The 57,671-nt window shown below is 52.0% G+C and carries 50 protein-coding genes, 3 tRNA genes and 1 pseudogene (2 of these 54 cut by a window edge); 18 read left to right on the forward strand and 36 right to left on the reverse strand.

Annotated features, from left to right (window positions below; all coding sequences use genetic code 11):
• The 8 genes from pheT to uvrB all read right to left on the reverse strand — a co-directional run.
• Positions 1 to 1,274 carry the 5' portion of a phenylalanine--tRNA ligase subunit beta gene (gene pheT / locus QT397_19070; protein WNZ54960.1) on the reverse strand. 1,102 nt of this gene lie to the left of the window's left edge, so the window shows 1,274 of its 2,376 coding nt (coding positions 1-1,274); its start codon is at positions 1,272 to 1,274; the stop codon falls past the left edge of the window.
• Between the two features lie 129 nt (positions 1,275 to 1,403).
• Entirely contained in the window at positions 1,404 to 2,417 is a 1,014-nt protein-coding gene (gene pheS, locus QT397_19075) for a phenylalanine--tRNA ligase subunit alpha (protein WNZ54961.1), read from the reverse strand.
• Between the two features lie 193 nt (positions 2,418 to 2,610).
• Positions 2,611 to 2,970, reverse strand: a complete 360-nt coding sequence (gene rplT, locus QT397_19080; protein ID WNZ54962.1) for a 50S ribosomal protein L20 — start codon at positions 2,968 to 2,970, stop codon at positions 2,611 to 2,613.
• A 36-nt stretch (positions 2,971 to 3,006) separates the two neighbouring features.
• The gene (rpmI, locus tag QT397_19085) at positions 3,007 to 3,201 is read right to left on the reverse strand and encodes a 50S ribosomal protein L35 (GenBank protein WNZ54963.1); all 195 of its coding nucleotides are present in this window, start codon (positions 3,199 to 3,201) and stop codon (positions 3,007 to 3,009) included.
• 146 nt (positions 3,202 to 3,347) lie between these two features.
• Entirely contained in the window at positions 3,348 to 3,887 is a 540-nt protein-coding gene (gene infC, locus QT397_19090; GenBank protein WNZ58564.1) for a translation initiation factor IF-3, read from the reverse strand.
• A 27-nt stretch (positions 3,888 to 3,914) separates the two neighbouring features.
• The gene (thrS, locus tag QT397_19095; protein WNZ54964.1) at positions 3,915 to 5,843 is read right to left on the reverse strand and encodes a threonine--tRNA ligase; all 1,929 of its coding nucleotides are present in this window, start codon (positions 5,841 to 5,843) and stop codon (positions 3,915 to 3,917) included.
• A 110-nt stretch (positions 5,844 to 5,953) separates the two neighbouring features.
• Positions 5,954 to 6,030, reverse strand: a tRNA-Val gene (locus QT397_19100).
• A 176-nt stretch (positions 6,031 to 6,206) separates the two neighbouring features.
• The gene (uvrB, locus tag QT397_19105; GenBank protein WNZ54965.1) at positions 6,207 to 8,216 is read right to left on the reverse strand and encodes an excinuclease ABC subunit UvrB; all 2,010 of its coding nucleotides are present in this window, start codon (positions 8,214 to 8,216) and stop codon (positions 6,207 to 6,209) included.
• A 241-nt stretch (positions 8,217 to 8,457) separates the two neighbouring features.
• Between uvrB and QT397_19110 the strand changes: the two genes are divergently transcribed.
• Both QT397_19110 and QT397_19115 read left to right on the forward strand, forming a co-directional pair.
• Positions 8,458 to 8,533: transfer RNA gene (locus tag QT397_19110), tRNA-Asn, on the forward strand.
• 46 nt (positions 8,534 to 8,579) lie between these two features.
• Positions 8,580 to 8,655 (forward strand) — tRNA-Asn (locus QT397_19115).
• 121 nt (positions 8,656 to 8,776) lie between these two features.
• Here the strand turns inward: QT397_19115 and QT397_19120 are convergent.
• The 13 genes and pseudogenes from QT397_19120 to gyrA all read right to left on the reverse strand — a co-directional run bounded on the left by QT397_19120 (position 8,777) and on the right by gyrA (position 25,091).
• Positions 8,777 to 10,729 carry a nucleoside-diphosphate sugar epimerase/dehydratase gene (locus tag QT397_19120; GenBank protein ID WNZ54966.1) on the reverse strand — a complete coding sequence of 651 codons (1,953 nt, stop codon included), beginning with the start codon at positions 10,727 to 10,729 and terminating at the stop codon, positions 8,777 to 8,779.
• Positions 10,730 to 10,783: 54 nt separating this feature from the next.
• A complete protein-coding gene (locus tag QT397_19125; protein WNZ54967.1) occupies positions 10,784 to 11,134 on the reverse strand; it encodes a hypothetical protein in 351 nt (116 codons plus the stop codon).
• Positions 11,135 to 12,016: 882 nt separating this feature from the next.
• Positions 12,017 to 12,325 (reverse strand): ComEA family DNA-binding protein, encoded by a 309-nt coding sequence (locus tag QT397_19130; protein ID WNZ54968.1) that lies wholly within the window; start codon positions 12,323 to 12,325, stop codon positions 12,017 to 12,019.
• A 141-nt stretch (positions 12,326 to 12,466) separates the two neighbouring features.
• On the reverse strand, positions 12,467 to 13,174 hold the full coding sequence (gene pyrF / locus QT397_19135) for an orotidine-5'-phosphate decarboxylase (GenBank protein WNZ54969.1): 708 nt from the start codon (positions 13,172 to 13,174) through the stop codon (positions 12,467 to 12,469).
• 70 nt (positions 13,175 to 13,244) lie between these two features.
• The gene (gene lapB / locus QT397_19140) at positions 13,245 to 14,438 is read right to left on the reverse strand and encodes a lipopolysaccharide assembly protein LapB (protein ID WNZ54970.1); all 1,194 of its coding nucleotides are present in this window, start codon (positions 14,436 to 14,438) and stop codon (positions 13,245 to 13,247) included.
• Between the two features lies 1 nt (position 14,439).
• The gene (locus tag QT397_19145; GenBank protein ID WNZ54971.1) at positions 14,440 to 14,748 is read right to left on the reverse strand and encodes a lipopolysaccharide assembly protein LapA domain-containing protein; all 309 of its coding nucleotides are present in this window, start codon (positions 14,746 to 14,748) and stop codon (positions 14,440 to 14,442) included.
• Positions 14,749 to 14,840: 92 nt separating this feature from the next.
• Positions 14,841 to 15,149 carry an integration host factor subunit beta gene (ihfB, locus tag QT397_19150; protein ID WNZ54972.1) on the reverse strand — a complete coding sequence of 103 codons (309 nt, stop codon included), beginning with the start codon at positions 15,147 to 15,149 and terminating at the stop codon, positions 14,841 to 14,843.
• Between the two features lie 141 nt (positions 15,150 to 15,290).
• On the reverse strand, positions 15,291 to 16,970 hold the full coding sequence (gene rpsA / locus QT397_19155) for a 30S ribosomal protein S1 (protein ID WNZ54973.1): 1,680 nt from the start codon (positions 16,968 to 16,970) through the stop codon (positions 15,291 to 15,293).
• 168 nt (positions 16,971 to 17,138) lie between these two features.
• Positions 17,139 to 17,827, reverse strand: a pseudogene (cmk, locus tag QT397_19160) ((d)CMP kinase).
• Between the two features lie 74 nt (positions 17,828 to 17,901).
• Positions 17,902 to 20,133 carry a bifunctional prephenate dehydrogenase/3-phosphoshikimate 1-carboxyvinyltransferase gene (locus QT397_19165; GenBank protein WNZ54974.1) on the reverse strand — a complete coding sequence of 744 codons (2,232 nt, stop codon included), beginning with the start codon at positions 20,131 to 20,133 and terminating at the stop codon, positions 17,902 to 17,904.
• Positions 20,133 to 21,236 (reverse strand): prephenate dehydratase, encoded by a 1,104-nt coding sequence (pheA, locus tag QT397_19170; GenBank protein WNZ54975.1) that lies wholly within the window; start codon positions 21,234 to 21,236, stop codon positions 20,133 to 20,135. Before pheA ends, QT397_19165 begins: the two co-directional genes overlap by 1 nt.
• A gap of 46 nt (positions 21,237 to 21,282) precedes the next feature.
• Entirely contained in the window at positions 21,283 to 22,362 is a 1,080-nt protein-coding gene (gene serC / locus QT397_19175) for a 3-phosphoserine/phosphohydroxythreonine transaminase (GenBank protein ID WNZ54976.1), read from the reverse strand.
• 167 nt (positions 22,363 to 22,529) lie between these two features.
• Positions 22,530 to 25,091 (reverse strand): DNA gyrase subunit A, encoded by a 2,562-nt coding sequence (gyrA, locus tag QT397_19180; protein ID WNZ54977.1) that lies wholly within the window; start codon positions 25,089 to 25,091, stop codon positions 22,530 to 22,532.
• Positions 25,092 to 25,283: 192 nt separating this feature from the next.
• Here gyrA and QT397_19185 point away from each other — a divergent pair, with 192 nt between their 5' ends.
• The 4 genes from QT397_19185 to QT397_19200 all read left to right on the forward strand — a co-directional run bounded on the left by QT397_19185 (position 25,284) and on the right by QT397_19200 (position 28,860).
• A complete protein-coding gene (locus tag QT397_19185) occupies positions 25,284 to 26,609 on the forward strand; it encodes a TRZ/ATZ family hydrolase (protein WNZ54978.1) in 1,326 nt (441 codons plus the stop codon).
• Positions 26,610 to 26,675: 66 nt separating this feature from the next.
• Positions 26,676 to 27,377 (forward strand): bifunctional 2-polyprenyl-6-hydroxyphenol methylase/3-demethylubiquinol 3-O-methyltransferase UbiG, encoded by a 702-nt coding sequence (ubiG, locus tag QT397_19190; GenBank protein ID WNZ54979.1) that lies wholly within the window; start codon positions 26,676 to 26,678, stop codon positions 27,375 to 27,377.
• Between the two features lie 12 nt (positions 27,378 to 27,389).
• The gene (locus QT397_19195) at positions 27,390 to 28,049 is read left to right on the forward strand and encodes an HAD-IA family hydrolase (protein ID WNZ54980.1); all 660 of its coding nucleotides are present in this window, start codon (positions 27,390 to 27,392) and stop codon (positions 28,047 to 28,049) included.
• A 52-nt stretch (positions 28,050 to 28,101) separates the two neighbouring features.
• Positions 28,102 to 28,860: a YciK family oxidoreductase gene (locus QT397_19200; protein WNZ54981.1), complete on the forward strand. Its 759-nt coding sequence runs from the start codon at positions 28,102 to 28,104 to the stop codon at positions 28,858 to 28,860.
• 91 nt (positions 28,861 to 28,951) lie between these two features.
• On the opposite strand, the gene QT397_19205 is transcribed toward QT397_19200, so the two are convergent.
• The gene (locus QT397_19205) at positions 28,952 to 29,260 is read right to left on the reverse strand and encodes a hypothetical protein (GenBank protein ID WNZ54982.1); all 309 of its coding nucleotides are present in this window, start codon (positions 29,258 to 29,260) and stop codon (positions 28,952 to 28,954) included.
• 277 nt (positions 29,261 to 29,537) lie between these two features.
• Here QT397_19205 and QT397_19210 point away from each other — a divergent pair, with 277 nt between their 5' ends.
• The 3 genes from QT397_19210 (at position 29,538) to QT397_19220 (ending at position 31,984) form a co-directional block, all read left to right on the forward strand.
• Positions 29,538 to 29,960 (forward strand): hypothetical protein, encoded by a 423-nt coding sequence (locus QT397_19210; protein WNZ54983.1) that lies wholly within the window; start codon positions 29,538 to 29,540, stop codon positions 29,958 to 29,960.
• 191 nt (positions 29,961 to 30,151) lie between these two features.
• Complete coding sequence (locus QT397_19215) at positions 30,152 to 31,300, forward strand: sigma-70 family RNA polymerase sigma factor (protein WNZ54984.1); 1,149 nt, start codon at positions 30,152 to 30,154, stop codon at positions 31,298 to 31,300.
• A 246-nt stretch (positions 31,301 to 31,546) separates the two neighbouring features.
• A complete protein-coding gene (locus QT397_19220) occupies positions 31,547 to 31,984 on the forward strand; it encodes an acyloxyacyl hydrolase (GenBank protein WNZ54985.1) in 438 nt (145 codons plus the stop codon).
• Positions 31,985 to 32,038: 54 nt separating this feature from the next.
• On the opposite strand, the gene QT397_19225 is transcribed toward QT397_19220, so the two are convergent.
• Positions 32,039 to 33,136, reverse strand: a complete 1,098-nt coding sequence (locus QT397_19225; GenBank protein WNZ54986.1) for a glycosyltransferase — start codon at positions 33,134 to 33,136, stop codon at positions 32,039 to 32,041.
• Positions 33,137 to 33,306: 170 nt separating this feature from the next.
• Between QT397_19225 and QT397_19230 the strand changes: the two genes are divergently transcribed.
• Together QT397_19230 and QT397_19235 are read left to right on the forward strand one after the other, a co-directional pair.
• The gene (locus QT397_19230; GenBank protein WNZ54987.1) at positions 33,307 to 34,197 is read left to right on the forward strand and encodes a TraB/GumN family protein; all 891 of its coding nucleotides are present in this window, start codon (positions 33,307 to 33,309) and stop codon (positions 34,195 to 34,197) included.
• Between the two features lie 100 nt (positions 34,198 to 34,297).
• Positions 34,298 to 35,605 (forward strand): porin, encoded by a 1,308-nt coding sequence (locus tag QT397_19235; GenBank protein ID WNZ54988.1) that lies wholly within the window; start codon positions 34,298 to 34,300, stop codon positions 35,603 to 35,605.
• A 52-nt stretch (positions 35,606 to 35,657) separates the two neighbouring features.
• On the opposite strand, the gene QT397_19240 is transcribed toward QT397_19235, so the two are convergent.
• The gene (locus tag QT397_19240) at positions 35,658 to 39,215 is read right to left on the reverse strand and encodes an indolepyruvate ferredoxin oxidoreductase family protein (GenBank protein ID WNZ54989.1); all 3,558 of its coding nucleotides are present in this window, start codon (positions 39,213 to 39,215) and stop codon (positions 35,658 to 35,660) included.
• Between the two features lie 277 nt (positions 39,216 to 39,492).
• Here QT397_19240 and QT397_19245 point away from each other — a divergent pair, with 277 nt between their 5' ends.
• Entirely contained in the window at positions 39,493 to 39,963 is a 471-nt protein-coding gene (locus tag QT397_19245; protein ID WNZ54990.1) for an Lrp/AsnC family transcriptional regulator, read from the forward strand.
• Between the two features lie 63 nt (positions 39,964 to 40,026).
• Here the strand turns inward: QT397_19245 and QT397_19250 are convergent, their stop codons facing one another.
• Together QT397_19250 and QT397_19255 are read right to left on the reverse strand one after the other, a co-directional pair.
• Entirely contained in the window at positions 40,027 to 40,542 is a 516-nt protein-coding gene (locus QT397_19250) for a shikimate kinase (protein ID WNZ54991.1), read from the reverse strand.
• 19 nt (positions 40,543 to 40,561) lie between these two features.
• Positions 40,562 to 41,284: an acyltransferase gene (locus QT397_19255; GenBank protein ID WNZ54992.1), complete on the reverse strand. Its 723-nt coding sequence runs from the start codon at positions 41,282 to 41,284 to the stop codon at positions 40,562 to 40,564.
• A 116-nt stretch (positions 41,285 to 41,400) separates the two neighbouring features.
• On the opposite strand from QT397_19255, the gene QT397_19260 reads away from it, so the two are divergent.
• The gene (locus tag QT397_19260) at positions 41,401 to 42,018 is read left to right on the forward strand and encodes a class I SAM-dependent methyltransferase (protein WNZ54993.1); all 618 of its coding nucleotides are present in this window, start codon (positions 41,401 to 41,403) and stop codon (positions 42,016 to 42,018) included.
• On the opposite strand, the gene QT397_19265 is transcribed toward QT397_19260, so the two are convergent.
• The 8 genes from QT397_19265 to QT397_19300 all read right to left on the reverse strand — a co-directional run bounded on the left by QT397_19265 (position 41,947) and on the right by QT397_19300 (position 50,985).
• Complete coding sequence (locus QT397_19265; protein WNZ54994.1) at positions 41,947 to 43,059, reverse strand: prenyltransferase; 1,113 nt, start codon at positions 43,057 to 43,059, stop codon at positions 41,947 to 41,949. The two genes, QT397_19260 and QT397_19265, sit on opposite strands and share 72 nt — an antisense overlap.
• Positions 43,056 to 43,817: a class I SAM-dependent methyltransferase gene (locus QT397_19270; GenBank protein ID WNZ54995.1), complete on the reverse strand. Its 762-nt coding sequence runs from the start codon at positions 43,815 to 43,817 to the stop codon at positions 43,056 to 43,058. Before QT397_19270 ends, QT397_19265 begins: the two co-directional genes overlap by 4 nt.
• Positions 43,817 to 45,160: a glycosyltransferase family 4 protein gene (locus QT397_19275; protein WNZ58565.1), complete on the reverse strand. Its 1,344-nt coding sequence runs from the start codon at positions 45,158 to 45,160 to the stop codon at positions 43,817 to 43,819. Before QT397_19275 ends, QT397_19270 begins: the two co-directional genes overlap by 1 nt.
• Positions 45,161 to 45,655: 495 nt before the next feature.
• The gene (locus QT397_19280) at positions 45,656 to 47,041 is read right to left on the reverse strand and encodes a glutamine synthetase family protein (GenBank protein ID WNZ54996.1); all 1,386 of its coding nucleotides are present in this window, start codon (positions 47,039 to 47,041) and stop codon (positions 45,656 to 45,658) included.
• Between the two features lie 116 nt (positions 47,042 to 47,157).
• Positions 47,158 to 48,507 carry an aspartate aminotransferase family protein gene (locus tag QT397_19285; GenBank protein ID WNZ54997.1) on the reverse strand — a complete coding sequence of 450 codons (1,350 nt, stop codon included), beginning with the start codon at positions 48,505 to 48,507 and terminating at the stop codon, positions 47,158 to 47,160.
• A 209-nt stretch (positions 48,508 to 48,716) separates the two neighbouring features.
• Complete coding sequence (locus QT397_19290) at positions 48,717 to 49,382, reverse strand: GntR family transcriptional regulator (protein ID WNZ54998.1); 666 nt, start codon at positions 49,380 to 49,382, stop codon at positions 48,717 to 48,719.
• 2 nt (positions 49,383 to 49,384) lie between these two features.
• A complete protein-coding gene (locus tag QT397_19295) occupies positions 49,385 to 50,488 on the reverse strand; it encodes a hypothetical protein (protein WNZ54999.1) in 1,104 nt (367 codons plus the stop codon).
• A gap of 56 nt (positions 50,489 to 50,544) precedes the next feature.
• Complete coding sequence (locus QT397_19300; GenBank protein ID WNZ55000.1) at positions 50,545 to 50,985, reverse strand: VOC family protein; 441 nt, start codon at positions 50,983 to 50,985, stop codon at positions 50,545 to 50,547.
• Between the two features lie 75 nt (positions 50,986 to 51,060).
• Here QT397_19300 and QT397_19305 point away from each other — a divergent pair, with 75 nt between their 5' ends.
• From QT397_19305 to QT397_19320, 4 genes are all read left to right on the forward strand, one after another.
• On the forward strand, positions 51,061 to 51,717 hold the full coding sequence (locus QT397_19305; GenBank protein ID WNZ55001.1) for a hypothetical protein: 657 nt from the start codon (positions 51,061 to 51,063) through the stop codon (positions 51,715 to 51,717).
• A gap of 23 nt (positions 51,718 to 51,740) precedes the next feature.
• Positions 51,741 to 52,226, forward strand: coding sequence for a hypothetical protein (locus QT397_19310; GenBank protein WNZ55002.1), 486 nt, complete (start codon positions 51,741 to 51,743; stop codon positions 52,224 to 52,226).
• A 161-nt stretch (positions 52,227 to 52,387) separates the two neighbouring features.
• The gene (locus QT397_19315; protein ID WNZ55003.1) at positions 52,388 to 52,549 is read left to right on the forward strand and encodes a hypothetical protein; all 162 of its coding nucleotides are present in this window, start codon (positions 52,388 to 52,390) and stop codon (positions 52,547 to 52,549) included.
• Positions 52,543 to 53,097, forward strand: coding sequence for an SIMPL domain-containing protein (locus tag QT397_19320; GenBank protein WNZ55004.1), 555 nt, complete (start codon positions 52,543 to 52,545; stop codon positions 53,095 to 53,097). Before QT397_19315 ends, QT397_19320 begins: the two co-directional genes overlap by 7 nt.
• 183 nt (positions 53,098 to 53,280) lie before the next feature.
• On the opposite strand, the gene QT397_19325 is transcribed toward QT397_19320, so the two are convergent.
• Positions 53,281 to 54,645 (reverse strand): amidohydrolase family protein, encoded by a 1,365-nt coding sequence (locus tag QT397_19325; protein WNZ55005.1) that lies wholly within the window; start codon positions 54,643 to 54,645, stop codon positions 53,281 to 53,283.
• A gap of 90 nt (positions 54,646 to 54,735) precedes the next feature.
• On the opposite strand from QT397_19325, the gene QT397_19330 reads away from it, so the two are divergent.
• Entirely contained in the window at positions 54,736 to 55,347 is a 612-nt protein-coding gene (locus QT397_19330; protein WNZ55006.1) for a glutathione S-transferase family protein, read from the forward strand.
• 42 nt (positions 55,348 to 55,389) lie between these two features.
• Here QT397_19330 and QT397_19335 read toward each other — a convergent pair whose 3' ends face one another.
• Positions 55,390 to 57,671, reverse strand: the 3' portion of a protein-coding gene (locus QT397_19335) for a pitrilysin family protein (GenBank protein ID WNZ55007.1). 649 nt of this gene lie beyond the right edge of the window; only the last 2,282 of its 2,931 coding nucleotides appear in the window; its start codon lies beyond the right edge, outside the window; it ends in the stop codon at positions 55,390 to 55,392.

Here is a 57,671-nt window from a genome sequence, read left to right on the forward strand (position 1 = left end):
TCGTCATCGGCCAGTTTGATGCCCAGGCCTAACTCTACTTTCGCACGGCGCAGGGTAATGTGGCGCTCGGCGGGCATAATCTCAGTCAGCTCACGCACGTGTACCGGGCCGGGTTCACCGCCGACAATATCCAGCAGCAACTGGGTAGCGCGCTCCACCGCTTTCTCTTGCAGGTGGTAGTCCACGCCGCGCTCGAAGCGGTGGGAGGAGTCGGTGTGCAGGCCGTAAGAGCGAGCCTTGCCGGCAATGGCCAGCGGGCTAAAGAAGGCGCTCTCCAGGAAGATATGCTGGGTGCCCGCTGTCACGGAGGAATCCAGGCCACCCATAATACCGGCCATCGCCAGAGGTTTTTCCTCATCGGCAATTACCAGGGTGCCCTCTTTCAGTTTGACTTCCTGGCCGTCCAGCAGGGTCAGCTCTTCACCGGCTTCTGCCATACGCACTTTGATGCCGCCGGAGAGTTTCTCCAGGTCGAAGGCGTGCATGGGCTGGCCCAGTTCCAGCAAAACATAGTTGGTAACATCTACTACCGGGTCGATACTGCGCAGGCCACTGCGACGCAGGCGCTCTTGCATCCACAGAGGTGTTACCGCTTTGATATCGATATTGCGAATAACACGACCTACGTAGCGCGGGCAGGCGGCTTCGGCCAGCAGGGATACGGGCATGCTCTCGTCGATCTGCTGGGGTACCGGAGCAACTTCCGGGCCCTGAACGGCGCAGCGATTCAGTACACCCACTTCGCGAGCGATACCGGCAACACCGAGGCAGTCGGAACGGTTCGGGGTGAGATCCACTTCGATGGTCTCGTCGTCCAGCTGCAAGTATTCGCGCAGATCGGTACCGGTGGGTGCGTCTTCTGGCAGCTCCCAGATACCGTCATTGTCTTCGCCCAGTTCCAGTTCGGTCTGTGCGCAGAGCATACCGAAGCTCTCTACACCACGGAGCTTGGCTTTCTTGATTTTAAAATCGCCCGGCAGCTTGGCGCCTACCAGGGCAAAAGGAATTTTGATTCCGGTGCGCGCATTGGGAGCACCGCATACAACCTGCATTTCACCGTCGGGGTGGCCAGCGACTTTGCACACGCGCAGCTTGTCCGCATCCGGGTGCTGTTCACAGGCAACAATCTCACCGACAACCACTCCGGAGAAATCGCCCGCAACTTTTTCTATACCGTCCACTTCCAGGCCGGCCATGGTGATTTGATCGGCCAGTTCCTGCGTGGTGAGTTCCGGGTTTACCCATTCCCGCAACCAGGAGTTGCTGATTTTCATAGTTGATCTCTTTCTGTATTCCGTCAGCGCAACTTGGTGCGCATTTCGCCTGGGGCTATTTCGCCTCCCAGGCCTCCACAATTCGACTGCTGTTGCGAAGGGCCATTGCCATTCGCGCTGTCACTTGGCTTAGAACTGTTTCAAGAAGCGCAGATCGTTATCGAAGAACAAGCGCAGGTCGTTGACGCCGTAGCGCAGCATGGCGAGGCGCTCGATACCGATACCGAATGCAAAGCCGGAGTATTTTTCGCTGTCGATATCGCAGGCGGCGAAGACGTTCGGGTGCACCATGCCGCAGCCGAGAATTTCCAGCCAGCCGGTGCCGGAACATACGCGGCAGCCTTCACCGGAACAGGCGGTACACTGGATGTCCGCTTCTGCGGAAGGCTCGGTGAACGGGAAGTAAGACGGACGGAAACGCACCGGTACTTCCGCTTCGAAGAAGGCGCGCAGGAACTGGTCGATGGTGCCTTTCAGGTGGGCGAAGCTGATGTTCTCGCCGATTACCAGGCCTTCTACCTGGTGGAACATGGGCGAGTGGGTGACATCGGAGTCGCAGCGGTATACGCGGCCCGGGCAGATAATGCGCAGCGGTGGAGATTTTTTCTCCATGGTGCGGATCTGCACTGAGGAGGTGTGGGTTCTCAGTACGGTGGTGGGGTCCACGTAGAAGGTGTCGTGCATCGCGCGCGCGGGGTGGTGCGCGGGAATATTCAACGCTTCGAAGTTGTAGTAGTCCTGTTCGACTTCCGGGCCGTTCTCAACAGAGAAGCCAATGCTCGCAAAGAATTCTTCCACGCGCTTTAAGGTGCGCGTAATGGGGTGGGCATTGCCCTGCTCTTCACCGCGCCCCGGCAGAGTGACATCAATGGTCTCTTCGGCCAACTTCGCGTTGATGGCGGCCTGCTCCAGCATATTGCGGCGCGCGTTAATTTTTTCCTGAACCTGCTGCTTGGCTTCGTTGATCTTGGCACCCGCCGCCGGACGCTCCTCAGCCGACAGCTTGCCCAGGCCTTTCAGCAGCGCCGTCAGCTGGCCCTTTTTGCCCAGGTAATCAACACGCACCTGATCCAGTGCGGCGAGGCCATCGGCCTTCTCCACCAGCTCCATAGCCTGCTCGGTGAGGGACTGCAAATCTTGCATCGAACTGTTCCCGTTTGAATCCAACTTCGATTAATTTTTTCTGCTTTGTTCGGCCGGTACTTTCTGTACCGGAGGGAATTTCCCCAGGCACCGCCACCGGTAAAAAATAGCGGAAACTCCATAAAAAAATAGGGAAGGGCCACTACAGCCCTTCCCTATTTTGAGTATTCAGTTTTACAACTGAAGTGACAGCTTACGCTGCCAGGGCTGCCTTAGCTTTTTCAACTACGGCAGCAAAAGCGACTTTATCGTAAACAGCCAGATCAGCCAGTACACGGCGATCCAGTGCGATGTCCGCTTTTTTCAGACCTGCGATCAGGCGGCTGTAGCTCAGGCCTTCAGCACGGGACTGGGCGTTAATACGAGTAATCCACAGAGCGCGGAAGTTACGCTTTTTAACGCGACGGTCACGGTATGCGTACTGACCAGCTTTAATTACTGCCTGCTTGGCAACGCGGAATACGCGTGAACGCGCACCGTAGTAACCTTTAGCCTGCTTCAGAATCTTCTTGTGACGACGACGCGCCTCTACACCACGTTTTACACGGGCCATACTTCTATCCTCTTAAACCTTTGCGATTTGGACCAATTACTTGGCGCGCAGCATACGATCGACCAGTCCAGCATCAGACTTGTTCATAGTCTGGGTGCCACGCAGCTGACGCTTACGCTTGGTGGTCATCTTGGTGAGGATGTGGCTCTTGTTAGCGTGCTTGTGCTTGTAGCCCGCAGCCGTCTTCTTGAAGCGCTTGGCAGCGCCACTGTGAGTCTTTGCTTTCGGCATTTTGTACTCCAAAGTTAATATTCGCCTGTAAAACAGGCACCTTTAGTAACTGCCGACAACCGAAGTTACCGGCACTGCGAGAGTGGGGAGGCAGCCGTCGCCCAACCACTTCTCAAAGGAGATCCCGGGAATGACTTCCCCAAACCTCACTTTTTCTTTTTGAGCGGAGCAATCACCATCAGCATTTGACGACCTTCCATTTTCGGTCGCTGCTCTACGGTGCCCAGCTCTTCAAGGTCCTTTTCGATGCGCTGCATCATTTCCATGCCCAGCTCTTGGTGAGCCATTTCGCGGCCACGGAAACGCAGGGATACTTTGGCCTTGTCACCCGCTTCCAGGAAGCGGGCCAGGTTGCGCAGCTTGATCTGGTAGTCACCGACATCGGTGCCCGGGCGGAATTTCATTTCCTTGATCTGCTGCTGCTTCTGCTTCTTCTTGGCGGCATTCTTAGCTTTTTTAGCTTCGAATACGTGCTTACCGTAGTCCATGATCTTACAGACTATCGGCGTGGAGTCCGAGGCAATTTCAACGAGATCCAAGCTAGCTTTCTGTGCAGCTTCCAGCGCTTCATCCAGGGAGACAATGCCTACCTGTTCGCCATCAGCGCCTATCAGGCGGAGTTCTGACGCTTCAATCTGATCGTTTATGCGGGCCTTTTTGGACCGTCCCTTAGTGTCTCGTTTAATAGCTATGGTCTCCCAGTTGCCAAGTTGTTATGCATTATCTTCTGTCAAACGACCGCGACGATTCACGTCTTGCTCGAGGATCTCGAGGAATGACTCATACGTCATTGTACCAAGATCTTCACCGCTACGGGTACGTACTGCCACGGTCTGACTTTCTACTTCCTTATCGCCAATTACCAATAGATAAGGAACACGCTGAAGCGTGTGCTCGCGGATTTTAAAGCCGATCTTCTCGTTTCTCAAGTCAGCTGTGGCGCGGTATTGCAGCTCACCCAGACGGTCTTGCAAATTGCGACAATATTCGGCCTGGCGATCGGTGATATTCATGATCGCCACCTGCTGCGGCGCGAGCCAGGTGGGGAACGCGCCTTCGTAGTGCTCGATCAGGATTCCGATAAAGCGCTCGAAGGAACCCAGGGCTGCGCGGTGCAGCATTACCGGGGACTGGCGCGAGCCATCTTCCGCTACAAACTGGGCATCCAGGCGGCCCGGCATGGAGAAGTCCACCTGAATAGTACCGCACTGCCATACGCGGCCGAGACAGTCTTTCAGAGAGAATTCGATCTTCGGTCCGTAGAAGGCGCCTTCACCCGACAGCTCTTCCCACGGCAGGCCAGCGGCATCCAGTGCGTCGGCCAGGGCTTTCTCAGCCTTATCCCAGCTCTCATCGGAACCTACGCGCTTCTCCGGGCGAGTGGAGAGACGGTAGATAACATCCTGGAAACCGAAATCCTTATAAACGGAGTGCAGCAGATCCATAAAGTCAGAAACTTCTGACTGGATTTGATCTTCGCTACAGAATATATGGCCATCATCCTGCACAAAGCCGCGCACACGCATCAGGCCGTGCAGGGAACCGGAGGGCTCGCTGCGGTGACAGGAGCCAAACTCCGCCAGACGCAACGGCAGGTCGCGGTAGCTGCGCAGGCCCTGGTTGAATACCTGTACGTGACAAGGGCAGTTCATCGGCTTAATGGCGAACTGACGCTCTTCACTGGTCAGAGTGAACATGTCATCGCCGAACTTATCGGCATGACCGGACTTACGCCACAGACTGAAATCTACCAGCTGCGGAGTCTTGATTTCTTTGTAGCCGAATTCGCGCTGGCGGCGACGCATGTACTGCTCGATAGTGCTGTAAATGGTCCAGCCGTTCGGGTGCCAGAACACCATGCCGGGGGCCTCTTCCTGGATATGGAAAAGGTCAAATTTCTTCGCCAGCTTGCGGTGATCGCGCTTTTCTGCCTCTTCGATACGACGCAGGTAAGCTTTCAATTCTTTTTTGTTGGCCCAGGCAGTGCCGTAAACACGGGTCAACATTTCATTGTTGGAATCGCCACGCCAGTAGGCACCCGCCACTTTGGTCAGTTTGAACGCTTTCAACCTGCCAGTGGAAGGTACGTGGGGACCGCGACACAAGTCTTCAAAGTCGCCCTGGCGGTAGAGAGAAATATCTTCATCACTGGGGATGCTGTCGATAATCTCAGCCTTGTACTCTTCGCCCATTTCGCGGAAATATTTCACCGCTTCTTTGCGCGGCATCAGGCGGCGACTGACAGTAATGTCTTCTTTGGCCAGCACTTCCATACGCTCTTCGATCTTCTCGAGATCTTCCGGCGTAAACTGGCGCTCGTAGGCGAAATCGTAATAGAAGCCATTTTCTATAACCGGGCCAATGGTGACCTGGGCTGTCGGGTACAGCTGTTTAACTGCTTGTGCCAGCAAGTGCGCTGTGGAGTGACGGATCACTTCCAGGCCTTCGGGCTGACGATCAGTAATAATTGCCAGATTTACGTCGGTATCAATAACGTAACTGGTATCGACTTCCTTGCCGTCTACAACGCCAGCAAGTGCGGCTTTTGCCAAACCAGGGCCGATATCAGCGGCTACATCGTGTACGGAAACCGGAGCAGAAAATTCTCGACGGGAACCATCGGGGAGAGTAACAACGGGCATTGTTTATCCTTTGTTCTCAGTGGCGATCCCTACCAAAGACCGCATGAAACTATCCATGAATTTATTCATGGAACTCTTGATCGGGATGGGCAATCCATCCTTTTGAAAGGTGGTAGACCCGGGCGGATTTGAACCGCCGACCTCTGCCATGTCAAGGCAGCGCTCTAACCAACTGAGCTACGGGTCTAAAGCTCTACAGCGGGGGAACCCTGTGCTGTGAAGAGCGCGAACTTTAGCACCGCTTTTCAGTGTTTTCAACAACTTACTGAACTTTTGTGTGAAATTTTTTAAGAGCGACCAAGCACCAACAAGGCAGTGCGGGACTATCAAAATGTAGATCCAAGTCCCGCCCTTCAGCAAGGATTATTCCACACCTTTTAAGTGGGTAATCTCATCGCGCAATTTTGCTGCTGCTTCAAATTCCAGGTTCTTCGCATGTTGGTACATTTGCTCTTCCAGCTCGGCAATTCGGGCCCAGCGCTGCTTATCGGTAAGGGCCTCAACATCCACCTTGTACTCACCTTTACCCTCGGCAACTTTGCGACGCCCTTTCTTCGGCACACCGGGGGCCACCGCTCCCTCCAGAATATCCGCCACACTCTTGCGGATACCTTTTGGAGTAATGCCGTGCTCCTCATTAAAGGCCAGCTGCTTCTCGCGGCGGCGACGAGTCTCTTCGAGAGCGCGCTCCATAGAGCCGGTGACTTTGTCCGCGTAGAGAATCGCCCTCCCCTCCAGGTTTCGCGCAGCCCGCCCAATGGTCTGGATCAGCGAACGATCGGAACGGAGGAAGCCCTCTTTATCGGCATCGAAAATTGCCACCAGGGCAACTTCCGGCATATCCAGGCCTTCTCGCAGCAAGTTAATGCCAACTAGCACGTCAAACTCGCCAATACGCAGGTCCCGGATAATCTCCACCCTCTCGACAGTATCAATATCGGAGTGTAAGTAGCGGACACGAACACCACTTTCGGAGAGATATTCAGTCAGGTCTTCCGCCATCCGCTTGGTCAATACGGTAATCAGTACTCGCTGATCGGCATCCACGCAGCGATGAATTTCAGACAGGGCATCATCTACCTGGGTCAATGCTGGGCGAACTTCGACTTCCGGGTCCACCAACCCTGTCGGGCGAACCACCTGCTCGACCACTTGCCCCGCATTCTCTTGCTCATAGGCCCCTGGGGTTGCGGACACAAAAACCGTCTGGGGTGCCAACCCCTCCCACTCTTCAAACTTGAGAGGACGATTGTCCAGGGCCGATGGCAGACGAAAGCCATACTCCACCAAAGTTTCCTTGCGCGACCGGTCTCCACGATACATACCGCCGATTTGCGGCACTGTCACGTGACTCTCATCGATAAATAACAGTGCATCATTGGGCAGGTAATCAAAAAGCGTGGGCGGCGGCTGACCAATACCGCGACCGGAGAGGTAGCGGGAATAGTTCTCTACGCCATTGCAGTAGCCAAGCTCCTGCATCATCTCCACATCGTAGCGGGTACGCTGATCTAGCCGCTGCGCTTCGACCAGCTTATTGTTACCACGCAATTGCTCCAGGCGCCCTCGTAACTCATCTTTGATTTCATCGATGGCGCTGACGATGGTCTCTCGCGGCGTCACATAGTGGCTCTTGGGGAAGATGGTCACTCGGGGCACCTTCCTGAGCTGCTCTCCAGTGAGCGGGTCAAATATGGTGATCTCTTCGATCTCTTCATCAAAAAGAGACAGGCGCACCGCTTCCAAATCGGAGTCTGCCGGGTAGATATCGATAATATCGCCGCGCACCCGGTAAGTGGCGCGACGAAAATCTGCATCGTTGCGAGTGTATTGCAGTTCTGCCAGACGCCTGAGGATAGTGCGCTGATCAACGAGATCACCGCGATCCAGATGCAGCACCATCTTCAAATATTTGTCCGGGTCACCCAAACCGTAAATTGCCGAAACTGTGGCGACCACAATCACATCGCGTCGCTCAATAAGTGCCTTGGTGGCCGATAGGCGCATCTGCTCGATATGCTCGTTTACGGATGCATCCTTTTCGATAAAGGTGTCCGAAGAGGGAACGTAAGCTTCCGGCTGGTAGTAGTCGTAGTAAGAAACAAAATATTCCACCGCATTCTTCGGGAAAAACTCTTTAAACTCACCGTAGAGCTGGGCCGCCAGCGTTTTATTGTGAGCCATCACAATGGCCGGCCGCTGCAGGCGCTCAATAATATTCGCCATAGTGAAGGTCTTACCCGAACCGGTAACACCCAGCAGCGTTTGATGGCTGAGGCCATCATCAATTCCTTCTGACAACTGCTCTATCGCCAGAGGCTGATCGCCCGCTGGCTGATACTTGGATTCCACCTTAAAAGGTCGCGACTCCATACACTTCCCCCAACCGCTTAATCATTCATGCAACACAGGATTGTAGGCTGTCGTCATACGACCCACAATTGCAAGAGAATAGCGTCCTACCCTTCCCAACTCTGACCTGCAGCATTTTGCGCATGGCCCCAAAAAATAATTTCCTGACAAATCAATTAGTTAAAGATGAAAAAAGGGGTTGACCTGTTCGGAAGTGCTCTATAATATACGCGCCATCTCAACGGCACAGCCGAAAAGATATTCCGCCTTAGCTCAGTTGGTAGAGCAAATGACTGTTAATCATTGGGTCGCTGGTTCGAGCCCAGCAGGCGGAGCCAAATTTCAAAGCGCAGCTTAATTTGCGCTCTATAAATTAGATTAAATTCCGCCTTAGCTCAGTTGGTAGAGCAAATGACTGTTAATCATTGGGTCGCTGGTTCGAGCCCAGCAGGCGGAGCCAAACAAAAGCCCGGATAGATTCCATCTATCCGGGCTTTTTCTTTTCTGCTCAAATATTTTTAATCTATATGGAGATTGTGAGATAGCGGCCAACCGTATTAGTTAGCCGCCCAAAATATACACTAGCGGGAACCAGCCTCCCCAGCTAAAGGCAACCTCTCCACAGTCGCCCCTCCACTCGCCTTACGCACCTGCCCCTGCCTCGACCAGACAACATCGACCAGCCCCTGCTTGGGTGAATAGCCTTTTACTGCCCGACATAGAATCCTGCGGACCTGCTCGCAATCATGAGAGCCGCACGCATCCCTGAGCTCTGAAACCAGAAGCTGCAAAGCCTCACTGTCGAGACGCTCCTCTTCGGCGCGCATAATCATTGGGTGGTCCGTGCCCAGCACGTTATCCCCCAACAACAATTCTTCGTACAACTTCTCCCCAGGACGCAACCCAGTGAGCTGAATCTCAATATCACCATCAGGGTTTTCTTCATCCCTTACCGTGTGCCCCATCAAACGAATCAAGCGCTCAGCCAGATCGTAGATACGAACCGGTTCACCCATATCGAGAACAAATACATCCCCATTGCGCCCCATACTCCCAGCCTGCAATACCAGCTGAGCCGCCTCGGGAATCGTCATAAAGTAACGGGTTACTTTTGAGTGGGTCACAGTTACCGGACCGCCGGCATTGATCTGATCCGTGAACAAGGGAATTACCGAGCCGGAAGAGCCGATAACATTACCAAACCTGACCATGCACACACGCATCTTGTTGAAGCGGCGACCAAAATCCTGGCAAATCAGCTCAGCAAATCTTTTAGTGGCCCCCATAACATTGGTTGGCCGGACAGCCTTATCAGTAGAGATAAGCACAAACTGCTCAACCCCACACTGCTCCGCAGCCTCAAGCACAGAGAGGGTGCCCAGAACATTATTGTCGGCACCAATAACAACGTTCTGCTCAACTAAGGGCACATGCTTGTATGCGGCCGCATGGTAAATTGTATGCACGGAGAAGCCCTGAATAATTTCCGCCATACGCTCAGTGTTACGCACATCGCCAAGCAGCGCGGTTACTTCAAACTGGACCCCGTCATCCTGATGCTGCTGTCTCAACTCGCGCTCTATCTGATAGAGGGCATATTCAGAGGACTCGACAACAACCAGCCTGGCAGGCTTCCATTGCGATATCTGCCTGCACAATTCTGACCCGATGGACCCACCAGCACCAGTGACCAAAACCACCTTGCCACTGATAGAGCCAGAAACGAGCTCCTTTTGTGGCTCAACAGGAGCGCGCCCCAGGATATTTTCATAGGTTTGTGTGACATCCCCTGCTCGCCCCACACCGTCGAGTAGCTCCTCCACTCCGGGAATCGCCTTCACCACTAGGCCCCGCTCTCTGAGCGCCTTGGTTATCTCCCTGCGCCGCCGCCGGGGCACCCCCGGCATAGCCAAAATAACTTCTGCTATATCTTTACCCGCAACCACTTCAAGAATGTCTGCAGGGTTATACACGAGCAACCCATCAATAAAGGTCTTTTGTTTGGAGGCGTTATCATCAAAAAAAGCAACGGGCTTATATAGCTGCCCGTGAACCAACGCTTTATACATTTGCAGGCCCGCAGTACCAGCACCATAAATGGCCACCCGGGTTTTATGAATCTCAAGTGCTGTCTGATAGTAAAGGCGGACCAACCAGCGGGACCCACCAACCGCAATAAATGCAAAGCACCAGTAGATAACAGGGACAGAGCGGGGAACCCCTGCCGTAGTCAGGTAAGAAAAGAGCGCCAACATCACGGCAGAAAGAGTGACCCCCTGCAGAACCGCGATGATAGCTTTTTGACCCATGTACCGAATAATAGTCCGGTACAAACCGAGCCGTAAGAAAATAAAACTAGTAGCAACTAATGTTAACCCCAAGCAAGCAAACATTCGCCACTCAAGAAATTGTGCGACGCCATTGAGCCGGATTGCCATAGCTAGCAGAAAGGCCAAACTTAACATCAGCATATCAAATGCCAACATCAATACCGGCTTTTGGATTCTCTTTACGCCTCGCCAAACCCTTGTCACATGACTCCCCGAAATCTACCTACAAACAAAAAACCATCCTCTTGTAGAGGCTACTCAGATCTTCTCAAATACGGCAACCGCTAATGCCACTGAAGAGAAGAGCACCATCACACCCAACTGCACTACGAGCGCTTTTTTTACTCCAACCCGAATTGCATATCTTTGATAAAAGTGCTCGCGATGAGCCTCCCACCAACGCTGACCGCCCAACATTCGCTTTAATAGCGTGTAAGTAGCATCCAGCCAAAAAGGTGCAAATATAACCACCGGCACCCAAAGCCCAAACGCTCCCCGTTGCCAGCCATACAAACTGACAGCAACCACCGCCAAACCTATACCTGTTGAGCCGGCATCGCCCAAAAAATCTTCGCTGAAGGCCAATTGAAGACCAAAAAACAGATGCACAAACAGCCAACAGCGCACAGAGCCAAGCTAGCTCAACATCTCCATTTAAAGCGCAAACCAATCCCAGAGAAGAAAAGCCGACGAGCGTCATTGACCCCGCCAAGCCATCCATCCCATCCATAAAGTTATAGAGATTGATAGCCCAAGCACCAGCCAAAATGAATATTGGGTAAAACCACCAATCCAACCTTTCCGGCAACGCAATTAACAGCAAGGCTACCGCCAGAAGATGAGCTGAAAAACGAAAGTGTATAGCCACACTCCTCAGGTCATCCAGTGCGGATACAGCTAACAGCAGCGCAAATGCACCCAACACCAACGGAGACAAATTAAGCGGGCTAGCAACTACTGCGACCAAGCAGCCGAATAGGAAAGCCCACCCACCTGTACGAGGAACCGGCACCGAGTGCATCGAACGATTATTTGGAATGTCGAGTGCAAAATTGCGCATTCGCACGATAAACACTGAGGTGGCGCCGTAACTTGTTGCCACAGCCAACAATAACGGAACCACCCAATCCCAAGCCATACTACTCAAGCAATTAACCCTTCATAACTTCTACGCAAGCCAATCTTTCCAGTCACCCTTAACACGGCAAATGTTTGCCTGAAAAGCAATCACGACTTTCTACATCCCCTAAAGGAAAACCCTAGAGGTCGCCTAAACAGAGAACATTCGCCAATAATTAAAGGAAGATCAGAGCGGGAGGCAGAACACCATAAAATATGAGAATCGATGAGTGACACAATCCAAGCGTTACATCTTACCGAGAATTGCAGTTGAACGACACCAAGGCGACTCATCTATTACGACTCTCTTGTTCATCAGTTCAAGATCCCGACCGGAGGCTATAAAAAACCACCAATCGGGATCAGTGTTCACTAGAGCTGAATTACATCCCTGTTTTTATCCAGGGTTGCCGCACCTATCCCTTTGACATTCAACAACTGTTCCACAGAGGTGAACGGACCATGCTCTTCGCGATATTTGACAATCAATTGCGCTCGCGCTTCACCAATACCATCTAACTTCTCGGCAAGCTCAACAGCTGAGGCACTATTGACATTGACTGACAACACAATCTCTTTGGCATCAACACTGTCTGGCTCCCCTGCATATGCAGAAGGATTTAGAAAGAGCGAAACAGCTAATGCAAAAACAACAGAAAACAATCGGTAGGTCAATTTCATGACTAACTCCCAGTGAATTATGAGTTTCACTTTGGGACTACAATTACTTCCCCCAAGCAACGCCATGATATCAACAGGCGACATTCTGTCGGCTCAAGCCTAATTACACATCATTACAAGCTGCGAAGCAAGATAACCATCCTAATTTGCCAGTTCGGCCAGTACTGACTTTAGGGCCGCCAGGGGTTCAGCAGCAGCAGTGATGGGACGACCCACAACCAAATAGTCAGAACCCTGCTCCAAAGCTTCAGCAGGCGTCAAAGTGCGTCGCTGATCCCCAGCATCAGAGCCCGCAGGACGAATCCCCGGCGTCACCAAGGAGAAATCGGCCCCACATTCACTGCGCAGTAGTTGGGCCTCCCGTGCGGAGCAGACTACACCGTCGAGACCGCAGGATTTAGCCTGAGAGGCCAGGTGCAACACCTGCTTTTCCAGCGGAGTAGCCACGCCAACCGCAGCCAGCTCCTCTGCAGTTGTGCTGGTAAGTACGGTAACCGCAATTAATAGAGGCTTACCTTCGCCAAATTCCCGCAGGGCCTCGGCGGCAGCCAACATCATCCGCTCACCACCACTTGCGTGAACATTAACCATCCATACCCCCAATTTCGCAGCAACTTTAACGGCCTTTGCAACAGTATTGGGGATATCGTGAAATTTAAGGTCCAGAAATACCTGGAAGCCCCGGTCAACCAGCGTTTTCACCAGGTCTGGACCAGCGGCAGTAAACAGCTCCTTACCAACTTTGACCCGACACAGCGACGGATCGAGCTGATCTGCCATTGCCAGTGCAGACTCAGCATTGTCGTAATCCAGAGCAACGATAACCGGAGAAGAAACTTTAGACTGCAAGAAAAACCTCATTCATTTCAAAAGCCGCCCCGACCAGGCCGTCAGCCCGGTGAGCAGGACAGTCATTACTTTACTCGCCCTCAATCCCCTTAACGGAGCGTACCGAATCCCAGTGCTTGCAGCTCGGACACAACCAGTGCAACTGATTACCCGAAAACCCACAATTGCTACACCGGTAGTGAGGGCGGCTCGCTATAAGCTGGTCGATTAATGTCTTGAGTAGAGAGAGATTCTCTCTCGCCCTACCCTCTGTACTATCAATATGGAGGTCGAGAAAGCGTCCCAACCCCCTCAAAGACGGGCGCAGCGCCAGCTGCTTCCCCATAAATGCAGCCGCTGCAGCCTCGCTATCCTGCTGCTGAATACGCTCAGTCAGGGCAATCAATACACTATTAGAGGGGTGCTCTTTCAAAAGGGATTCAAGATAGCGATCCAACCCCTTGCCATCCCCTAAATCCCCATAACAAGTAATCAACAACTCAAGGATTTCAGGAATATAGTCCGGGCTCTGCTTGGGGATCCGCTGCAAAACCTTAATGGCCTCTCTTGGCTTACCAAGCAGATATTCGAGGCGACCCCACAGCAAATTTGCCCGCACTGAGCTGCGCTCATAACTCAGGGCAGAATCGATATGCTTCCTCGCACTTAGGTAATCCTTTGCCGCTATTGACTCCTCTGCCAATTCGCAGCAAAAATGAGCCTGAACCGGGGCCCAGTCAGCCGAGAGGCGCTTGAACCGTCGGCCATGCAACAGGTTTACAGCATGGATCGCTTTAGCCCATTCCCTTTCATCCCGGTAGACTTCAATCAGACGCTCAAGGCTAACAGCCTTTAACTCCTGAGAAGTCTCAACCAGCTCTTGTAGCAGACGTTCAGCTCTATCCAGCCAGCCAGCAGAAATATAGTCACAGGCAAGTTCAAGTTGAGCTTTGTTTTGACTAACTCTGGACAAGCTCGGGCGCCCGAGTAAATTTTGATGGACTCGAATCGCCTGATCGTACTCCCCTCTTCGGCGCAACAGACTTCCAAGAGCCAGGTGGGTGTCAAAAGTAGCCTGACTTACTTCCAAAGAGTCAATAAATTTATCGATGGTATCGTCGTGGCGCTCACTCAATAAATAGTTCAAACCCTGGGCATAAGACCTCACCAGCGCATGCTCTTGCTCACTATAATCCGCCACTTTCTTTTTGGCGCTGCCTCGCCCCAGCACCCAGCCGATCGCGATTGCCGCAAGCAGGAAAAAGAAATAGGTAAAATCGAGCAAATCAGTCTCCAGAAGCCTTGCGGTGGGCGGTGTGTAATTCCCGCTCCATTTTCTTCAATTGCTTCTCGAGCGACCGCACTTGGCGACGCTTGGCATAAACAGGCTGTAGGCTAACGACAAAACCCAGCAACAACCCCAGCAACAAGAAACCAATCAACCAAAAGCCTACACTTCCTGCCGGCAGTTGATAGCCCACAATATTTGGCTTGATAGTCTCCGGATTGGCAACTGCGAAATAAATCCCCAAGGCGATGCAAAGCAGGGCGACGACCCCATAGACGATGCGTGTCAGCCAACGCAAAAATGACAAGGGAACCTCCACGTTCCACAAAAACTTTATCGATTAACGACGAAGCTCACCCCGATTAATGGCAGTATTTATACTGCTGCCAGGGAATCTAATCATACTTCGATACTCGCCTCATCGTGCATACTTCGATTCACTCTGTCGCGCAACTCTTTGCCAGGTTTGAAATGCGGGACATATTTCCCGGCGAGATCAACCGCGTCCCCAGTTTTGGGATTCCGGCCCGTACGCGGAGCTCGATAGTGAAGAGAAAAGCTACCAAAGCCGCGTATCTCTATACGCTCACCCTGAGACAGGGCATCTGACATGGTGTCGAGCACCACTTTTACCGCCAGCTCTACATCCTTAACTGGCAGCTGATCCAACCTCAACGCAATCCTTTCGATCAGTTCGGACTTGGTCATGCGCTCCGCAACCTTTGTAAGTCATTGATTATTCTGGAGTAGAGCACCAATCATCTAATAGAAAGCCGGACTGGGCAACCCCAGTCCGGCTTTCGAGTCACTCCAAATGATCCATTTGGAGCTGTGAACACTCAAAGACAATTAGTCTTTGTTGTTCATTTGCGCCTTAATCAGGTCACCGATAGTAGCGGGCTGAACTTGTTCAGACTGCTTCTTGCTGTGATCCTTGATAGCTTGCTTCTCGTCGTCCTGGTCTTTGGCTTTGATAGACAGGCTGATCACGCGGTTCTTGCGATCCACACTGGTGATCTTAGCTTCTACTTCTTCGCCTTCTTTCAGAACGTTGCGAGCATCTTCAACCTTGTCGCGACTGATTTCAGAAGCGCGCAGTACGCCTTCTACTTCGTCCGCCAGGGTGATTACTGCTTGCTTAGCGTCAACTTCCTTAACAGTACCTACAACGATGCTGCCGCGATCGCTGGTGGTAACGTAGTCGGAGAACGGATCGGACTCCAACTGCTTGATGCCCAGGGAGATACGCTCACGCTCGGAATCGATGCCCAGGATAACAGTCTCGATTTCGTCGCCTTTCTTGAACTTGCGAACAGCTTCTTCGCCAGCTTCGTTCCAGGAGATGTCGGACAGGTGAACCAGACCGTCGATGCTGCCGTCGAGACCAATGAAGATACCGAAGTCAGTGATGGACTTGATCTTACCGGAGATCTTGTCGCCCTTAGCAAATTTACGCGCGAAGGCATCCCACGGATTTTCCTGGCACTGCTTGATACCCAGGGAGATACGACGACGCTCTTCGTCGATATCCAGGATCATCACCTCTACCTCGTCGCCAACCTGGACAACTTTGGACGGGTGAATGTTCTTGTTGGTCCAATCCATTTCGGAAACGTGTACCAGACCTTCCACACCTTCTTCCAGCTCGGCAAAGCAGCCGTAGTCGGTCAGGTTGGTTACAACCGCCTTCACGCGGCTGTTCTCTGGGTAACGCTGCTTGATGGATACCCAAGGATCTTCGCCCAACTGCTTCAGGCCAAGGGATACACGGCTGCGCTCGCGGTCGAACTTCAGTACTTTTACTTCGATCTCGTCGCCAACGTTCACGATCTCGCTCGGGTGCTTGATGCGCTTCCAAGCCATATCGGTGATGTGCAGCAGGCCGTCGATGCCGCCCAGGTCTACGAAAGCACCGTAGTCGGTCAGGTTCTTCACGATACCCTTGACGCTCATGCCTTCCTGCAGGCTTTCCAGCAGAGCTTCACGCTCTTCGGAGGTGGCAGCTTCCATAACGGCGCGGCGGGAAACAACTACGTTGTTGCGCTTGGAGTCCAGCTTGATAACTTTGAACTCGAGCTCTTTACCTTCCAGGTGCGCGGTGTCGCGAACCGGACGAACGTCAACCAGAGAGCCGGGCAGGAACGCACGGATATTGGCAACATCAACAGTAAAGCCACCTTTAACCTTACCGCTGATAACACCTTTAACCACTTCGTCAGCTGCGTGAGCTGCGTCGAGGATTTTCCAGGCTTCAGCGCGCTTGGCTTTTTCGCGGGACAGACGGGTTTCACCGAAACCGTCTTCTACAGCTTCCAGGGCAACCTGTACTTCGTCGCCCACCTGCAGCTCAACTTCACCTTTATCGTTGGCGAATTGTGCAGCAGGGATAACGCCTTCAGACTTCAGGCCCGCGTGAACGGTAACCCAGTCTTTATCTACGTCGATTACAACACCAGTAACAATTGCGCCCGGTGCCATTTCAACGCTTTTCAGGCTCTCTTCAAATAGATCAGCAAAGCTCTCGCTCATTACATTACCTATAGTGCTGGGTCCAGCCGTTGGTAACTGTTAAGTCTAGTCAACCGCCAGCCGCGACCCCAACCGCGCTGCCAGCACGCGGGTCGGATTACGATAACGGCCGGGCGATTCTGGCTGATCCCGGCCGCTGTCGTTAGAAAACTATTTACCGCCCGAACTTCAGGGTGAAATACGGTCCTGAACCAAATCGAGCACTTTTCGGAGGACTTCATCGATACCCACCCCCGTACTATCCAGCTCAACCGCATCCTCAGCGGGAGCCAGGGGGAGGCTTTTCTGTTCATATCCTGTGCATCTCGGGCACGGATGTCCTCCAGCAGGTCGCGGAGGCTAACAGAAACCCCCTTCTCCTGCAACTGAGCGAAACGCCTGTTAGCGCGCTCCTCAGCGCTGGCGGTTAGGTAAACCTTGACCGGCGCGTCGGGAAACACGGTAGTGCCCATATCCCGACCATCGGCAACCAAGCCGGGGGCTTGACGGAAGTCCCGCTGGCGCTGCAGCAGCGCTGCCCGCACTCCGGGAATTGCCGCGACCTTGGAAGCGGCCATGCTTACCCGCTCCATACGGATATCTGCGGTGACGTCACTCTCTTCCAGCCACACCTGCAACTGACCGGCACTCACGGTAAAGCGCACATCGAGATCTTTCGCCAATTCGGTCAGCAACTTGTCATTGGAGAGGTCAACTTCCTTATTAAGTGCGGCCAAAGCTGCAGCCCGATAAAGGGCCCCGGAGTCCAACAAGGAAAATTTCAGGCGATCAGCCAAAAGCTTTGCAATGGTCCCCTTGCCCGAACCACTGGGACCATCAATGGTAACTACTGGTGGCAACCCGTTTGTATCACTCATATTATCTATACAACTCAACATCTCTGGCGGATGCGCTCAAACGAATCACAACCGCCCAAACCTGAATGTCCGTGTCACGCCAACTGCAACTTGAGACCCGCGCCCGTTGCCAGTTCGGCAAAGTTCGGGAATGAGGTCGCCACATTGGCGCAGTGAAGGATGCGGATTGTATCCTTTGCGCGCAGCGATGACACTGCAAACGCCATAGCAATACGGTGATCCCCCAAGCTATCGACGGTGCCTCCAGAAAATACCGCACCCTCTTTGCAGCCCTGGATCACGATACCGTCCGGTGTTGGCTCAGCTTTTACCCCAAGTGCAATCAAGCCATTTGCCATCGCCTGAATCCGGTCACTCTCTTTGACCCGCAACTCCTCCGCACCAGTCAGGACGGTCTCACCTTCTGCACAAGCTGCCGCAACAAACAATGCAGGAAACTCATCAATCGCCAGGGGTACCTGATCCTCAGGGATGCGAATTCCCTTCAAGGGCGCATAGCGAACACGAATATCCGCCACCGGCTCACCGCCCACTTCGCGCATATTCAGCAATTCGACATTGCCGCCCATTGCACGGAGGATATTGATAACCCCATCGCGGGTGGGATTGATCCCCACATGCTCCAGCACAACATCGGAACCGGGAGAGATAGCGGCAGCAACCATAAAGAATGCGGCTGAAGAAATATCGGCAGGCACATCGATGCGACAGGATTTCAGTGAGCCACCGCCCACCAACTTAGCCTGAGCACCATCCCGCTCCACCTTATAACCAAAGCCCTGCAACATGCGCTCGGTATGATCTCTAGTGGGCGCCGGCTCAACGGTAGACGTTTGACCCTCACTATAGAGCCCAGCCAGCAATACCGCTGATTTCACCTGGGCACTGGCCATCGGCAGCGGGTAATCGATCCCTTTCAACGCACTACTACCCTTAATCAAAAGCGGCGGACGACCTTCCGGGCCAGTCTCAATATTTGCACCCATCTCACGCAGGGGGTTAGCCACGCGATTCATCGGGCGCTTTGACAGGGACTCATCGCCAGTGAGTGTTACGTCGAAATCCTGCCCGGCAAGCAATCCAGCCAACAGGCGCATGGAGGTCCCGGAGTTACCGAGATATAGCGGTCCGGGTGGTGCCTGCAAGCCATTAAGACCCACGCCATGAATTACAACCCGACCGTTGTCCGGCCCCTCAATTACAACCCCCATATCGCGGAAAGCCTGCAGGGTTGCCAGTGCATCCTCACCCTCCAGAAAGCCCTCAACTTCTGTAACTCCCTCGGCCAGGGAGCCCAGCATAATTGAGCGGTGCGACATGGATTTGTCCCCCGGCACCCTGAGCTTGCCATTTACAGCATCGCCCGGCTGCACGATAAAAGTAATCTCTTGTTCTTGCATAGGTTCCGAATACGCTTGTTTTGCCAACATTTTGGTAAAGTGATCCCGTGCCGCTTTGGCGCGGGTAAAAACCCCCATCAGGGCTGCGCTATCACCGGAGGCAATAGCGTCGCGCAGGGAAGAAAGGTTGAGGCTGTATAGGTCGATAGCCTTTAAGATGGCATCCCGATTGGCGAGCATAATATCTCGCCACATCACCGGATCACTGGAAGCGATACGAGTAAAGTCACGGAAGCCTCCCGCCGCATAGCGGAAGATATTTTCGTTTTCCGCATCGTGGGCCAAAGTGTCCACAAGGCTAAAAGCGATGACATGGGGAAGATGGCTCGTAGCAGCCAGAACCTCGTCGTGCTCCTCCACTGACATTGTCAGGGGCTCAGCTCCCACGGCCTGCCATGCTCGCTCCACAAGCTGCAAATGAGCAGCCCCTGTATTCGCAAGCGGCGTCAGGATAATGCGGTGATCCCTATAGAGGTCATCTCTCGCCGCGGTAACACCACTTTTTTCAGAACCAGCGATTGGGTGCCCTGGCACCAGAAAACCTGGAGCACTCCCCCACACTTTCTCTGCCGCTGTCACCACGCTACCTTTTACGCTGGCACCATCTGTCACAGCGACTCCCGCCGGCAGGTGTTCTTTCAGCTGCGCGAATACAGACTCAATCGCCAGTGTCGGCACAGCCACAAACACCAAATCGCCCGGCTCCAGCTGCGGCAATACCAGCTCGAGACTGGTGCTGGCCCGATCAACAATACCGAGCGCCCTAGCTTCATCGCAGACACTCTCTTCCAGAGCGACCCCGATAACCTCTCGGCAAGCCCTGGCAGCTTTCAGTGCTAGGGCAAAGCTCCCCCCAATTAAACCGATCCCAACAACCAGCAGTCGGCCAATTTGAGCTTGCCCCATCACAGCACTCCGCGAGGGTAGGAACCCAGCACTTTCAGATCTGAGGCACAGCCTCCAACCTCTTTTAGCGCCTCGGCAATTCCCTGGGTATCGCGGTGGCCGCTAAAATCGATAAAGAACACATAGGTCCAATTGCCAGACTGCGATGGCCGGGTCTCTACCCGGGTCAAATCGACGCTGTAGCGACGAAACGGCTCCAGGAGATCGTGCAGAGCACCTGGCTCATTGCGCATTGATACCATCAATGAGGTCTTATCATCCCCACTCGCAGGCACTTGCTGGGTACCAATAATCAAGAAGCGGGTGGAATTATCCGGGCGATCTTCTATTTTCTCCGACAGCACCTTCAGCCCGTAGAGTTCCGCTGCCATATCGCCAGCTATCGCCGCAGCATTCCACTCACCCTTAACGCGCTTGGCCGCATCCGCATTGCTGGCAACTGCAACACGCTCCACATTTGGATAATGGGCATCAAGCCATTTGCGGCACTGCGCCAGACTCTGCGCATGGGAATAAATACGAGTGATTGACTCTGGGCGCGTTACATCTGAGATCATCAAGTGATGATGGATACGCAGCTCCACCTCACCGCAGATACTCAGGTTGGAGTGCATAAAGTTGTCCAGGGTGTGATTGATCACCCCTTCGGTAGAGTTTTCTACCGGCACAACACCGTAACTGACGGCACCTGCTTCTACCTCACGGAAAACTTCATCAATTGCCGCCAGCGGCCGGCTCTGGGCAGAGTTGCCGAAGTGCTTTAATGCCGCCTGCTGGGTAAAGGTACCCTCAGGGCCCAGGTAGGCCACTTTGACGGGCTCTTCCAAGGCCAGGCAGGCCGACATAATTTCGCGAAACAGTCGCGCCATTTCTTCATCAGTCAGCGGGCCATTATTGCGCTCCATAGCCTTGCGCAGCACTTGTGCTTCACGCTCCGGCCGATAATAGAGAGCATCCTCGCCAGTAGCTTTCTTAACCTCTGCAACCTCCAGGGCGCAGCGAGCCCGCTCACTAATTAAGCGAGCAATCTCTCCATCAATACTGTCGATCTGATTGCGCAGTTCCAGCAGTCGCTGGTCACCACTCACAGTTTCCTCTGCCATTCGTTTATCTACTTTCTCTAGAAATCATCAAGATTGAATTAACCACCTAAGCCTTGCGCGCTTCAAAATCCGCCATAAATGCCACAAGCGCCTCCACTGCCTCCATGGGAACGGCGTTATATAGCGACGCGCGCATACCACCCACAGAGCGGTGCCCCTTTAAGCTCAACAAACCCGCTCCTTCTGACTCAATCAAAAACTGCTTATCCAGGCGGTCGTCGGCCAACACAAAGGGCACATTCATGCGGGAGCGACTTCCCTCCTCAACCGGACTGGAGAAAAAGTCACTGCTGTCGAGGAAGTCGTACAGCATTTTGGATTTAGCATCGGCCTGCTTAGCCATCGCATCAACACCCCCCTGATCTTTCAACCATTGAAAGACAAGACCAGATAAGTACCATGCGAAAGTAGGTGGCGTGTTATCCATAGAGCCCGCTTCTGCCGCCACCTTCCAGCTCAAACTGCGAGGAATATTTTCCAGTGAGCGATCGAGTAAATCATCCCGAATCAAGGCTACAGCGATACCTGAGGGGCCAATATTTTTCTGCGCGCCGGCATAGATAACGCCGAACTTTTCCACCTCAATCGGTTGAGACAAAATAGTTGAGGACATATCCGCCACTAGCGGGCACTCCACTTCCGGCACATAGCCAAACTCAACACCGCCAATCGTCTCGTTGGGGGTATAGTGGAAATAAGCCGCATCACCACTCGACTGCCAACTGTCTGCCGCAGGTGCATAGCTGAAGTTGCGATCCTCACTGGATGCAACCACATTTACCTCACCGTAGCGACGAGCTTCTTTGATCGCTTTGGCCGCCCAACTACCGGAGTGTATAAATTCAGCTTTGGATGAACCGGCACCGAGAAGATTCCAGGGCACGGCACTGAATTGCCCAGTTGCCCCGCCCTGAAGAAACAACACTTTGTAGTTGCTCGGCACACTGAGCAGATCGCGGAGGTCCTGTTCGGCCCGCTCAGCTACCTCAACAAACTCTGGAGAGCGGTGGCTGACCTCCATTACAGAGCAACCGAGCCCTTGCCAATCGAGCAACTCCCTTTGCGCCCGCTCCAGTACGGGCTGCGGTAAAGCGGCAGGGCCTGCACAGAAATTAAACTTCCTCATGAGCTGATTTCCACAATACAAAAAAGGTTTCAAATACAACTAGATGTGTCTACGCACAAATTGCCATTCAGGGGGATAGATATCGCGCCTTTAGCGTTTTTCGTGGGAGCCAAAGGCAAAAAAGGCCGCGATAAACGCAGCCTTTCTTAGTGGTCTGGAGCGGTGGGTCACTCTTCCCCACCGTTTTCTTCACCGTCATCTTCGGTCTCTTCAATGCGACCGAGACCAACCAGCTTCTCGCCAGTCTTCAGGCGAATCACTCGCACCCCCTGCGTGTTGCGCCCAAGTACAGAGACTTCATCAACACGGGTACGCACCAGAGTGCCCTGATCGGAGATCAACATCATCTCCTCACCTGGGTGCACCTGACAGGCCCCAACCAAGGCACCGTTACGTTCACTCTCCGCGATCGCAATAACACCCTGGGTACCGCGTCCCTTGGTGGGGAATTCGCTGATAGCTGTGCGCTTACCGTAACCATTCTCAGTAGCCATCATCACAGAGCCCCCCTCTTCAGGGATAACCATAGCGATAACCTGCTGACCTTCCTGCATACGAATACCGCGAACACCACGGGAAACACGGCCCATAGAGCGCACATTGGACTCGGAGAAGCGCGCTGCCTTACCGGCGCTGGTAAACAGCGCTACATCGCGCTCACCATCGGTAATCGCAGTGGCTACCAGGCGATCGCCCTCCTCCAGCTCAATTGCACGCAAACCAACACTGCGGGGGCGGGCAAAAGCGGTGAGGGGGGTTTTCTTCACGGTGCCATTGGCAGTGGTGAAGAAGATAAAGTGATTTTCGTCGTACTCAGACACCGGCATCATGCTACTGATACGCTCGCCCTCTTCCAGGGGCAGCATATTAACCATTGGGCGACCACGGGAGGCTCGGCCAGCGGTAGGCACTTCGTAGACTTTCAACCAGTACACCTTGCCCTTATTGGAGAAGCACAGAAGGGTGTCATGGGAGTTAGCGATCAATAGATGCTCGACGAAGTCCTCGTCTTTTACCTGGGTCGCGGATTTACCCATACCGCCACGGCGCTGGGCCTGGTAATCGGTCAGAGGCTGGCTCTTGGCGTAACCACCGTGGGAGATAGTTACTACCTTGTCTTCCGGGGTAATCAGGTCTTCAACAGTCAGATCCTGGCGAGACGCAACGATATCGGTACGACGCTCATCGTTAAAGTCCTTTGACAGCTGCTCTAACTCTTCGCGGATCACTTCCATCAGACGCTCGAAGCTACCGAGGATATGCAGATATTCAGCAATCTGCTCCAGTCGATCCTGGTATTCTGCCAGCAGCTTATCGTGCTCCATACCCGTCAGGCGGTGCAGGCGCAATTCAAGAATTGCCTGGGCCTGGGCCGGGGACAAGTAGTAAGAATCGTCGCGCAAACCAAATTCTTGCGGCAGATCATCTGGACGGCAGGCATCAGCACCAGCCCGCTCCAGGAACTGCTGTACATTGCCCACAGGCCAGCCTTTAGCCAGCAACGCCTCGCGGGCATCTGCCGGTGTGGCGGAAGATTTGATCAGCTCGATTACCGGATCGATATTGGCGATGGCAATCGCCAGACCTTCCAGAATATGACCGCGCTCGCGGGCTTTACGCAACAGGTAGACCGTACGGCGGGTAACGACTTCCTGGCGGTGGCGAATAAAGTGCTCGAGCAGCTCTTTGAGGTTCAATACCTTGGGCTGGCCATCGACCAGGGCCACCATATTGATACCGAAGACGCTTTCCAGCTGGGTCTGGGAATAGAGGTTATTCAGAACCACATCACCCAGCTCTCCCCGCTTAAGCTCAATCACTACGCGCAAGCCGTCTTTGTCGGACTCATCGCGCAGCTCAGAGATACCCTCGATCTTTTTCTCTTTCACCAGCTCAGCAATACGCTCGATCAAGCGCGCCTTATTCAGCTGGAAGGGGATCTCAGTAATAATGATGGTTTCGCGATTGGTCTTGTCATCGCGGATCACATCTGCTTTGGCTCGCACATAAATGCGCCCACGGCCAGTGCGGTAAGCAAGGAGAATACCGGCGCGGCCATTGATGATGGCGCCCGTGGGGAAGTCCGGCCCGGGGATGTACTCCATCAGGTCGTCGACGGTCAACTCGGAATTATTGATCAGAGCCAGGCAAGCCTTGATCACCTCACCCAGGTTATGGGGAGGAATATTGGTGGCCATACCCACCGCAATACCGGAGGAACCATTGACCAAGAGGTTCGGCACACGCGAAGGCAATACCTCCGGCATTTGCTCGGAGCCATCGTAGTTATCGACAAAATTAACAGTTTCTTTATCGAGGTCGGACAGCAGTTCGTGGGCCAACTTATCCATACGAATCTCGGTGTATCGCATGGCAGCTGGACTGTCACCATCGATAGAGCCGAAGTTACCCTGGCCATCTACCAAGGTGTAACGCATAGAAAACGGCTGCGCCATACGCACAATAGTGTCGTAGACCGCAGTGTCTCCGTGCGGGTGATACTTACCGATTACATCACCAACGACACGCGCTGATTTCTTGTACGGTTTATTCCAGTCGTTTTTAAGCTCGCTCATCGCGTAAAGCACGCGGCGGTGTACCGGCTTGAGGCCATCGCGTACATCCGGCAGTGCGCGCCCGACAATCACGCTCATGGCATAGTCGAGATAAGACTGCTTGAGTTCTTCTTCGATATTAATCGGAGAGATTTCTTTGGCTAATTCGCCCATGGCTTACGGCGTTCCTTTTATAGCGCGGGCGTACGTACTGTGCCCGGGATAAGCGGGCGATTCTACCATAGTTTGAGATGTTTGGAGCCGCAGGACTATGAGATATAAAACTGCAACCCAAACCACAGTTGTCGCCCCCTTTGACTGCGGCTACAGTAAAACACCCCCACAGCAGCCACCAGATAAGTCCTCATGCAACAAGCTGTCGATACCCTGATCCACGCACGCTGGATCATACCCGTCGTACCCGAGAAAAAAGTGTACGAAAATTGTTCGCTCGCAATAGAAAAGGGCAAAATCTCTGCCCTGGTACCCACAGCTGAGGCCTCAATTCGTTTTAGGGCAACAGATGAAGTCGACCTGGGGCAACACGCACTAATTCCAGGGTTAATTAATACTCACAACCATGCGCCCATGACGCTATTGCGCGGCTACGCTGATGACCGCCCCCTTAAAGAGTGGCTGGAGCAGCACATCTGGCCGACAGAGCAACGCTGGGTCGGTCCGCAATTTGTAGCTGACGGCAGCCGGCAAGCGATTGCCGAGATGCTGCGCTCTGGTACTACTACTTTTTCTGATCAGTACTTCTTCCCAGAAGCCGTCGCCATTGCTGCGCGGGAGAGCGGAATCAGGGCCCATATCGCCTTCCCCGTGCTGGATGCCCCAACCCCCTGGAGCCGCAATAGCGATGAGGCCCTGCACAAAGGATTGGCGTTACGCGATGATTACCGTGCGCACGATCGAATTGAGGTGGTATTTGCACCCCACGCCCCCTATACGGTGGGAGATAAAACACTGGAAAAAATTGCAGTCTGCTCTGCCGAAGCGCAGATCCCCATGCAAATGCACCTCCACGAGACCCGCGCTGAAGTTGAAAGCGCCCTGAACGCTAATGGAGAGCGGCCCACCGAACGGCTATTCCGCCTTGGGCTGCTGGGGCCGCAGACACTTTGTGTACATATGGTGGCCACTAATCAACGAGACATTGAGCTAGTGAGTTCAAGTGGCGCCCATGTTTCTCACTGCCCATCATCTAATCTCAAGCTCGCCTCAGGCTTCTGCCCAGCCTATGACATGCTGGAAGCCGGCATCAACGTATCCCTTGGCACCGATGGCGCTGCGAGCAATAACACCCAAGACCTGTTCTCCGAAGCCAACACAGCCGCACTACTGGCAAAAGCTGTTAGCGGGAACGCAACAGCCCTACCCGCGCATCAGACACTGAGCATGGCGACCATCAACGGAGCCAAAGCACTGGGAATTGAAGATATAACCGGAAGCCTGGAAGTAGGCAAAAGCGCAGACATTGCTGCTATCAATCTCGGCGGTCTAGAACAGCAGCCTTTGCATGACCCAGTGTCCCAGTTGATTTATGCCAACGGAGGACACAATGTCAGCGATGTCTGGGTTGCAGGGCGACAACTTTTAAAGGAGCGCCAGCTACAAACCTTAAACGAAACTGAGGTTATCCAGCGGGCGCAAATATGGCGTGATAGAATCAGCGGAAATTTACGCTAGATAACTGATTCCGGCCCAATCACTGAAAAATGCCGGTTACGAGCGACGGAGTTTGCAGAGAAGTTCATGAGCAATGTAGATCCCTCAGAAATCGCCAAATTTGAGCAACTTGCCAGCCGCTGGTGGGACAAGGAAGGCGAGTTCAAACCACTACACGAAATCAATCCACTACGCGCAAATTACATTGACGGGCATGCTCCGGTTGCCGGTAAGAAGCTCCTCGATGTGGGCTGTGGTGGTGGCATCCTGGCTGAAGCCATGGCGCAGAGGGGAGCCGATGTCACTGGTATCGATCTAGGGGAAGCCCCACTCAATGTCGCCAAACTCCACGCCCTCGAAAGTGGCGTCAGCGTCAATTATCGCAAAGTGGCAGTAGAGGACCTGGCAGAAGAAGCGCCCGAGAGCTTTGATATTGTTACCTGCCTGGAGATGCTTGAGCATGTACCAGACCCCTCTTCTGTCATTCGCGCCTGCGCAAAACTTGTAAAACCTGGCGGCAAGCTATTTTTCTCTACGATCAACCGCACCCCTAAAGGGTGGCTGTTTGCCGTAGTCGGAGCAGAATATGTCCTACGCTTACTGCCCAAGGGCACTCATGAATACAGCAAGTTTATCCGCCCCTCAGAAATGGGCGCCTGGCTGCGCGATGAGTCCCTGGAAGCGCACGATATAACCGGTATGACTTATAACCCGGTTACCCGAAGCTACAAATTGAACCCCCGGGATGTCGACGTCAATTATTTGATGTATGCCAGCAAACCAGAATAAGTGAACTGCAAAATGAAAGCCGTTTTATTTGACCTGGATGGTACCCTGCTTGATACAGCGCCAGATTTTATTGTTGTATTAAATCAACTGCGCCAACAGGAACAGTTACCTCCACTGCCTGACGAGACGATCCGGGGAACTGTATCCAATGGTTCCAGGGCGCTAGTCACATTGGGGTTTAACAAAGAAGAAGGTGACCCCGCCTTCCCAGGATTATTGCAAAGGTTGCTGGACCTCTACTTGGCACATCTTGCAGAGAAGACGACCACTTTCCCCGGTATCGACAATCTGCTCGACAACCTGGTTGAAAAAAACCTTCCCTGGGGGATTGTCACCAATAAACCGGAGGCCTACACCACTCCTCTGATGGAGGCTTTTACCCATCTACCGCCAGCCTCTGCAATTGTTTGCCCTGACCACGTCAGCAAATCCAAGCCGGACCCCGAGCCCCTATTTTTAGCCTGCAGCCAGATTGGCTGCGCTCCCGCTGAAGCAATTTATATCGGCGACCACAAGCGCGATATCATCGCCGGCCAAAAGGCTGGTATGCCAACTATCGCTTGCGGGTATGGTTATATTGACTCTACAGACAACCCCGCCAATTGGGGGGCAGACCACCTGGTAAATTCCGCCAATGAAATTTGGCCCCTTCTAGAACAACACTATTTTTGAAACTTGAAGCAATACCGGGCACCCAAGCCCGGTGACAGTATCGGGATATTTCATGTCAGACTTTGTTGGCGACTATCAAGCGCCCTCCGACCTATTAAAGAGCAAAATTATTCTTATCACCGGTGCCGGAGACGGCATAGGTAAAACTGCAGCAAAGACTTTTGCCGCTTACGGGGCGACAGTAATTTTGCTAGGCCGTACAACTCCCAAGTTAGAAGCAGTCTATGACGAAATCGAGGCTGCCGGTGGACCACAGCCGGCTATTTTCCCCATGGACCTGGGTACGGCAAAAATAGAGGATTTCGAGAGCCTCGCAGAAGCTATTCGCAACGAGTTTGGCCGCCTGGATGGACTCCTGCACAATGCCGGCCTGCTCGGGCAACGCACCCCTATCGGCAATTACAATTTCAACACTTGGCAACAGGTAATGCAGGTGAATGTTAATGCGGCATTTGGACTAACAAAGGCAATGCTGCCCCTGCTAGAGGAATCAGAAGCCGGCTCTGTTGTCTTTACAAGCTCCAGCGTTGGGGTTAAAGGGAGAGCCTATTGGGGGGCCTATTCAGTATCGAAGTTTGCCACTGAAGGGCTGATGCAGGTACTCGCCGATGAACTGGAAGGGGTTTCCAATACCCGGGTTAACTCCCTAAACCCAGGGGCAACCCGTACAACAATGCGAGCAACTGCCTACCCAGCAGAAAACCCTCAGTCGGTAACCTCTGCAGAAGATATTATGCCCACCTATCTCTATTTAATGGGCAGAGACAGTAACGGAGTTAGTGGGAAGCACTTCAGCGCCCAGAAGAAATAGAGATCCTGCCCCATGGACAAGAATCTGAGCTTCGTTCTCAGACGCTTGTCCATGCAGTTCTTGATTGGCATCGTACTCGGTAGCTAATTAACTATTCACCGAAGCCCTTTTCATCACCATCTTTTGCACCTGAGCCCTCTCCAACTGGCGGCATATGCTCCGGAGCATCGGCAAATACATCACCTTCAAACTCCATCATATGCGAGCCATCAAACAACTCTATATCTTGAGCGTCTCCCGAGTATTGGTTGTAGTCAACAGACTGATCATCACGCTCACTAAGCATGATCTCCACAGCATAAGCTGCAGACCGATCAGACACCGCGAGACTTATTCCTTCGCAAGACACATACCCAATCACAACAGCAAGCAATGCTGCAGGTGTTAGCAACCCCTTCATCTTTCCACCCCTGGATAGTTAAATTTTATGGTTTCTTGATTATTGATAGTTTTCAGGCTTTAGAGGGATAGTTAGTCATCCCCCAACTACAATCCTGTCTCAGTATCTCAAATAAATTAGCCTTAAAGCTGCTTCTCAGGTCATCTGTGCTATTGCGCAAATTCTTTCATGTTGGCAAGCTGAAAAGTGTGAGCGTTTTCCCAAATCTATTTGTTCACGCCGACTATGTCAGGCAGAATAAAAGTCATAATTAGCAAATAAGTCGACACCTTGAATTATGAAAGCCTTCATCATTTTTGCCTTACTAATACTTTCCTCCTCGCCAATATTTGCGGATTCATTAAAGAACCAAGTCAAATCCTGCTCTGAAATTAAACCCCAGGAAGGTCGACTCACATGCTATGACCAGATCGCCAACTCCCTCGATCAACAAGAAGTTAAGGAGTTTGGCCAAGAACAAAAACGGATAGCTGAAGAGGCCCCCAACCAAATTGAGGCGGAAATAGTCGCAATCCAAATGGCCGCACACCAAAAACGAATGATTTCCCTCAATAACGGCCAAATTTGGAAACAAAATGACTCGAAAGGAGTAAATTGGAAAATAGGCGACCTTGTAGTCGTTGAGAGGGCCATGTTCGGCTCCTTTTTTATGAAACCTGCCGACGGTGGGCCAAAGCTTCGTGTGAAACGCATCAAGTAACATTCCGCGCTCCTCCCGGTGGGTGTTTTCACCCACCCCGCCCCATCACTTCAGTAATCCCTCCCCCTGATTTCAACCAACCCGAGCATTTCCACCAGCTCTCTTCTATAGTGAGAAAGGAATAGGCGCCAAAAGCGCCTGAGAGACTAAACAGCGTGTAGTACTTACACAGCCAACAAAGGTTTAAGCACTTGTCCCGAGAACATTTTTACTCAAGGGATGAAGAATGGCTGAAGGATACAGGCGAACCACTCTCTGACTCCTGCCAGGGTGCCAGCGAGCCCGACCCTCAAGTCGAGCGAGACCCTGACTCGGAAGAGATTCATGCAGCGGGTGATACCCTCTCCGAGAGCGGCACCACCCCAATGCAAAGCTATCTCAAGCACCTCTACCGGCTTGAGCTATTAACTCCGGAGGAAGAGCACAGTACCACCTGTCTATTACGCGACCTGGAAGAAAAGCTCATTTCCAACCTTCAGGAGAGCGGCACCGAGTTGGTCCAGCTACGCAGCGAAGGAGTGGAGCAGCGCGGAAGTACAGGCGCCTACGACCATGGACTTATAATTGCCCACACTGAAATCCTGCTTACCAGCAATTTCCTGGATAGGCGCGGTCGCAGCAGGCTGACCGGGCTCCTACAGCGCTTTCAAAAACAGAGGAAAAAACTAATCCAATGTAATCTGCGCCTGGTTATTGCCATCGCAAAACGTTTTCGCAATCCATCAGTTCCCTTTATCGATTTAATTCAAGAAGGCAATGTTGGATTAATGAAAGCCATTGAGCGATTCAAACCACAAATGGGATACCGCTTTTCGACCTATGCCTACTGGTGGATTCAGCAAGAAATTCAATTAGCTTTAAGGCGCAACGAAGATCTTGTCCGACAACCAGCCAATGTCCAGGATGATTTAAGAGCGATTTACAGAGCCATTGGTGAAGTGCGCGCTCAGGGGCAACCTGCATCCGATGACAATCTGGCCCGCCACACAGGACTAGATATTGAGAGAATCCAGAGCTTATTAAAACTCCCAGGACCAACTGGGTCTCTCGATGACCCAGTCGCAGACGACCAGAGCAGTACCCGACTGGACTACGCACCTGCTGATGAACTTTACAATACCGATGAGCTTGTAACTAACCAGGAGCTAGCTCAACGCCTCCGTGAAGCTGTTGCCCGCCTCCCCGCACGACAAAGGACAGTCCTCAACTTGCGGTATGGATTAATTTCTGACAAAGATTGCTCTTTTCGAGTTATTGGCGAGCAATTGGGGCTTAGTCAGGAGCGCGCGCGACAACTTCATTCTGACGCACTTCGACAATTGAAGCGGCAGTGGCGTTAGAAAAGGAAGAAGTCGATGGCAAGCCTCTCCTGAGAGCTTGCCATCGAACCCTTTCCCACTAGTCTTTAAAACAGTTCTATCAGTTAGTACTGCGAAGTTATGCGTAAGTTAGCGGTCTTCAACGAAAAATACTGTGCCTTTAAATGCTGTACCTATTTTTTTGTCGGCGGACTACTTCTAGCCCCACCGACCCAAGCAGAATCCGAGCTCATCGCAAGCGCAGGTAAAGGGTTGGGAAATGAGTTAATGCAGTATCGCTCCATTTCGGCCTCAGAAATGGCTGGATTCAGCTACTCCTATCTACTGTCTTCATTTAGCCTTGGCGACAATTCACTTCAATGGTGGGGTCAAGGCAGCTACTCCCATATGCGGATTGAACACCACAGCGAGAAACAGCAACAAAATATTCTCGAAATTAAACCTATTCTACGCTGGTACCCCCGAGGTGAATTACGGGGCGGCTTTGCTGAAGCAGGCGCAGGAGCATCCTACTTAAGCCAAAAGAACTTCGGTGATATTGGATTGAGCACCAAACTAAATTTTGCCCTGCACTTTGCTTTCGGGTACCGTTTTTCCAGAGGCCACGTCCTTTCTTTAAGATACAGTCATTTTTCAAACGCCAGAACCAATACACCCAATCCCGGTTTTGATTTCGCCTCTTTGAACGGGCACCTTAACTTTTAGAAATTCAACCTTTCAATACTTTCCAGATTGCTAACGACTAAGATTGCTTTCAATTTAATTAAGCAAGCGCTGAAAAAAGTCTATGGTTTTTCCAGCTGAAGCTGCATAGCTAAACTCTTGTGGATTCGGGTTATTTGGCTTGCTCACCAAATTCAAACTCGCTTCCATTAAAGATTTCAGATCACCTTTCTTCACCAGCCCTTCAGGAAAATGTTTCTGTAAAACCTCCCCCGTACAACCTTCGGAATAAGCAATTACCGGGCGCCCCATCGCCAGTGCCTCTTTGGAATATTTTGCGTTCCCATCTTTCTCGCTGGCGAGCTGAAAAACCAGCTGAGAAGTTGCGTACAGTTCACGCATATCACGGCGTTCACCGAGGAATGTAACCTTACTACCGAGATCCAAATCTTGTGCGAGCCCTTCAAGTTTTTTCAGATAACGTAAATCATCTTCAGCCAAAGCTCCTACAATCACTCCGTGAATATCATCGCTTTGTGCCGCAGCCTGGGCCAACAAATGTAAAAACTCCTCCTGGCCCCCACTTGCAGAGATATCTCCCGGCATTAACCACCAGTTTTTCCCTTCCAACTGGGGATAGCTATTCAAAAGCTTCAGTTGCCACTGGCTCGCTACCGGTTTTTCACGATCAAACTCGCGAATATTGATACCGTGATAAATAACCTCTATCGAGTCTTCTGCAATTTTGGGGGAGGACTTCTTAAGGTTCTCTGCAACCCCTCGGGAGCTTGCGATAATTCCATCTCCCGACAGCATACCTTTATTAAAATAACTGTTGGGGAAATCTTGATGCACGAGGGGCACCAGCTTAGGGCGACTTGTAGCTGACTCACTGTTTAAAGCGCGCCAAGCTAGAAAAGCCGTTGAGCGACCATAGGTATGGACAATATCCGGTTGCAACCTTGCGAGAATCTTACGCAGGCGGGATTTGTGCCGCAAAGACCAAATTGACTCACTGATTTTTGGAAAGCTGATAAAGTCACTACCGTGCAAACGAAACCGCGCCTCCAATGGTCCATCAGTAGAAATCACCAGGGACTCGTGGCCTTTTTTGACCAGTTCATTTGCAAACTCAAGCGCAAGAGTTGCTGTGATCCCAGGCTCTAGGCTGGGCAAAAACTGTACAACTTTCAATTTGACTTCCGTGAAACAGACCAAAAGGTCTATTTTGACTTCCTATAGGATAATTTCCCAGTAAATCATCACTAATTTACAAGTCAGTGACTTGATGCCTAAAAGCCCCTCTGGTACCTGAAGGTGTTAGTGATAGTATTTGCAAAGGCAAATTACTCAGGGACCCGACAATGCTTCAGCGACAAATAAGTTACTTTCTCGCCTTTACACTGCTTCTACTAACAATAGGAGCTTCAGCCGCTGAGAGTGATAAAGGCATCTTCTGGAAAGCAACTAAAGATAATAAAACCGTTTACTTATTAGGCTCGATTCACTTGGCAACTGAGGACTTCTACCCTCTAAGATCAAAAATTGAACAAGCCTACTCCAATAGTGATGCCATTGCCGTCGAGGCTGACATTCTCGCTGCAGAAGGCGACAGCCTGTTACAGCAGCGAATCATGATGGAGTCTATCTACCAAGGTGAACGAACTTTAAAAGACGAACTTCCACCCGCGCTATACAGCCAACTAAAGTCGTGGATGCACAAGCGTAGTATGCCCGAGGCTATGTTTATCCGGCAGCGCCCCGCCATAGCCATGATCTCTATGAGCATGATTGAGATGCAAGCCCACGGCCTCAACCCAGAACTAGGCATTGATAGGCACTTTTTACAAAAAGCAAAAAAGGATGGGAAATCCGTTCTGGAGCTGGAAGGTGTCTTGCAACAATTCAAGATGTTAAACGACCTGGACAACCCTGCGCTCCTCTTCCAGCAAACCCTTGAGCAAATTGGGGATATTTCAACCTTTTTACCCAAACTTACCAGCGCATGGAAGCGAGGAGATGAAGAAGCTTTGAATCGCCTTATTATCCTCGACGGCCTAACTGAAAACCCTGAATATAAGCCGCTCTATGACACACTTTTTTTTAATCGCAATGAAAGGATGGCTGAGAAAATTGCCCTTAAGGGGCCAAACTACCAGTCTCTGTTTGTCATTGTCGGCGCTGGCCACTTGGTGGGCGAACGCAGTGTTATCGAGTTTCTAGGCGACACTGGTTACAAATTAGAACGCCTTTAATCAACTATCCAGTAACCCTCGGCGCAGATTTTCTGCGCCGTCCCATCCCCCTCCCCGTCCAAAGTCTTTTCTATTGCTAAACTCGAATAGCACTTTTCCCGTGACCAATGACAACTCTCAACTAGAGGCGTCCGATGAAATGCTGGGGAGCATACTGTGCCATATCAATTCTTTTTTTAGCTTCCCGGCTATTGCTGATGAAGCCGAGACAAAAGGCGGGCTGAAAATTGTCTCTGACGATGGGGATTTCTCCGCACAACTCGGCGGAAGGATTCACTTCGATACATACATTTTTGACAAAGACCTAGAAGATCCGGTCAATACAACCGACTTCCGTCGGGTTAGATTGACAATGAAAGGCAATCTATGGAAGTGGAACTATAAGCTTGAAAGAGACTTTGCGGATGATGGAGCTGGGGGGTTGAGGGATGTCTACTTAGCAACAAAGTTCTCTACCGGAAAACTAACCATCGGCAATTTTAAACCCAGCCGCTCAATCAATGAGCTGACAAGCTCCAATGACCTAGTGCTTATGGAGCGGGCATTTACCAGCGCTGCAGGTATTTATTCTGGACGTGGACGTCAACAGGGTATCGACTGGCATAAGCATTGGTGCTGTTATACATTTGGTTTTACGTTATTCAATTTACGGGACCCCGGTGACCCCAGAAATTCTGGGTTTGGCGCAGCAACCCGACTGACCTGGGCCCCAATTAACGATGCCTTATCAACAGTTCACCTAGGTGTATACCGTAGCTACGAAAAAGCGAATCAAAACAGTCCCGATATCGTTGCTGAAGTTGCCTATGCGGGCCGACGAGGGCCGGAGCAGCTGATAGCAATCACACCTGGCGGATCAGATAATTTTTTTGGCGAGTTTGGTGACGATGAGTTTTTCCTTGGAGATGGCGGAGGCCGGGTCAATACTACTGGTTTCGAGCTAGCTGCGACTTACGGCCCTCTATTCGGCCAAGCGGAATATGCGTATGGTCATTTCACAGGGAAGATATACCTCGCTGAATTGACCTATGAGGAATTCTTCGGTCTTCCGCCAAGTTTTTTTTGCGATCCCATAAGCGGATGCTTTATTGGGGGGCAGGATGTTCACGCCTGGTACATTATGGGAAGCTGGGCAATTACCGGCCAACATAAACCCTACGACTCCAAGATCGGAGTATTTAAATCTATCAAACCATCTCCTCCAGAGGGTGCCTGGGAAGTTGCCGCAAGATATACCGCTATAGAGAATCGGGATTTTCGCCAGCTACGAGCCAGTAATTTTACACTTGGGGTCAATTACTATTTCAACCCAAAAGTCCGGGTAATGATGAACATCACCCTCGGCGATGACGATTTTACTGGAGATAAAACCAACCAATTCGCCATACGATTACAAGGGGTTTGGTAGGGGGTATAAAGTGACTCAAGACAGTCCTCGAGCCACTTTATCAAACAGGCAATTAACCTACTTGCTGTGCCTTAGCTGGGTCAAAAACCTCAACTTCCGCTGAAAGTTTTATATCCCGAACCGGGTTTTCAAATCGATTTAATGCGATATTTCGCTGTTCTTTTGCTTTCTCAATATTGGCCTCCTTCACCGGGCCGTAGCCCCGGATGATATCCGGATATTGAAGTAGCTCAACTGCAGCAGCGTGATTCTGCGAATTTAATTGGCCCAGAACTTTCTTAACCAACTCTTCATATTCGCTAATCAGTGCCCTCTCCATTTTTCGCTCTGCTGTATAGCCAAAAATATCAAGCGCCGATCCGCGCAAGAATTTCAGCTTCGCCAAAACACCAAATGCCTTGTACATCCAACCGCCAAATTTCATTTTGCGGGGACGCCCCAAGCCTTTATCGAAGCGCGCCAGTAATGGGGGAGCCAAATTGAACTCCAGCGTAAAGTCACCACTGAAGTTTTCTTTTAGCGATTCGGTAAAGCGGCTATCGGTGTATAGGCGGGCCACCTCGTACTCATCCTTATAGGCAAGCAATTTTGCGTAATTGCGCGCAACCACCTCGGCCAACTGGACATTCCCGGGCACTTTTAAAATCTCAGCAGATTTCACCGTATCGACCAAACTGCGGTAACGCTCGGCGAGGTCCGTATTTTGATAACCGGTGAGGTGCTCCACCCGGTGAGCCACAATCGCTTCAAGAGTTTGTGGTACCTCTACTGCAACTTTTTCGTGGATTAACAGTTTGTCCAGAGCGTTGCGATTTTCTGCCGCCAATCGACCTGCAGCAAATCCCTGCAGATTTCCTTCCACAGCGACACCGTTTAAGCGGATCGCTTCCAGCAGGGAGGCTTCAGTTAGCGGAATCAGCCCTTTCTGCCAGGCGTAGCCGAGCATGAAAATGTTGGCGGCGAGCGTATCACCCAGAGCTGCTTTGGTCAGGCGATGCGCTTCCACAGAACTGAGCTCATTAACCGCGCCACTCACCGTATCCAATACCGCTTGCGGTGAATGGACATCCTCACGCCCGAGAACCGTTGCCGCAGTTGGGCTCAAGTGGGTATTCACTACCGCGCGACTGTGCGATTTATCCAGTTTAACCAAACAAGCTGCCACATTGCCGGCTGCAATCAGGTCACAGGCCATTAGGGCATCGGCACGACCGTCAGAAATACGTACCGCCTGCAAAGACTCGGGCGCAGCCGCAAAGCGAATATGGGAGTAAACCGCTCCGCCCTTCTGAGCCAATCCGGTCTGATCAAGGGTGCTGCACGCTTTGTCCTCGATATGTGCCGCCATCGCTAGCAAGGCGCCAATGGTCACTACACCCGTACCGCCAACGCCGGTAACCAGGAAATTATACGGCTGCTGTAAGCCCGGAAGCTGTGGCGAGGGCAACTTGGCCGCTTCAGTTCGCAACACGTCACCTACCCCGGCGCCCTTGGCAATATTGCCACCCTTCACAGTGACAAATGAGGGGCAGAAGCCGTTAACGCAGGACATATCCTGATTACAGCCGGTTTGGTTCACCCTGCGTTTATCGCCCAGCGCCGTTTCCACTTTCTCAACAGCGATACAGCTCGACTGCTGGACGCAGTCCCCACAGCCTTCACACACCAGCTCGTTGATGAAGGGGCGCCCCTCGGCTTTAGGCAGTAGCCCGCGCTTGCGCTTGCGGCGCAGTTCGGTGGCACAGGTCTGGTCGTAAATAATAACGGTACAACCTTCAACCTCACGCAGCTCATCCATTACAACGGGCAAGTAATCCCGGTGACGAATTTCAACTTCACTGGGGAAGGACAGCGCACCCTTGTATTTATCCGGGTTATCCATCACCAGGACAACTTTCTGCACCCCTTCTGCCAAAACTTGGCGACAGATCATATCCGGAGCCAACTCACCATCGTGGGGCTGGCCGCCGGTCATGGCGACCGCATCATTAAACAGGATCTTGTAAGTGATATTGACCTTGGCAGCCACGGAAGCGCGAATCGCCAAAATACCGGAGTGGAAATAGGTACCATCACCCAGGTTTACAAAGACATGCTTTTCAGTAGTAAACGGCGCCTGCCCTACCCAGTTGACCCCTTCGGCACCCATTTGGGTGAAGGTATAAGTCTCCCGGTCGAGCCACTGGGCCATATAGTGACAACCAATACCTGCTAAGGCTCGGCTTCCTTCTGGCACCTTGGTGGAACGGTTGTGAGGGCAGCCGGCACAGAACATAGGCAAGCGAGACACACTTGAGCCAGTCTGCTGGGAAATACGTTCAGCCAGCGCATTGAGACGCATCAAGCGGTGCTTGCCGCCTTCATCCAACTTGTCCTCACCCAAAACAAAACCCAATACCTGGGCAATAATCGCTGGCGACAGCTCGCCATAAGCGGGCATCAGCGGCTGATCACAATCGTCCACTTTACCGAGAATACGCGGGAAATTCGGGTCCTTCACGTGGACGTTGTACAGTTCCTCTTTCAGCTGTACTTCCATCAAACTGCGTTTTTCCTCAAGCACCAGCAGCGTATCCAAGCCACGGGCAAACTCCTGGATACCCGGCACATCCAACGGGTAGGTCATACCCACTTTAAGGATTCGGATACCGAGCTGCTTGGCCTTCTGCTCATCGATACCCATATCTTCGAAGGCCTGCATCAAGTCCAGATGGGCCTTACCGGTAGTGACGATGCCGAGGCTCGCCTCAGGATTTTCCAGTACAACCTTGTTGAGTTTATTGGCGCGGGCAAAAGCCAGCGCAGCAGGGCGCTTGTAGCGCCACAGGCGCTCTTCCTGCTCGAGAGGGTTGTCCTGCTTGCGAATATTCAGGCCGCCCTCGGGACGTTCAATATCCGGGTAGTGGAATTTGACCCGCTCAGGGTCCACTTCCACGGTCGCAGAGCTATCCATATTTTCTGCCAGGGTGATCATTGCCACCCAGCAGCCGCTAAAGCGAGACAGCTCCAGCCCATAGTGACCATAATCCAACACTTCCTGCACGGTGGCGGGGTTAAGTACTGGAATATGCATATCCACAAAGGCAAATTCAGACTGCCCTGGATAGGAGGATGACTTACAACCGTGGTCATCGCCAGCAACGATCAGTGCGCCACCTTTGGGAGAGGAGCCAGCGGCGTTGGCATGGCGAAATGCATCGCAGGAGCGGTCGACACCCGGTGTCTTGCCATACCAAATCCCGCAGACGCCATCCACTTCTGCACCCTGGAACAAGCCCACCTGCTGGGAACCCCAAACTGCCGTAGCCGCCAACTCTTCATTGACGCCAGGCTGGAAACGGATGTTGTACTCTCCCAGCAGTTTTTTCGCCCTGGATAACTGCAGGTCGTAGCCACCTAAGGGAGACCCCCGATAACCGGAGATAAAAGTCGCGGTATTGAGGCCGCGATCCCGGTCCATTCGCATCTGGTCTATGGGTAAGCGCACAAGGGCCTGGATACCAGAAAGGAGCACACGGCCCTTGAGCATGGTGTAGCGGTCGTCCAATGAAACCTGTTTTTTTACTTGGGAATCCGCCGTACTTTGAGGACTGGTTACTTTTTCAGTCATACACCTACTTCCGGTTAATTATTCTTCTCGAAACCCGGTTCGAGTTATTAGTCATTATTCTTCCGAATAGTCCGTTTTCTGTGGTCAGATGCGCCTGTTTTTATATTTGCCGCAAAGTCCCAGAGCAGCTGAGGGCACACTGCACCTATCCCGAAACGGTTTAGTCAGGTCATACTAGTTCGTTAAGCGCAATAGAGCATTGCTTTATTCACGCAAATATGCGTAAATTTGTGATAGAAATTTCGATATAGATAATTTTTATAGGATAGGAGTCTTTATGAAGCGTTCGACAGACCTGGATGATTTTGACCGTAAGATTCTGCGAGCGCTGCAGGAGAACGCAGATTACTCCATGGCAGAGCTGGGCGATAAAGTCGGTCTTTCGCACACTCCCTGCTGGCGCAGAATCAAGCGATTGGAAGCCGAAGGTATTATCCGTGGCCGTGTTACCTTGCTGGACCCACGCAAATTGGATCTGGGTGTCACCGTATACTGCTACGTTACCATCCACAATCACGATGAGGAATCCCTGAACAACTTTGAATCAGCAGTTCAGGATGTCCAGGAGGTAGTAGAGTGCTATTCCACCAGCGGAGACAAAGACTATGTCCTGCGCGTTGTAGTGGATAGTGTGGAACACTATGAGCAATTACTGAAGCGCTCTCTGGTACACCTGCCAAACGTGGCCTCAGTCAACTCCACCTTTGCCCTCAAGCAGGTGAAGTACACCACCCAGCTGCCACTTTAAGCCAAAAGTGTGAAAAGTAAAGCCCCTTGCTTTAACGCATGGGGCTTACTGAGAAAATTTCGGTTACTCTGCAAGCTCCCGCAGCGCATTAAGTAAATGATCAAGCGTTTCCTGCAGTGATTTACTGTCACAATCCACCGTTATTTCTGCATATTGCCGGTAAAGGGCCTGTCGCTCTTCAAATAAGTCCGCAAAAGACTGCCCGGGCGCCTTCGCAATGCCACGGCTTTCATAATTATGGATACGCCGACGCAATTCCTCCGCTGAACACTGAAGAAACACTACCACACCCTGACTGCGTAGATTCGCCATACCCTCATCGCTATAGACTGCGCTTCCTCCAGTGGCAATAACATCACTGGGGAGGGTGGCCTCAGCTAAAACCTCCCCTTCAATGGCGCGGAGATTAAGATAATCACTTTCAGCCATAATTTGCTGCAAAGTCTTGCCCTCTCTGGACTGGATCAGAACATCAGTATCTGTAAACCCCAGTGCCAGCTCCTTTGCCAACAACACCCCCAGCGTACTTTTACCGGCGCCGGGCATTCCAATCAGGACAATACTTTTTCTTTTTTTCATTTTATTAACACTTGCACATTCAATCGCTACGGCGGGGAAAGAATACCGAGCGCAACCAACCCAATAAGGTGTTCCCACCCAACATCATCTTATCCAATTCATCCAGATTATGCGCTTGGCGAAAGGCATCGGCAAATAATGCCTCCCGGGTAATCATTCGCCGCTTGGGATTAATTGATTTAATGGGTTTTGCCGGATTACCGGCGACAACCGTATTTGCAGGGACATCCTTGGTGACGATACTGCCGGCTCCCACTACAGAATTATCACCGATAGTGACACCTTTGCAGATGGTTGCACTATCTCCAATCCAAACATTGTTACCCAGGCGCACCGGGGAGGTACAACGGAAGGGCCGCGTGCGATTGTAGAGCCCATGCCAATCAGAATCGGAAATATACACATTGGCTGCGATCATACAGGCGTCGCCAATCTCAATAGATTGAGCCGCAGAAATACGTACCCCTGGAGAGATCAATACGAAATCCCCAATAGTAATAAATGCCTCTCCCCCCTTGTGCCCAAAAGTGGTAAAGCGAATACACTTCTCGTTGTTGGAGATTAAGTGAGGATAATTTCCGAGCCGAACATTTCCGCCAAAAACATGGACAGAACCCGGGTCCATTACTTCCGGCTCAACCCCAACCGCATCGAATTGTGGCAGAAGGAAATACTCTGTTCGCCATTTTCGCCAACGCAGCTGCAGTCGCTTGAGCCAATAGGGCCTGTGATCCTTACGCATATTTTAATTTCTACTTATATTTTATGGGATTTACGGAGCCCTGAGTAAAAACCCAATTGCTTTTGTATTAGTGGCAGTTTAGTGTTTCGGCCACGAAAAATAGCAAGCGTTTACCCATGTCCCTAAATCTACCTATTGATATTCGAGCAATTAAAGGTTTCCTCGCCGCCCATGAAGGGGAAGCTCTCTACCACCTGGCAGCTGAAGCCAGCTCACTGGGTCCCTGTCTTGAAGTGGGCAGCTACTGCGGCAAATCATCAATTTACCTGGCCAGTGCCTGTAAGCTGACCGATAACGTCCTGTTCGCCGTGGACCACCATCGAGGATCTGAAGAGCACCAGCCCGGAGAGGAGTATCACGATCCCGAACTGTTTGATGGCCAGGCCAATTTAATGGACAGTTTTCGCACTTTCCGCGCGAATATTCGCGCGGCTGAATTGGATGACTGGGTTGTTCCCGTCGTCGCCCCCTCCGCAACAGCTGCACGCTGCTGGAATACCCCTTTGGGTCTCGTATTTATTGACGGCGGCCACTCCCTGGAAGCGGCCATGACCGATTATCGCAGCTGGTCCCGCCATATCGTGCCCGGTGGCTACCTGGCGATCCACGACATTTTCCCGGACCCCGCCGATGGCGGCCAGGCGCCCTACGATATTTACAAACTAGCCCTGGCTTCCGCTCAATTCGAGCTCGTCGAAACTGTCGACACCCTGGGAATCCTGCGCCGCATTTAGGGGCAGGCGCACCGATGTAAACAGCTCGCTCGCTGGCGTTAATCCGGCGAGCGCATCGGCAGCCAGAAGCATGGCCCCTACAGTCCAGGTGGTTTTTTCCTCCGGCCAGATGGCCTCATCCCGGTAGACATAACCGGTCCAGTAGCCCCCATCTTTATCCTGCCAGCGGTGCAAGCCGCGATACAAAATTTCCGCCCGCGAACGCTGGCCAGCAGCGATTAGGGACATAGTGAGTTCGCAGGATTCAGCCACCGTCACCCAGGGCTCATCACTGACGCAACGACAACCCAAACCAGCCACGACAAACTCATCCCAGCGCTGCTGAAGACGCAACTGCGCTGCCTCACCAGAAAAGGCACCGGTTAATACGGGATAAAACCAGTCCATTGAAAAGCGCGCCTTGCTTTCCCAGGTGCGATCAAAGCGCTCCGGTTTATTGCGCAGCGCATCGCCCAAAGCTTCCCGGGCAAGTATCCATTGAGGGCGAGCAACCCCTAGCTGGTGGGCAATATTAATTGCGCATTCCAGACTTTTATAAATGGAAGAACAACCGGTGATCAGGGCATCTTTCATAGGGGCGCCCTCTGAATCTACCGCCCAATGAATTTCGCCAAATTCCGTTTGCAAGCGCAATACAAACTCGATTGCACGCTCCACCATCGGCCAATAGCGCTGTAAAAACAGCGCGTCTCTACTAACCAGAAAGTATTGCCAAATTCCTGTTGCCACATAGGCAACAAAATTGGTTTCACGGCGCTCCCGGTTGTCTATATCGCCATCTTTATAAGCGGCCCACCAGCTGCCGTCTTCCAGCTGAATCTCAGCCAGCCAGCAATAAGCGTTTTCAGCAGCACTGAACTCTCCGGCAATGGCGAGCCCCATAGCGGCCTCAACATGATCCCAGGGGTCGGCATAGCCCCCTTTAAACCAGGGAATTGAACCATCGGGGAGCTGCTGGGAGAGAATATAGGCGGCGCTATCCAGGATAAATCCTTCAGGGAAAAGACCAGAAGCTTTTGCCGGCACAGAAATTTTACTCATGCTTCAACTCCCTCAGGCAGGGAGAGGGCCGCATCCACTCGTTGTGTCGACCCGGCAGGTTTCACAAAATAGAGAGCGATACTTTTTCCCAACAGCGGGTTCAATAGTTTTTCGAGAATCCGGGTAAAGGCTGGTTTCTTCATCAGATCCCACACCAGCAGGCGGTGATAGGCAGAGACCAAACGGGAATCGGGCTTGTCCCAAAACAAACACTTTAACCACCAGTAAGGTGCATGTAACGCATGGGCCTTATGCCGGGCAAAATAGTGGTGTCCCAACCTTTCAATATCCTCTCGCAGCTCGCGCTCGCGGAATATTCGGATATGCCCACCCTCAACCTGATGGTATTCATCGCTGAGTTTCCAGCACACCCACTCGGGAAAAAATGCCGGTACTGTCGCGGCAAAAATACCAGAGGGTTTTAATACCCGGTTAATCTCAGCCAGGACAGACTTGTAATCGGGGATATGCTCAAGTACCTCTGAGCAGATAACCACATCAAAACTCCCATCGGCAAATGGTAGTTGCAAGCCATTGGCAACTCCGAACTGCAAGCGACCCTTTGAATGCTCGGGAGAGCGGAAAGGTTCCGCTCGCTCACTGGCAGTGCGCACATCATCAAAACACAGGTCAATGCCGTAAACATCAACCTCATCGGTGATCATCAAGTGAATGGAATGGCGCCCTTCACCGCACCCCAAGTCGAGGACTTTTTGGCCAGGGCGAAGATTTAAATGCTGGGGATCTACAGTAATCATCAAGCCGCCTCCGCACTGCGCATATTCGGAGTTTCTATTTCATGACTACTGGGCTGTTCCGCCAATGTATGTCCGAGAATTTCCCGGTAATATTTCACCAAACTCTCTGCAGCGATTTTCCAGGAAAATTTACTTTCAATGCGCTGGCGACCTTTCTCACTGAGTTCTATTCGCAGCGCTTCGCTGGATAAAACCTGGCGTAGGGCATTGGCCAAAGCTTCGTGATTTCCTGCAGGGACCACGATTCCTGCATCCCCAACCACCTCAGGCAAAGCACCCCCGTCACTGGATACTACCGGAGCACCACATGCCATTGCCTCTCCGGCAGGTAAACCAAATCCTTCGTAGAGCGATGGGCAAACTACCGCTGTAGCCTTGCGGTAATTATCGACCAGTTCTTCGTTAGAAATACCGGAGACAAACTGAACCCTATCCTGAAGATCCAGATCGTGAAGCAAGTGTTCCGTGGCGCCACCTTCGCGTAATTTGCCAACCACCAACAACTCTATGTTTTCATATTCCTGGCGTAATTCCGCCAACGCCTGTAATAAAAAGCGCAGACCTTTAAGCGGCTGGTCTGCCGATGCAGTGGTCATAATTCGCAGAGGCAAGCGCTTATTCTCTGCCCCTGGGTTGAATAATTCGGTATCAATACCGTTGTAAATCAGGTGAATCTGCTCGGGAGCTACGCCAAACTGCTCGATAATATCCCGCTCAGATTGCCTGGAAACGGTCACGATATGGCGAAGCTTCCGCGATACCTTGATCTGCATATTCAAAAAATTATGCCAACGACGTACCAGCAAACGAAAACGCCAATCGGGGGCGGCATCTAATGCCAGTTGACGATCCCGGGTAATGGGGTGATGAATTGTCGCGACAACAGGCAATCCATTTTTCTCGATATCCAGCAAGCCGTAACACAGTGATTGGTTATCGTGAACAATGTCGTATTGTTTGCCGTGCTTGCGCAGGTATTTATTTACCCGACGGCCAAAGGTATAAGGCTCGGCAAAACCGCCGGTAAGCTTACTCCACCATTCAAAAAAATCCGCCCACGAGAGCAGGTGGCGAGGTTTCAAGGCCCGCGCTGGACGCTCAACTTCATAGAGATTCAACCCTGGCATTTTGATGAGTTTTACGCGCTCATCGAGTTCTGGATAGGGCTGGCCAGAAATAACATCCACGGAGTGACCAGCATCAACCAGTGCTTTACTCAGGTAGCGCAGGTAGATGCCCTGACCACCACTATGTGGATTGCTGCGATACCCCAAAAGGCATATTTTTAGTGGCTGCGTCTCGCCAGCCGTTGGACCGTCTGCACAATTTCCCAAGGCGGTCATAGTTTCCCCATCTGCAATATTCTTATACCCCATAACATTATCCGCTCTCGCACAGACATTCTGCGAATGCCAACGTCTAAGAGCCGACCGTCTGGGGTGTCTCGCTGGTAAAGCGGAAGAATACACTGGCGGAGAAATGACTGCTAGGCGGAAGCGGTCCACACTCTTGGTATCCTGGCCCAAGGATGTGTACTCGCAAGCCAAAATAGCAACAAAAGCCCAGCAACCGCACACCGTGTCATTCGATACACTCAAGCCATGGCGACTTTAAAAGAAGGGATTAATGCGAACAGGAAGTGGAAATAAGTCAATCGAGAATAAAAAAATGCCCGCCAAAAGGCGGGCCAGATTTCTCGAACACACTTTCAGGAGGAGAGTTTCAAGCACATTACGCACTTAAATTTAGGTATAGCAGAGGAAATACCCCCACTAACTCTCCTGTCGTGAAAGCCGTTCACTAAAACGGCAATCGGCGCTAAAGCACACCGCCAATGTTTATACCCGATGCAGATAACTCTGGTATTCAACATCGGTAACGCGGGCAGCTATCTCTGCTTGCTCCTGTCTTTTCAACAGAGAGAACAATTCCACAAAGCGCGGATCAAGATACTCGCGCCACAAGGGGCTCTGCTCAAAGCGCTCCAGTGCGCCACTCCAGGTATTGATCAACTTCTCACTCTCCACCTGATAAGCATCGCCTTCCACAGGTGCAGGCGCTTCCATCTGGTTCTCAATGCCATGACACACACCAGTGAGAATCGCAGCTAACACCAGATAGGGGTTAACATCCGCCCCGGCAATGCGGTGCTCGATACGCCGCGCCACAGGATCGCTGGCGGGCACACGCAAAGTTGTAGTGCGATTATCGTAGCCCCAGCAGAGATTCAACGGTGCGTGAGAGCTCTCCTGGAAGCGGCGATAGGAATTGCTGTGAGGTGCGAAAAACGCCATCGCATCGTTGGCAGTCGCCAGCATTCCTGCTGCGGCATAACGCAGTAAATCGGAGCCAGTGTCAGAACCGTCATCAAAAACGTTCTTTCCATTGGCGTCGATCAAACTCATATGCACGTGCATTCCGTTACCCGCCTGATCCCCGAAAGGCTTGGCCATGGTACTCACGCGGAAGCCGTGACTGCGCGCCACTCCTTTTAACAAGCGCTTAAACAGTAATGTTTGGTCTGCCACTTTAACGGGATCGGCACTGTGCAACAGATTGATTTCAAACTGTCCCGGCGCACACTCCGACAATACTGAATCTGCGGGAATACCCTGTGCCTCGCAGGCAGCTCGCACATCGGCAAAGAAGTGTCGCTGTGCATTGAGCTCGGACAGATCGTATACGTCGGTGGAAGGCACCAGCTCGGCGTCGTTATCGCTAACCGGGCGCGGACGCGCCAGATGATCCACCTCATCGCGGAGCAGATAGAATTCCAGCTCGGTCGCACACACGGCGGTATAACCCAGTTTACCGAGACGCTCTACCACGCATTGCAACTGGCTGCGGGGATCGGCATAGAGAGAGGAGCCATCTGCCTCATGCAACTGCATATGCAGCTGGGCGGTGGACTCGCGATGCCAGGGCGCCAGGCTAATAGGCGAAACCGGCAGACAAACGCCATCGCTGTCTCCACTGGCAAATACCAGCGGGCTGTCTTCAATATCCCGCCCCCAGATATCGAGACTGACCGCGCTACGCGGCATTTGCAGACTGCCCTTGAGCAATTTCTCCGCAGCTTCTGCCGGCAACCACTTCCCTCGCGGCACGCCATTGATATCGAACATAAAGCCTTCGATCCACTTTAGGTCCGAGTGCTCTGCCAGGAATTTTTGCGACTGCTCCAGCAGATCGGGCTGGGCAGTGAATTCTTTTTCTTGAGACATAAGGTGCCTGGGGTGATCCAATCTAAACGCAGAGACGGCCCAACACCGCTTTTCCATTCAAACTATGGAAAACGGGGTATCAGACCGCCTCTGCAACAGAGTATCTTGCCGCTATGTTACGCCAGTGCTTTAGCAGTGTCGTCCAGGGCGCGGTGCGCTTTTTCTACCAGCTCATCGACCTGTTCAGTGGTCATAATCAGCGGTGGTGCGATAACCATGGCATCGCCAACGGCGCGCATCACCAAACCGTGCTTGATACTCAGGTCACGACATACCGCACCAGCGGTGCAGTCATCATCAAAACGAGCGCGGCTGGCCTTATCTTTTACCAGCTCCAAGGCACCGACCATACCCAAACTGCGGGTTTCGCCAACGATCGGATGCTCCGCCAGTTCAGCCCAACGCTTGGACAGGTAGGGGCCGGTTACATCGCGGACATTCTCGATAATCTTCTCGTTGCGCAGAATATTGATAGTTGCCAGACCTGCCATACAGGCAGCCGGATGCGCGGAGTAGGTGTAACCGTGGGTAAACTCGCCACCTTTGGTTTTGATCACCTCAGCGACACGATCACTCACCATGGTACCGCCCAGGGGGAAGTAACCGTTGGTTACTGCTTTGGCGAAAGTCATCAGGTCGGGCTTCATGCCGTAATAGTCGGCACCGAACCACTCACCGGTACGACCGAAACCAAAAATCACTTCATCCATCACCAACAGGATGTCGTACTGGTCCAGCACCTTCTTGACTTCCGGCCAGTAAGTTTCCGGCGGGATAATTACGCCGCCAGCACCCTGGATTGGCTCAGCGATAAACGCCGCAACATTATCCGGGCCCAACTCCTGGATTTTCTCATCCAGGCTGCGAGCCGCTTGGATACCAAACTCCTCTGGAGACATATCGCCGCCCTCACCAAACCAGTAGGGCTGCTGTACGTACTCAATGTAGTCGAGCGGCTGGAATTGCTTGTGCATACCACTCATACCACCCAGGCTGGCACCGGCAATGGTAGAGCCGTGATAGCCATTCTTACGGGAAATAACGATGCGCTTCTCCGGCTTTTCCTGGATATCCCAGAAACGGCGGATCAGGCGCAGGTTAGTATCATTTGCCTCGGAACCGGAACCCGTGAAGAACACATTGTTCATATGCGCCGGGGTCACTTCAGCCAAGGCGTCGGCCAGTTCAATCGAGGGCACCGTAGTGCACTGGAAGAAGCTGTTATAGAAAGGCAGGGTATTCAGCTGCTCGTAGATCGCATTGCTGATTTCTTTGCGGCTGTAGCCGAGGTTGCAACACCAGAGGCCTGACATGCCATCAAGCATTTTGTTGCCATCAATATCGGTGATGTAAGCGCCCTCGGCGCTGGTAATCACACGGGTCCCCTGCTGGCCCAAGTCATGGAAGTCAGTAAATGGGTGTAGCAGGTGCTCACGGTCGTGTTGCTGCAGCTCAGTCTTGTTCATATTTCTCTCCTGGCTTTCACAGGCCTTGCTCAGCGCCCACCAATCGGGCTCAAAAGGCCAAATCGTTACCACTAATTTGTGATCACATTCTAGTGGGGCCATCGACAGAAGCGCAAGGTCTATCTGCCCTTACCGAAAACATAAGGTCGAATCGCGCCAGTGCGAGGAGAAAAAGGGAACTAAATAGTCAACTGGGGGGAAAGGAGCCGCTACAGCAGCTCCTCTGCAGAGATAGAGCCGAGCCCCTCTTCAATATCCTGCTGAATGGCTTTGCGCACCTTCAACTCATCTTTACTGGCAATAGCTTCGAGCAGATCTTGATGCCGGTCTGGCAACTCCTGCACGCCAAAGCGCTGGAAAACCAAGTGCTGGAGGGGAGCTGTCTGTAGCCACAGGCTCTCGATCAGGGATAGGATGATATGGGGCTGCCCCAGGCGATAAAGGGTAAAGTGAAATTCCAGATTAGTGGTTACATAGCGCTCGATGTCTTTCTGAGCGAGAGCTTCTGTTACACGCTCATCCAGCTCCCGAAGTTGCGCTAATTCTGCATCCCCGACCAATGGCAGGGCCTGTTCAGCGGCCTGACACTCCAGGGCCACACGAGCGGCACAAATCTCTGCCAGTTTTTCCGGGGTCATTGTCGGCACCCTGACCCGGCGGGTATCTGACAGCTCCAAGGCCCGCTCCGAGGTCAGGCGACGCAACGCTTCGCGAACCGGCATTGGACTGCAATTAAGCTCCGAGGCCAGACCCCGGATAGTAATCGCCCTACCCGGCAAAAACTTTCCCCGCAGAATGGCATCCCGCACCTGAAAATAAACCCTCTCCTGGGTTGTGCGGTACTCTTCCTGGGGACTGTTAAATTCCTGCACCATACCTATGCTGCCCTGACCTGCTCCAACATATGAGGGACATCCTCCGCACCCACCTCAATTAAATGTTCAGCCGCCCGGCCACTTTGCCAAATTTCATAAAAATCATCTGCCACCCGGCGACTGAGATCAACCACCCGCCCCCAGTACTTCAAACGGTCTTCACGGTCGAGCTTGTAGAAATCATTGCGGTCTGGAATTTTTCCATAGGGCAAGGAGGCAACAAATTTGGGCGAAGGAGCCACAACCAGAGTGGATTGCATGGCATCTCCGCGAACCCGTCGCCAAGAGAGCCCTTTATCAAACCAGCCGGGCACCATATAGGGGAAAAAGTGCGGGTAGAGCACTAGGCCCTGGGGGTGGCGGAAGCGCAGATCAAAGTGGTAATCGGTGATACCGCCATCGCGATAATTACCCTGTGGAGCTCCCTCCGGTGTCTGCACCCCTGTCATTACCAAAGGGATACAGCCACTGGCCAGTACAGCAGCACAGGTATTCTGCTCAGTCAGCGGAATATTTTCGGTGCTCAGGTTCTGGAAGTGGATGCCTGCCGACTCTTGCGAATGAAAAACCACCCGCTCCCAAAAAGCGCTCAGGCTGTTGCGAGATACAGCATTTGCCAGTGCCGAGGCGAGTAATGCCGGCGCCAACAGCGCCTTGTTTTCACTGGCCAGTGGCCCCCTACCCCTGACCGCCACAAAGTGGCTGTGCCAAATGGGATTTTCCACTACCTCGCGCGCACCTTCAGCACCCAACACTGCCTGCAGCATCTTGCGACCGCCGGCAGTAATCTCTTCAGGGGAGGGCTTGTCAGAATAGGCTTGGTAGATGTAGTGATGCTCTAATCGTTCAAGTGCTGATAGCGGCTCTGCCATTGCGTAACACATGTTGCGAAAACTACCGATAGATGATCCCAAGGTGACAATTGGCTCGCTCCGCGCCTTGAAGAACTCCCCCATCAATACCCGATCCAACTGGCTAATCACCAGCCACTTGGGACCGCCGGAAGCGCCGACCAGCGTCGAAAATTGTCTCTGGGACAACCCCTCTTCACGTATGCGCCGCGCAGCCGTCTCTCCGGCCAGTAGAATACAATTGGTATTTTTCACTCACTTTCTCTTTTTCTTGGCCGTCAGAATTTATCTCAGGCTTCAACTATCCCGGGCTACCACTCACCCTGATTATCCATAGACATCCAGGGCTCCTGGGGTGGGAGGGGCTCTCCACTTTGCAGCAACTCAATGGAAATCCCATCTGGGGAGCGAAGAAATGCCATATGGCCGTCTCTCGGAGGCCTATTGATGACCACCCCCTGATCCATCATGCGTTGGCACACCCCGTAAATATCATTTACCCGATATGCCAGGTGTCCGAAATTCCGCCCGCCAGTGTAGCTTTCCGGGTCCCAATTGTAAGTGAGTTCCAATGTCGGGGCCTTATTCTCCCTGGCCGCTTCAAGATCCTCGGGAGCTGCGAGATACACTAGGGTGAAACGCCCTTTATCATAATCATTTCGACTAACGACCTGCAGGCCCAGCTTTTCACAGTAAAACGCCAGAGATTCATCCAGATTGGTTACGCGAACCATCGTGTGTAAGTACTTCACCCTCTACTCCTTCTTGTTGCCAAGCTCTACAATCAGCCCATAACAAATAAATCGGCTTTTTAAAGCTAAACGCATATGTATAAAAAATTCTATCGCGAGTTCCTTCAGGCGCCCAGTGGCAGTCCCTCTTCCATGCTGCACATGGCTTGCCACTCCCACCACTACTGGCCCGATGTTACCCTTGATGCAGTACAGCAGTACTGGCGCGATTCAGCACTTCTGGCCGATGAAAAATGGGGGCCAATTTTTGAGGAGAAGATACCCTCATGGCAAGCGGCGATCGCAAAATCCCTCAACCTACCCAGGGCAGACTTGATCGCTATAGCCCCAAATACCCATGAACTAGTGTATCGGCTACTGAGTTCATTCGATCCCAGTAAACCATTGCGCATTCTCACTACAGACGGAGAGTTCTACAGTTTTACTCGCCAATTACAACGTCTGGAAGAGCTTCCTCAAGTAGAGGTAACGAGAGTTGCCAAAGAACCCTACGCCACCCTGGCGGAAAGATTTGAGACTGAACTACATAAAAATGAATACCATCTGGCCTATGCCAGCCTGGTATTTTTTGACTCTGGTGTGGTATTTCCCCGGCTGCTGGAGGTTGCGGCACAGAAACCGCATGACACACAATTCGTTATCGATGGATATCACGGTTTTTTTGCCCGCCCAATCGATCTTTCAACCGTTGCAGACAAGGTTTTTTTACGGCAGGATCATATAAGTACCTAGGCGCCGGTGAAGGCCTGTGTTTTATGACAATTCCTGCGAACTGTACACTACGCCCTGTAAATACCGGCTGGTTCGCAGAAATGGCTGAGCTGGAGAATCGCTCGGGAGAAGTCGGATATAGCGACAATTGGCTGCGCTTTGCCGGAGCGACCATGGACTATTCAACACTCTACAAAGCCCTGGCTATTTTCGATTTATTCCATCGCGAAGGCATTACCATCGAGAAAATACACAGCTATGTTCTCAATGCGCAAACCCGATTCCTGAATAGCATGGATAACTCAGACCATCCCATCTTGAATCGCAACAACTTGATTTGTCATGATCTGGAAGAAGGTCACGGCCACTTTTTCACATTTAACTGCTCACAACCAGAAATCTCACAGAGGGTTCAGGAAGAGCTCAAGGCTCGAGCAGTTCTGTGTGATCGGCGACAACAGTTTCTCAGGGTGGGATTCGCCATCTATCACGATAAGGATGAAACTTACCAGCAGGTTTTTAACTCTTAAAGCTTCAGAGCAAAGAGGACAAAGTGATTTTTACCACCGCCGCTAGAGCATATTTCACACCTAAAAGGCACACCGGCTCAGCTGCGGTTCAGGATTCAATCTATAAAATAATGGCGCCATTTTCGTCGCAACAATCAGCACTCAATGGATAAGGAAGCGTTATGAAAGCAGTAAAAATTTCAGTAATTTCCCTTCTCGCCCTGCTCGCCACCGCCTGTGGTAACGAGCGGGCTCCAGAAGACCGGGGGACCATGGTATCCATCGCTGCACGGGGGAGGCAAGTCAGGTTCCTGATATCGCAAAAATTTCTGTTGGAGTGGTAACCGAGTCAGAGGACAGCAAACAGGCAATGCGCGATAACGCCAATCAGATGGAGTCTTTAATGGCCGCCATCAAAAAATCGGGTATCAACAAGAAAGATATTCAAACCACAGGCGTTAACCTGTCTCCGCGCTACCAGTACCAGCAAAACAAAAAACCCCGAATCACTGGTTACACTGCGCGAAATACCGTCAGCGTGAAGGTTCGCAAACTGGATGAACTCGGCAAGATCTTGGACAATCTTACTGCCGCTGGAGCCAACCAGATCAACGGTCCGAGCTTCGAAATTGGTGAACCTGCTCCAGTTCAAGCCAAAGCCCGGGAAAAAGCCCTTGAAGACGCCCAGGAACGTGCAGAAATGTACGCCAAAGCGCTGGGTACAAAAGTGCGTCGCATTGTCAGTATTTCAGAAAATGGCAACGGCGGTATGCCACGCCCCATGATGTTCACTGAAAGGGCCAAGATGGCAGACAGCGCTTCCACCCCTATATCGCCGGGAGAAACCACTCTTACCGTCAATCTGGATCTGGTATACGAACTCGAGGACTAATACGGAGCAATAGCTACTCACATACGGAGGCAGGAAGGATACACGGTGCTTGGGGCCATTCAGGGCTTGAATATATTCACAGCGTATTTCGATTCTTCCCTGCTGCCCCGTAGTAGCTAATGTCTTGCCAGCAGTGAAACAGCACAACAGCCTTGCTGTTTCACTGCCATTCTTCTCTACCGACTAACCGCTGATATCTTGCTCAAGAAACACATCACTTGGCAACTCGCTGGACTCTTTGTAAATAACGCCTTCTTTCATTACAAACAGAACCCGTTGCATTTCCGAAATATCTTCCAGGGGATTTCCAGCCACAGCGATAATATCAGCTATCTTGCCCTCGCTAATGCTGCCCAGTTCATCCTGTACTTGCAGCAACTGGGCCGCATTCCAAGTCGCTGAACGCAATGCATCGGCCGGGCTCATTCCACCCTGCACCATCAGTAAAAATTCACGGGCATTATCGCCGTGACGGGTAACACCTGTATCGGTTCCAAATGCAATTTTTACTCCGCGCTTGTGAGCGCGGCTAAAAGTATCCTGCATTAAAGGCCCCATAGTCGCGGCTTTCGGGCGCACCAGGTCTGGCAGGAAGCCTTCAATCGCCGATTTTTCTGTCACCCACTCACCAGCCATTAGAGTCGGCACAAACCAGGTGTTGTTACGGCGCATCAGGTCCATCACTTCATTATCCATATAGGTGCCGTGTTCAATGGAGTCCACTCCAGCACGAATTGCGCGAATCATTCCCTCCTTACCGTGGGCATGTACTGCAACTGTGAAACCATAGTCCTTAGCAGCCTCAACAATTGCCTCCAGCTCATCCTGCATAAATTGAGGGTTCTGGCCGCTCTTTGCTACACTCAAGACCCCACCTGTCGCGGTGATCTTGATCAGGTCAGCGCCGTCCTTATAGCGCTGACGAATCGCTTTGCGCGCGCTGATCGGCCCATCAATAACACCATCCACCGGGCCAGGGTTCCCCATCAAGTCCTGCCTTAGCCCATTGGTGGGGTCAGCGTGCCCACCGGTAGTTGCGATTGTCTTTGCCGCCGTATAAATACGCGGACCTTCCACCAGGCCTTTGTTGATTGCATTACGTAAACTCACAGTCACGTTGTCGTGATCACCAAGATTTCGAATCGTGGTGAATCCAGCCTGTAGAGTGCGATGTGCAGCATCCACGCCGCGCAAGGTAAAATCGGCAGTATTCCAGCTGAAAGACTCCATATAAGCACGTGGCCCAAACTCGTAAGTGAGATGGCTGTGCATGTCCATCAAACCTGGCAATACCGTATATTCTCTCAAGTCGACTAAGCGCTCTCGATCGCGCTTGGCAAACCCTTTCTGCACGGACTCAACCCGTCCGTCGACAATATGAATGGTGCGGTCTTCCAATAATTTTCCATTACTGCTATCAAATAATTTGCCAGCGTAAATTGCGATGCTCTCCGCCCCAGCCTGTAAACTAAAAAGCCCGGCAAATACCGACAAAGCTACGGCGGCTGCGCGGTTGACAAAGTAGCTTCGGTTGGTCTTTGTTGTCATTGTCGTCCCCAGTAGATCTCTTTTAGATTCTTAACGTCCTTTACCAAGATCGCACAATCTACGCAATTACCCAGGCGAGAGGAAGCCTCTATGAAAATCTATGAGTTCGCAGCAGCACCAAACTGTCGACGTGTTCGCATGTTTATGGCAGAAAAGGGGTTAGATGCAGAATATGTCGGAATAGATATTACAAAAGGGGAAAATCTTAGCTCAGAGTTTCGAAGCAAAGATATCAATAAAAAAGTACCCGTAATGGAGCTGGATGACGGTACTTACATTGCGGAATCAGTGGCCATTCAGCGTTATTTTGAGGAGCTACACCCAGAGCCACCACTCTTCGGCCGCACCCCCAAGGAAAAAGCACTGGTGGAAATGTGGAATCGCCGTGCCGACTTCAACCTTATGTTTCCTGTCGGGATGTGTTTCCAGCACGTTTCCGGTTTCTTTAAGGACCGGATGAATGTTTACCCCGATTTTGGTGAGGATTCAGGCAAACGAGCCCTGAAGTTTATGGATACCCTCGACAATCATTTTTCAGACCATGAATACCTGGTTGGTGACTATTTTTCAGTGGCCGATATCAGCATGGTTTGCGGACTGGATTTCGGCAAAGTGCAAAACCTTCGACCCGATCCGTCCAAGCACTCTCACCTAATCAGGTGGCGTGAACAACTTAAAGAGCGCCCCAGTTTTAAAGCTTAAACCCTATTTCCCCGCCCAAACAGGGCGGGGAAATAATTTCAATCAGTCCTTTGCAGGAAGCACCTCAACGGGGCCAATATCCAAGGCTTCAACCTCGCCTTTAATCTTACTCAGATCCCCAACAATCACCCAGGTGAATTGATCTGGCGCAAGATACTCCTTCGCGGAGGCCTCCACTTTTTCCTTATTCAGTGCTGAAACCCGCTGTGGATATTCGGCAATGTATTCCTCTGGAAGCCCCTTCTCCACCTGCCAATTAATACTGGAAAGCAATTGCCCTTTGGTCTGGAATCGAGCACTTTGCTTCAGGACTTCATCATTCTGGTAGTCCTCAAGCTCTTTTGCAGTGATAGGACGCTCTCCTAAGTATTCCTCATACTCTTTTACCAATTCCTTAATGGCTGGAGCTGTTTTATCAGTTTGCACAGGAGCAAAGAGGATATAAGGACGCTGCCCTTCTGTATCGAGGGAAACCGCGCGGGCACCATAGGACCAATGCTTGTTCTCACGAAGATTCATATTGACTCGGGAAGTGAACTTTCCGGCAATAATATTTGTCATCGCATCAAAAGCTTCAGCTCCCTGCGGCTGCCAAGGCGGCATCAGCAAACCCGCCATGATATAACTCTGTTGTGCGCCGGGGCGGTCGAGCAAATAAACTCGAGCCTTTTCCGGACGGGGCACCTTGGCAACTTCAATTTTGGGAAGCTCTGATTTAGGAGCAATCCACTTTCCGAGTGTTTCATTCAGCAGAGGCTCTATTTCTTTTTCAGTAACATCCCCCACGATCGTCAGGGTTGCATTATCCGGACGCACCCAGGTCTTTTGGAAATTAACCAGATCCTCACGGGTTATGGACTTAATTCCCTCAGGAGTACCCGATCCCGTCAAGGGAGAGCCATAAGGGTGGTTTTCTCCAAATAGCAGCGGCGGCAGTTCACGCATAGCCAAGCCCTGAGGCTGGGCTTTTTCCTGGGCTATTGCATCCAGGCGATTGGACTTAACCCGCTCCAGGTCGGACTCGGGGAAACGAGGTTCAGTAACCACCTTCTCAAATAGCTCCAGCGATGGCTCCAGCTGCGTCTTAAGGGCACTCATGCTGATATTGTTATAATCAAGGCCGCTACCACCACCAATATTTACACCAAGCTCTTCTGAGCGAGAGCTAAATTCCAGGCTATCCAGATCACCCGCACCTTCGTTCAGCATTTGCGCCGCAACTGAAGCCAGACCCGGCTTATTTTTATCTGCGGAGGCGCCACTGCGAAATTGCAGATTCATCAGTACCACGGGAGTATCGTGGCGTTCGGCCAGAACAACCTTTAATCCATTTTTGAGGGTAAATTCTTTTTGTTTTGGCAGTTCCAGCTCTACATTTTTGTCTACCTCGGGGAGCTTGCTGCGGTCAGCACCCTCCGCCGCTGCCGTATACTTCTGCTTCGGCTCCATAATTAAGGTGTAGGAGTCCTCTTTCAACCACTGCTCAGCCACTTCTTGAACTTCGAGAGCGGATACTTTTGCATAATCCTCCACGCCTTCGATCAAGGCTCCGGGATCGCCAAAATAAAACTCCGACTGGGCAAGGATGTCACTCTTACCACCAAAACCACCGGTTTTTTCCAACCCCTTTACCAGCCCGGCAAACTCACTCTGTTTAACCCGGCGCAGCTCATCCGCATTCACACCATTTTTTGCGAATTGCTTTAATTCTTTATTCAGTAAGTCTTCAACTTTTTCTACAGACTGCCCCGGTTTCACGTCGACGATAATCATCAACTGCCCTGCAAGCTGACGGCCGTAATAAAAAGCGCTGACGCTGGTAGCCACTTGCTCATCACGAACCAAACGGCGGTAAAGAAGAGAGTTTTTTCTATTGGCGAGAAGGGAAGTCATTAATTCCAGCGCGTCTTCCACTTCGCTACCCACTGCGGGCACATTCCAAACCTTGTAAATTCGCGTTTGAGGCACTTGGTCGTAAACCACCTCCCTCTTTTTCACTTGGGTGGGTAGTTCCCAATTCTTAATGCGCGGTTGCACCCCTGTGCTCGGGATATCACCAAAATATTTGCGCACCTTGGCCATCGCATCTTTGACCGTAACATCACCCGCTATTACCAAAACTGCATTAGCGGGCTGATAATGGTCCTCAAACCATTTTTTGACATCTTCAAGACTGGCGTTGTCCAGGTCCTCCATCGAGCCAATCGGCGTCCACGAATAGGGGTGTCCTTTGGGGAAGGTGCTCTTGGCAATAATATCGAACGCTTTGCCATAAGGTGCATTCTCCCCCTGGCGCTTTTCATTCTTTACAACACCGCGCTGCT

Origin of the sequence: Microbulbifer sp. MKSA007 (genome assembly GCA_032615215.1) — a bacterium.
Classification (GTDB): Bacteria; Pseudomonadota; Gammaproteobacteria; order Pseudomonadales; family Cellvibrionaceae; genus Microbulbifer.

What these genes read in the sequence shown, in the direction of transcription:
- pheS (WNZ54961.1), bottom strand. Translation starts at nt 2,417, where the DNA reads ATGCAAGATTTGCAGTCCCTCACCGAGCAGGCTATGGAGCTGGTGGAG.
- rplT (WNZ54962.1), bottom strand. Translation starts at nt 2,970, where the DNA reads ATGGCCCGTGTAAAACGTGGTGTAGAGGCGCGTCGTCGTCACAAGAAG.
- rpmI (WNZ54963.1), bottom strand. Translation starts at nt 3,201, where the DNA reads ATGCCGAAAGCAAAGACTCACAGTGGCGCTGCCAAGCGCTTCAAGAAG.
- thrS (WNZ54964.1), bottom strand. Translation starts at nt 5,843, where the DNA reads ATGCCCGTTGTTACTCTCCCCGATGGTTCCCGTCGAGAATTTTCTGCT.
- uvrB (WNZ54965.1), bottom strand. Translation starts at nt 8,216, where the DNA reads ATGGAGTCGCGACCTTTTAAGGTGGAATCCAAGTATCAGCCAGCGGGC.
- QT397_19130 (WNZ54968.1), bottom strand. Translation starts at nt 12,325, where the DNA reads ATGAAATTGACCTACCGATTGTTTTCTGTTGTTTTTGCATTAGCTGTT.
- ihfB (WNZ54972.1), bottom strand. Translation starts at nt 15,149, where the DNA reads ATGACCAAGTCCGAACTGATCGAAAGGATTGCGTTGAGGTTGGATCAG.
- rpsA (WNZ54973.1), bottom strand. Translation starts at nt 16,970, where the DNA reads ATGAGCGAGAGCTTTGCTGATCTATTTGAAGAGAGCCTGAAAAGCGTT.
- QT397_19165 (WNZ54974.1), bottom strand. Translation starts at nt 20,133, where the DNA reads ATGGGGCAAGCTCAAATTGGCCGACTGCTGGTTGTTGGGATCGGTTTA.
- pheA (WNZ54975.1), bottom strand. Translation starts at nt 21,236, where the DNA reads ATGGCAGAGGAAACTGTGAGTGGTGACCAGCGACTGCTGGAACTGCGC.
- serC (WNZ54976.1), bottom strand. Translation starts at nt 22,362, where the DNA reads ATGAGGAAGTTTAATTTCTGTGCAGGCCCTGCCGCTTTACCGCAGCCC.
- gyrA (WNZ54977.1), bottom strand. Translation starts at nt 25,091, where the DNA reads ATGGGCGAATTAGCCAAAGAAATCTCTCCGATTAATATCGAAGAAGAA.
- QT397_19185 (WNZ54978.1), top strand. Translation starts at nt 25,284, where the DNA reads ATGCAACAAGCTGTCGATACCCTGATCCACGCACGCTGGATCATACCC.
- ubiG (WNZ54979.1), top strand. Translation starts at nt 26,676, where the DNA reads ATGAGCAATGTAGATCCCTCAGAAATCGCCAAATTTGAGCAACTTGCC.
- QT397_19195 (WNZ54980.1), top strand. Translation starts at nt 27,390, where the DNA reads ATGAAAGCCGTTTTATTTGACCTGGATGGTACCCTGCTTGATACAGCG.
- QT397_19200 (WNZ54981.1), top strand. Translation starts at nt 28,102, where the DNA reads ATGTCAGACTTTGTTGGCGACTATCAAGCGCCCTCCGACCTATTAAAG.
- QT397_19205 (WNZ54982.1), bottom strand. Translation starts at nt 29,260, where the DNA reads ATGAAGGGGTTGCTAACACCTGCAGCATTGCTTGCTGTTGTGATTGGG.
- QT397_19210 (WNZ54983.1), top strand. Translation starts at nt 29,538, where the DNA reads ATGAAAGCCTTCATCATTTTTGCCTTACTAATACTTTCCTCCTCGCCA.
- QT397_19220 (WNZ54985.1), top strand. Translation starts at nt 31,547, where the DNA reads ATGCAGTATCGCTCCATTTCGGCCTCAGAAATGGCTGGATTCAGCTAC.
- QT397_19230 (WNZ54987.1), top strand. Translation starts at nt 33,307, where the DNA reads ATGCTTCAGCGACAAATAAGTTACTTTCTCGCCTTTACACTGCTTCTA.
- QT397_19240 (WNZ54989.1), bottom strand. Translation starts at nt 39,215, where the DNA reads ATGACTGAAAAAGTAACCAGTCCTCAAAGTACGGCGGATTCCCAAGTA.
- QT397_19245 (WNZ54990.1), top strand. Translation starts at nt 39,493, where the DNA reads ATGAAGCGTTCGACAGACCTGGATGATTTTGACCGTAAGATTCTGCGA.
- QT397_19250 (WNZ54991.1), bottom strand. Translation starts at nt 40,542, where the DNA reads ATGAAAAAAAGAAAAAGTATTGTCCTGATTGGAATGCCCGGCGCCGGT.
- QT397_19255 (WNZ54992.1), bottom strand. Translation starts at nt 41,284, where the DNA reads ATGCGTAAGGATCACAGGCCCTATTGGCTCAAGCGACTGCAGCTGCGT.
- QT397_19260 (WNZ54993.1), top strand. Translation starts at nt 41,401, where the DNA reads ATGTCCCTAAATCTACCTATTGATATTCGAGCAATTAAAGGTTTCCTC.
- QT397_19265 (WNZ54994.1), bottom strand. Translation starts at nt 43,059, where the DNA reads ATGAGTAAAATTTCTGTGCCGGCAAAAGCTTCTGGTCTTTTCCCTGAA.
- QT397_19270 (WNZ54995.1), bottom strand. Translation starts at nt 43,817, where the DNA reads ATGATTACTGTAGATCCCCAGCATTTAAATCTTCGCCCTGGCCAAAAA.
- QT397_19275 (WNZ58565.1), bottom strand. Translation starts at nt 45,160, where the DNA reads ATGACCGCCTTGGGAAATTGTGCAGACGGTCCAACGGCTGGCGAGACG.
- QT397_19280 (WNZ54996.1), bottom strand. Translation starts at nt 47,041, where the DNA reads ATGTCTCAAGAAAAAGAATTCACTGCCCAGCCCGATCTGCTGGAGCAG.
- QT397_19285 (WNZ54997.1), bottom strand. Translation starts at nt 48,507, where the DNA reads ATGAACAAGACTGAGCTGCAGCAACACGACCGTGAGCACCTGCTACAC.
- QT397_19290 (WNZ54998.1), bottom strand. Translation starts at nt 49,382, where the DNA reads ATGGTGCAGGAATTTAACAGTCCCCAGGAAGAGTACCGCACAACCCAG.
- QT397_19305 (WNZ55001.1), top strand. Translation starts at nt 51,061, where the DNA reads ATGTATAAAAAATTCTATCGCGAGTTCCTTCAGGCGCCCAGTGGCAGT.
- QT397_19310 (WNZ55002.1), top strand. Translation starts at nt 51,741, where the DNA reads ATGACAATTCCTGCGAACTGTACACTACGCCCTGTAAATACCGGCTGG.
- QT397_19315 (WNZ55003.1), top strand. Translation starts at nt 52,388, where the DNA reads ATGAAAGCAGTAAAAATTTCAGTAATTTCCCTTCTCGCCCTGCTCGCC.
- QT397_19325 (WNZ55005.1), bottom strand. Translation starts at nt 54,645, where the DNA reads ATGACAACAAAGACCAACCGAAGCTACTTTGTCAACCGCGCAGCCGCC.
- QT397_19330 (WNZ55006.1), top strand. Translation starts at nt 54,736, where the DNA reads ATGAAAATCTATGAGTTCGCAGCAGCACCAAACTGTCGACGTGTTCGC.